The sequence below is a fragment of the Micromonospora sp. URMC 106 genome (genome assembly GCF_051386395.1).
In the GTDB taxonomy this organism is placed as follows: domain Bacteria; phylum Actinomycetota; class Actinomycetes; order Mycobacteriales; family Micromonosporaceae; genus Micromonospora.
In genome coordinates this window covers 1-55,138 of sequence record NZ_JBPQTP010000013.1, presented here as the reverse complement: position 1 = coordinate 55,138, position 55,138 = coordinate 1, and the positions used below count along the sequence as shown (strand labels likewise).

The 55,138-nt window shown below is 73.2% G+C and carries 56 protein-coding genes and 1 pseudogene (1 of these 57 cut by a window edge); 27 read left to right on the top strand and 30 right to left on the bottom strand.

From position 1 onward, the window contains the following. The 3 genes from trxA to ACSNOB_RS06825 all read left to right on the top strand — a co-directional run. Positions 1-243: the 3' portion of a thioredoxin gene (trxA, locus tag ACSNOB_RS06835; RefSeq protein ID WP_436685764.1), read on the top strand. 120 nt of this gene lie to the left of the window's left edge; 243 of the gene's 363 nt are visible here — the last part of the coding sequence; the start codon falls outside the window, past its left edge; it ends in the stop codon at positions 241-243. A 136-nt stretch (positions 244-379) separates the two neighbouring features. Continuing rightward, a complete protein-coding gene (locus ACSNOB_RS06830; RefSeq protein ID WP_436685763.1) occupies positions 380-820 on the top strand; it encodes a hypothetical protein in 441 nt (146 codons plus the stop codon). Beyond that, on the top strand, positions 817-1,734 hold the full coding sequence (locus tag ACSNOB_RS06825) for an HTTM domain-containing protein (RefSeq protein ID WP_436685762.1): 918 nt from the start codon (positions 817-819) through the stop codon (positions 1,732-1,734). Before ACSNOB_RS06830 ends, ACSNOB_RS06825 begins: the two co-directional genes overlap by 4 nt. Here ACSNOB_RS06825 and ACSNOB_RS06820 read toward each other — a convergent pair. Then, positions 1,698-2,117: a thiol-disulfide oxidoreductase DCC family protein gene (locus tag ACSNOB_RS06820; protein ID WP_436685761.1), complete on the bottom strand. Its 420-nt coding sequence runs from the start codon at positions 2,115-2,117 to the stop codon at positions 1,698-1,700. The genes ACSNOB_RS06825 and ACSNOB_RS06820 overlap by 37 nt on opposite strands. A gap of 102 nt (positions 2,118-2,219) precedes the next feature. Between ACSNOB_RS06820 and ACSNOB_RS06815 the strand changes: the two genes are divergently transcribed. From ACSNOB_RS06815 to ACSNOB_RS06805, 3 genes are all read left to right on the top strand, one after another. Then, positions 2,220-3,269, top strand: a complete 1,050-nt coding sequence (locus tag ACSNOB_RS06815) for an Rv2578c family radical SAM protein (RefSeq protein WP_436685795.1) — start codon at positions 2,220-2,222, stop codon at positions 3,267-3,269. A 24-nt stretch (positions 3,270-3,293) separates the two neighbouring features. Then, on the top strand, positions 3,294-4,019 hold the full coding sequence (locus ACSNOB_RS06810) for a hypothetical protein (RefSeq protein ID WP_436685760.1): 726 nt from the start codon (positions 3,294-3,296) through the stop codon (positions 4,017-4,019). A 74-nt stretch (positions 4,020-4,093) separates the two neighbouring features. Next, complete coding sequence (locus tag ACSNOB_RS06805) at positions 4,094-4,501, top strand: CoA-binding protein (RefSeq protein ID WP_436685759.1); 408 nt, start codon at positions 4,094-4,096, stop codon at positions 4,499-4,501. A gap of 443 nt (positions 4,502-4,944) precedes the next feature. Here the strand turns inward: ACSNOB_RS06805 and ACSNOB_RS06800 are convergent, their stop codons facing one another. Beyond that, positions 4,945-6,141 carry an acyl-CoA dehydrogenase family protein gene (locus tag ACSNOB_RS06800; RefSeq protein WP_436685758.1) on the bottom strand — a complete coding sequence of 399 codons (1,197 nt, stop codon included), beginning with the start codon at positions 6,139-6,141 and terminating at the stop codon, positions 4,945-4,947. Between the two features lie 173 nt (positions 6,142-6,314). Here ACSNOB_RS06800 and ACSNOB_RS06795 point away from each other — a divergent pair, with 173 nt between their 5' ends. Continuing rightward, positions 6,315-6,860 (top strand): DUF4190 domain-containing protein, encoded by a 546-nt coding sequence (locus tag ACSNOB_RS06795; RefSeq protein WP_436685757.1) that lies wholly within the window; start codon positions 6,315-6,317, stop codon positions 6,858-6,860. A 19-nt stretch (positions 6,861-6,879) separates the two neighbouring features. Here the strand turns inward: ACSNOB_RS06795 and ACSNOB_RS06790 are convergent, their stop codons facing one another. Then, positions 6,880-7,785 carry an SDR family NAD(P)-dependent oxidoreductase gene (locus ACSNOB_RS06790; RefSeq protein ID WP_436685756.1) on the bottom strand — a complete coding sequence of 302 codons (906 nt, stop codon included), beginning with the start codon at positions 7,783-7,785 and terminating at the stop codon, positions 6,880-6,882. A gap of 120 nt (positions 7,786-7,905) precedes the next feature. On the opposite strand from ACSNOB_RS06790, the gene ACSNOB_RS06785 reads away from it, so the two are divergent. Beyond that, positions 7,906-8,412: a DUF4190 domain-containing protein gene (locus ACSNOB_RS06785; RefSeq protein ID WP_436685755.1), complete on the top strand. Its 507-nt coding sequence runs from the start codon at positions 7,906-7,908 to the stop codon at positions 8,410-8,412. Positions 8,413-8,464: 52 nt separating this feature from the next. On the opposite strand, the gene ACSNOB_RS06780 is transcribed toward ACSNOB_RS06785, so the two are convergent. Continuing rightward, the gene (locus tag ACSNOB_RS06780) at positions 8,465-9,421 is read right to left on the bottom strand and encodes an HpcH/HpaI aldolase/citrate lyase family protein (RefSeq protein ID WP_436685754.1); all 957 of its coding nucleotides are present in this window, start codon (positions 9,419-9,421) and stop codon (positions 8,465-8,467) included. Between the two features lie 126 nt (positions 9,422-9,547). On the opposite strand from ACSNOB_RS06780, the gene ACSNOB_RS06775 reads away from it, so the two are divergent. Together ACSNOB_RS06775 and ACSNOB_RS06770 are read left to right on the top strand one after the other, a co-directional pair. After that, positions 9,548-10,372 (top strand): SDR family NAD(P)-dependent oxidoreductase, encoded by an 825-nt coding sequence (locus ACSNOB_RS06775; RefSeq protein WP_436685753.1) that lies wholly within the window; start codon positions 9,548-9,550, stop codon positions 10,370-10,372. Between the two features lie 40 nt (positions 10,373-10,412). Next, positions 10,413-11,201 (top strand): GNAT family N-acetyltransferase, encoded by a 789-nt coding sequence (locus tag ACSNOB_RS06770; RefSeq protein ID WP_436685752.1) that lies wholly within the window; start codon positions 10,413-10,415, stop codon positions 11,199-11,201. 101 nt (positions 11,202-11,302) lie between these two features. Here ACSNOB_RS06770 and ACSNOB_RS06765 read toward each other — a convergent pair whose 3' ends face one another. From ACSNOB_RS06765 to ACSNOB_RS06750, 4 genes are all read right to left on the bottom strand, one after another. Then, positions 11,303-12,685, bottom strand: coding sequence for a WD40 repeat domain-containing protein (locus tag ACSNOB_RS06765; RefSeq protein ID WP_436685751.1), 1,383 nt, complete (start codon positions 12,683-12,685; stop codon positions 11,303-11,305). Further along, the gene (locus ACSNOB_RS06760; RefSeq protein WP_436685750.1) at positions 12,682-13,206 is read right to left on the bottom strand and encodes a SigE family RNA polymerase sigma factor; all 525 of its coding nucleotides are present in this window, start codon (positions 13,204-13,206) and stop codon (positions 12,682-12,684) included. The genes ACSNOB_RS06765 and ACSNOB_RS06760 overlap by 4 nt, the downstream gene beginning before the upstream one ends. A 54-nt stretch (positions 13,207-13,260) precedes the next feature. Beyond that, entirely contained in the window at positions 13,261-15,462 is a 2,202-nt protein-coding gene (locus ACSNOB_RS06755; RefSeq protein WP_436685749.1) for an APC family permease, read from the bottom strand. Positions 15,463-15,561: 99 nt separating this feature from the next. Then, entirely contained in the window at positions 15,562-16,524 is a 963-nt protein-coding gene (locus tag ACSNOB_RS06750; RefSeq protein WP_436685748.1) for a DMT family transporter, read from the bottom strand. A 106-nt stretch (positions 16,525-16,630) separates the two neighbouring features. Between ACSNOB_RS06750 and ACSNOB_RS06745 the strand changes: the two genes are divergently transcribed. Beyond that, the gene (locus ACSNOB_RS06745) at positions 16,631-17,371 is read left to right on the top strand and encodes an HAD family hydrolase (protein WP_436685747.1); all 741 of its coding nucleotides are present in this window, start codon (positions 16,631-16,633) and stop codon (positions 17,369-17,371) included. A 269-nt stretch (positions 17,372-17,640) separates the two neighbouring features. Here the strand turns inward: ACSNOB_RS06745 and ACSNOB_RS06740 are convergent, their stop codons facing one another. Then, positions 17,641-18,150, bottom strand: a complete 510-nt coding sequence (locus ACSNOB_RS06740; RefSeq protein WP_436685746.1) for a hypothetical protein — start codon at positions 18,148-18,150, stop codon at positions 17,641-17,643. A 93-nt stretch (positions 18,151-18,243) separates the two neighbouring features. Beyond that, the gene (locus ACSNOB_RS06735) at positions 18,244-19,113 is read right to left on the bottom strand and encodes a PhzF family phenazine biosynthesis protein (protein WP_436685745.1); all 870 of its coding nucleotides are present in this window, start codon (positions 19,111-19,113) and stop codon (positions 18,244-18,246) included. 33 nt (positions 19,114-19,146) lie between these two features. Here ACSNOB_RS06735 and ACSNOB_RS06730 point away from each other — a divergent pair, with 33 nt between their 5' ends. From ACSNOB_RS06730 to ACSNOB_RS06720, 3 genes are all read left to right on the top strand, one after another. Then, the gene (locus tag ACSNOB_RS06730) at positions 19,147-20,430 is read left to right on the top strand and encodes a magnesium transporter MgtE N-terminal domain-containing protein (RefSeq protein ID WP_436685744.1); all 1,284 of its coding nucleotides are present in this window, start codon (positions 19,147-19,149) and stop codon (positions 20,428-20,430) included. Then, entirely contained in the window at positions 20,423-21,040 is a 618-nt protein-coding gene (locus tag ACSNOB_RS06725) for a DUF1003 domain-containing protein (RefSeq protein ID WP_393102319.1), read from the top strand. The genes ACSNOB_RS06730 and ACSNOB_RS06725 overlap by 8 nt, the downstream gene beginning before the upstream one ends. A gap of 156 nt (positions 21,041-21,196) precedes the next feature. After that, the gene (locus ACSNOB_RS06720) at positions 21,197-22,345 is read left to right on the top strand and encodes an Mrp/NBP35 family ATP-binding protein (RefSeq protein WP_436685743.1); all 1,149 of its coding nucleotides are present in this window, start codon (positions 21,197-21,199) and stop codon (positions 22,343-22,345) included. A 167-nt stretch (positions 22,346-22,512) separates the two neighbouring features. On the opposite strand, the gene ACSNOB_RS06715 is transcribed toward ACSNOB_RS06720, so the two are convergent. Both ACSNOB_RS06715 and ACSNOB_RS06710 read right to left on the bottom strand, forming a co-directional pair. Continuing rightward, positions 22,513-22,935 carry a preprotein translocase subunit TatB gene (locus ACSNOB_RS06715; RefSeq protein WP_393102317.1) on the bottom strand — a complete coding sequence of 141 codons (423 nt, stop codon included), beginning with the start codon at positions 22,933-22,935 and terminating at the stop codon, positions 22,513-22,515. Positions 22,936-23,010: 75 nt separating this feature from the next. Continuing rightward, the gene (locus ACSNOB_RS06710) at positions 23,011-24,333 is read right to left on the bottom strand and encodes a S1C family serine protease (protein ID WP_436685742.1); all 1,323 of its coding nucleotides are present in this window, start codon (positions 24,331-24,333) and stop codon (positions 23,011-23,013) included. Between the two features lie 299 nt (positions 24,334-24,632). Between ACSNOB_RS06710 and ACSNOB_RS06705 the strand changes: the two genes are divergently transcribed. Then, positions 24,633-25,220 (top strand): O-methyltransferase, encoded by a 588-nt coding sequence (locus ACSNOB_RS06705; protein ID WP_393102911.1) that lies wholly within the window; start codon positions 24,633-24,635, stop codon positions 25,218-25,220. Between the two features lie 39 nt (positions 25,221-25,259). Here the strand turns inward: ACSNOB_RS06705 and ACSNOB_RS06700 are convergent, their stop codons facing one another. Next, a complete protein-coding gene (locus ACSNOB_RS06700) occupies positions 25,260-26,732 on the bottom strand; it encodes a leucyl aminopeptidase family protein (RefSeq protein WP_436685741.1) in 1,473 nt (490 codons plus the stop codon). 127 nt (positions 26,733-26,859) lie between these two features. Then, the gene (locus ACSNOB_RS06695) at positions 26,860-27,027 is read right to left on the bottom strand and encodes a DUF3117 domain-containing protein (protein ID WP_007455245.1); all 168 of its coding nucleotides are present in this window, start codon (positions 27,025-27,027) and stop codon (positions 26,860-26,862) included. A gap of 190 nt (positions 27,028-27,217) precedes the next feature. Here ACSNOB_RS06695 and ACSNOB_RS06690 point away from each other — a divergent pair, with 190 nt between their 5' ends. Further along, complete coding sequence (locus ACSNOB_RS06690; RefSeq protein ID WP_436685740.1) at positions 27,218-28,036, top strand: PaaX family transcriptional regulator; 819 nt, start codon at positions 27,218-27,220, stop codon at positions 28,034-28,036. A 3-nt stretch (positions 28,037-28,039) separates the two neighbouring features. After that, positions 28,040-28,831 (top strand): enoyl-CoA hydratase/isomerase family protein, encoded by a 792-nt coding sequence (locus tag ACSNOB_RS06685; RefSeq protein WP_436685739.1) that lies wholly within the window; start codon positions 28,040-28,042, stop codon positions 28,829-28,831. A gap of 270 nt (positions 28,832-29,101) precedes the next feature. On the opposite strand, the gene ACSNOB_RS06680 is transcribed toward ACSNOB_RS06685, so the two are convergent. The 4 genes and pseudogenes from ACSNOB_RS06680 to ACSNOB_RS06665 all read right to left on the bottom strand — a co-directional run. After that, complete coding sequence (locus ACSNOB_RS06680) at positions 29,102-29,728, bottom strand: hypothetical protein (protein ID WP_436685738.1); 627 nt, start codon at positions 29,726-29,728, stop codon at positions 29,102-29,104. 13 nt (positions 29,729-29,741) lie between these two features. Beyond that, entirely contained in the window at positions 29,742-30,323 is a 582-nt protein-coding gene (locus ACSNOB_RS06675; RefSeq protein WP_436685737.1) for a DNA-3-methyladenine glycosylase I, read from the bottom strand. 167 nt (positions 30,324-30,490) lie between these two features. After that, on the bottom strand, positions 30,491-30,988 hold the full coding sequence (locus ACSNOB_RS06670; protein ID WP_436685736.1) for an SRPBCC family protein: 498 nt from the start codon (positions 30,986-30,988) through the stop codon (positions 30,491-30,493). A 182-nt stretch (positions 30,989-31,170) separates the two neighbouring features. Then, positions 31,171-31,821, bottom strand: a pseudogene (locus tag ACSNOB_RS06665) (DivIVA domain-containing protein); the annotation flags it as partial. Positions 31,822-31,994: 173 nt separating this feature from the next. Between ACSNOB_RS06665 and folP the strand changes: the two are divergent. Continuing rightward, a complete protein-coding gene (gene folP, locus ACSNOB_RS06660) occupies positions 31,995-32,864 on the top strand; it encodes a dihydropteroate synthase (RefSeq protein WP_436685735.1) in 870 nt (289 codons plus the stop codon). Between the two features lie 37 nt (positions 32,865-32,901). Here the strand turns inward: folP and ndhC are convergent, their stop codons facing one another. Continuing rightward, positions 32,902-33,279 carry an NADH-quinone oxidoreductase subunit A gene (gene ndhC, locus ACSNOB_RS06655; protein WP_393102307.1) on the bottom strand — a complete coding sequence of 126 codons (378 nt, stop codon included), beginning with the start codon at positions 33,277-33,279 and terminating at the stop codon, positions 32,902-32,904. 124 nt (positions 33,280-33,403) lie between these two features. Between ndhC and ACSNOB_RS06650 the strand changes: the two genes are divergently transcribed. From ACSNOB_RS06650 to ACSNOB_RS06640, 3 genes are all read left to right on the top strand, one after another. Continuing rightward, positions 33,404-34,816: a hypothetical protein gene (locus ACSNOB_RS06650; protein WP_436685734.1), complete on the top strand. Its 1,413-nt coding sequence runs from the start codon at positions 33,404-33,406 to the stop codon at positions 34,814-34,816. A gap of 303 nt (positions 34,817-35,119) precedes the next feature. After that, the gene (locus ACSNOB_RS06645) at positions 35,120-36,967 is read left to right on the top strand and encodes a 2-oxoacid:acceptor oxidoreductase subunit alpha (protein ID WP_436685733.1); all 1,848 of its coding nucleotides are present in this window, start codon (positions 35,120-35,122) and stop codon (positions 36,965-36,967) included. Then, positions 36,960-37,994, top strand: a complete 1,035-nt coding sequence (locus ACSNOB_RS06640) for a 2-oxoacid:ferredoxin oxidoreductase subunit beta (RefSeq protein ID WP_436685732.1) — start codon at positions 36,960-36,962, stop codon at positions 37,992-37,994. Before ACSNOB_RS06645 ends, ACSNOB_RS06640 begins: the two co-directional genes overlap by 8 nt. Positions 37,995-38,114: 120 nt before the next feature. Here the strand turns inward: ACSNOB_RS06640 and ACSNOB_RS06635 are convergent, their stop codons facing one another. Together ACSNOB_RS06635 and ACSNOB_RS06630 are read right to left on the bottom strand one after the other, a co-directional pair. Then, entirely contained in the window at positions 38,115-39,857 is a 1,743-nt protein-coding gene (locus ACSNOB_RS06635) for a trypsin-like serine protease (RefSeq protein ID WP_436685731.1), read from the bottom strand. A gap of 358 nt (positions 39,858-40,215) precedes the next feature. After that, positions 40,216-41,229 carry a potassium channel family protein gene (locus tag ACSNOB_RS06630; RefSeq protein WP_436685730.1) on the bottom strand — a complete coding sequence of 338 codons (1,014 nt, stop codon included), beginning with the start codon at positions 41,227-41,229 and terminating at the stop codon, positions 40,216-40,218. A gap of 273 nt (positions 41,230-41,502) precedes the next feature. On the opposite strand from ACSNOB_RS06630, the gene ACSNOB_RS06625 reads away from it, so the two are divergent. Further along, complete coding sequence (locus tag ACSNOB_RS06625; protein WP_436685729.1) at positions 41,503-42,027, top strand: helix-turn-helix domain-containing protein; 525 nt, start codon at positions 41,503-41,505, stop codon at positions 42,025-42,027. Positions 42,028-42,164: 137 nt separating this feature from the next. After that, positions 42,165-42,764 carry an ATP-dependent Clp protease proteolytic subunit gene (locus ACSNOB_RS06620; RefSeq protein WP_436685728.1) on the top strand — a complete coding sequence of 200 codons (600 nt, stop codon included), beginning with the start codon at positions 42,165-42,167 and terminating at the stop codon, positions 42,762-42,764. Positions 42,765-42,938: 174 nt separating this feature from the next. On the opposite strand, the gene ACSNOB_RS06615 is transcribed toward ACSNOB_RS06620, so the two are convergent. Both ACSNOB_RS06615 and ACSNOB_RS06610 read right to left on the bottom strand, forming a co-directional pair. Beyond that, a complete protein-coding gene (locus tag ACSNOB_RS06615; protein ID WP_436685727.1) occupies positions 42,939-43,820 on the bottom strand; it encodes a trypsin-like serine protease in 882 nt (293 codons plus the stop codon). Positions 43,821-44,023: 203 nt separating this feature from the next. After that, positions 44,024-44,410 carry a winged helix-turn-helix transcriptional regulator gene (locus ACSNOB_RS06610; RefSeq protein WP_436685726.1) on the bottom strand — a complete coding sequence of 129 codons (387 nt, stop codon included), beginning with the start codon at positions 44,408-44,410 and terminating at the stop codon, positions 44,024-44,026. 94 nt (positions 44,411-44,504) lie between these two features. Between ACSNOB_RS06610 and ACSNOB_RS06605 the strand changes: the two genes are divergently transcribed. Further along, the gene (locus ACSNOB_RS06605; RefSeq protein ID WP_436685725.1) at positions 44,505-45,353 is read left to right on the top strand and encodes an SDR family oxidoreductase; all 849 of its coding nucleotides are present in this window, start codon (positions 44,505-44,507) and stop codon (positions 45,351-45,353) included. A gap of 86 nt (positions 45,354-45,439) precedes the next feature. Here the strand turns inward: ACSNOB_RS06605 and ACSNOB_RS06600 are convergent, their stop codons facing one another. Beyond that, on the bottom strand, positions 45,440-46,417 hold the full coding sequence (locus ACSNOB_RS06600) for a zinc-binding dehydrogenase (protein ID WP_436685724.1): 978 nt from the start codon (positions 46,415-46,417) through the stop codon (positions 45,440-45,442). Positions 46,418-46,951: 534 nt separating this feature from the next. Here ACSNOB_RS06600 and ACSNOB_RS06595 point away from each other — a divergent pair. Beyond that, positions 46,952-50,089 (top strand): BTAD domain-containing putative transcriptional regulator, encoded by a 3,138-nt coding sequence (locus tag ACSNOB_RS06595; RefSeq protein WP_436685794.1) that lies wholly within the window; start codon positions 46,952-46,954, stop codon positions 50,087-50,089. Here the strand turns inward: ACSNOB_RS06595 and ACSNOB_RS06590 are convergent. Together ACSNOB_RS06590 and ACSNOB_RS06585 are read right to left on the bottom strand one after the other, a co-directional pair. Then, the gene (locus ACSNOB_RS06590) at positions 50,073-50,822 is read right to left on the bottom strand and encodes an ABC transporter permease (RefSeq protein WP_436685723.1); all 750 of its coding nucleotides are present in this window, start codon (positions 50,820-50,822) and stop codon (positions 50,073-50,075) included. The two genes, ACSNOB_RS06595 and ACSNOB_RS06590, sit on opposite strands and share 17 nt — an antisense overlap. Continuing rightward, positions 50,819-51,757 (bottom strand): ATP-binding cassette domain-containing protein, encoded by a 939-nt coding sequence (locus ACSNOB_RS06585; protein ID WP_436685722.1) that lies wholly within the window; start codon positions 51,755-51,757, stop codon positions 50,819-50,821. The genes ACSNOB_RS06590 and ACSNOB_RS06585 overlap by 4 nt, the downstream gene beginning before the upstream one ends. A gap of 951 nt (positions 51,758-52,708) precedes the next feature. On the opposite strand from ACSNOB_RS06585, the gene ACSNOB_RS06580 reads away from it, so the two are divergent. Then, positions 52,709-53,038 (top strand): replication initiator, encoded by a 330-nt coding sequence (locus tag ACSNOB_RS06580; protein ID WP_436685721.1) that lies wholly within the window; start codon positions 52,709-52,711, stop codon positions 53,036-53,038. Positions 53,039-53,078: 40 nt separating this feature from the next. After that, positions 53,079-53,405, top strand: coding sequence for a hypothetical protein (locus ACSNOB_RS06575; RefSeq protein ID WP_436685720.1), 327 nt, complete (start codon positions 53,079-53,081; stop codon positions 53,403-53,405). A gap of 330 nt (positions 53,406-53,735) precedes the next feature. On the opposite strand, the gene ACSNOB_RS06570 is transcribed toward ACSNOB_RS06575, so the two are convergent. The 4 genes from ACSNOB_RS06570 to ACSNOB_RS06555 all read right to left on the bottom strand — a co-directional run bounded on the left by ACSNOB_RS06570 (position 53,736) and on the right by ACSNOB_RS06555 (position 54,979). After that, on the bottom strand, positions 53,736-53,996 hold the full coding sequence (locus ACSNOB_RS06570; RefSeq protein ID WP_436685719.1) for a hypothetical protein: 261 nt from the start codon (positions 53,994-53,996) through the stop codon (positions 53,736-53,738). 331 nt (positions 53,997-54,327) lie between these two features. Continuing rightward, positions 54,328-54,465, bottom strand: a complete 138-nt coding sequence (locus ACSNOB_RS06565; RefSeq protein ID WP_436685718.1) for a hypothetical protein — start codon at positions 54,463-54,465, stop codon at positions 54,328-54,330. Between the two features lie 18 nt (positions 54,466-54,483). Beyond that, the gene (locus ACSNOB_RS06560) at positions 54,484-54,651 is read right to left on the bottom strand and encodes a hypothetical protein (RefSeq protein ID WP_436685717.1); all 168 of its coding nucleotides are present in this window, start codon (positions 54,649-54,651) and stop codon (positions 54,484-54,486) included. Between the two features lie 31 nt (positions 54,652-54,682). Further along, the gene (locus ACSNOB_RS06555) at positions 54,683-54,979 is read right to left on the bottom strand and encodes a hypothetical protein (protein ID WP_436685716.1); all 297 of its coding nucleotides are present in this window, start codon (positions 54,977-54,979) and stop codon (positions 54,683-54,685) included. Positions 54,980-55,138 lie beyond the last annotated feature (159 nt).

Genomic DNA, 55,138 nt, shown 5'->3' with positions numbered 1-55,138 from the left:
GAGCGCTCCTCGGAGAAGCACCCCGACATCCTCTTCGGCAAGGTCGACACCGAGGCGCAGCAGGAGCTGGGTGCCAAGTTCGACATCCGCTCCATCCCGACCATCATGGCGATCCGCGACGGCGTCATCGTCTTCGCCCAGCCCGGCGCCCTCCCCGAGTCCGCCCTGGAGAACCTGATCGAGCAGGTCCAGGCCCTCGACATGGACGACGTGCGCCAGAAGCTGGCCGGGCACAAGCACTGACCGACCCGTTCCACGACGGCCGGGCCCTCGATGGGCCCGGCCGTCGTCGCGTCCGCGTCCCGGCCCACTCGGCAGCGAGAAGTGGCCGTCGGACGGACCCCGCGGCGGGCGGTACATCCCGTATCGTCACGACCCGATGGAGACCTTGACCAGCCGCGGTCGCACTGTCCGGCTCGCCGCCACGGCCCTCGGCCTGGCCGTCCTGCTCGCCGGCACCGTCTGGGGCACCGACGACCACTTCCCGTTCGGCCCGTTCCGGATGTACTCGACCTCCAACCCGCCGAGTTCCCCCGCACCGGACACCCGCGTCGAGGGCGTCGACAGCACCGGCGCGGTCGTCGAGCTGGGCGAGAGCGCGACGGGCATCCGTCGGGCCGAGATCGAGGGCCAGCAGGACCGCTACGCCGCCGACCCCGAGCTGCTCACCGAGGTCGCCGACGCGTACGCCGAACGCCACCCCGGCGCGGCGAAGCTGGTCGAGGTCCGCATCGTGGTCCGCTGGCACGGCATCCGGGACGGCCGGCCCACCGGCCGGTGGACCGACGAGACCGTGGTCTCCTGGCAGGCGGGCAAATGAGCCGCTGGCTGACCGAGCCGGTGCCCCGCGGCCGGGTGGCCGCCTTCCGGACGCTGATCTATCTCTTCGTCGCCGCCGACCTGGTCGTCTTCACCCCGTGGGTACGCACCCGGGTATCCGTGCCCGGGGAGCTCTACCAGCCGCTGCTCGTCGGACGGGTGCTGCCGCTGCCCACGCCCACCCCGGCACTGGTCGCCGTGCTCTTCTGGGCCCTGCTGCTGCTTGCCCTGCTCGCCGCGACCGGCCGGGCGCCCCGACTGCTCGGCTGGGCGGTCTTCGCGCTCTACTTCGAGTGGATGATCGTCGCGATGAGCTACGGCAAGGTCGACCACGACCGGTTCGGCCTGCTCGTCGCGCTGGCCGTGCTGCCCACCGCCGGCCGGGCCCGGCACGGCGACACCACCCGCACCGAGGCGGGCGGCTGGGCCCTGCGGGTCACCCAGATCGCCGTCATCTGCACGTACTTCCTGGCCGCCTGGGCCAAGCTGCGCTTCGGCGGGCTGGACTGGCTGACCGGCTCGGTGCTGGCCCGGGCGATCATCCGGCGCGGCACCGAGCTGGCCGACCTGATCGCCTCGGTGCCGTACCTGCTGATCGTCGCCCAGTTCGGCATCGTCGCGTTCGAGCTGCTCAGCCCGGTGGTCTTCCTGCTGCGCGAGCGCTGGCGGCTGGCGACCGTGGGCTTCTTCTACTCGTTCCACCTGGTCACCATCGCGACCATCACCATCTCGTTCGCGCCGCACCTCGCCGCGATGACCAGCTTCCTGCCGCTGGAGAGGGTCCGGCCCGTCGTCTGGGCGCGCCGGCTGCTCACCCGCGGCGGGCGGGGCACCGGGCGGCCCGCCGACGCCGACGACCCCGCGCCGTCACTCGCCGGTCAGGCGTCCGCGGCCGGGCGACCGGACGGGCCGTAGAGGCGCTCCCGCGCCTCCTGGGGCAGCGCGCAGGCGGCCGTCCCGCCCGGGAGCCGGTGCCGGTTGCGGGCGACCCAGCGGTACGCGGGCCAGGCGGCGGCGCGTACCGGCGGGAACCGGAGGCCGGCGCCGGCCACCCGCCACAGCGGACCGCTGTCGCCGAGCAGTTTCGCGATCGCGTCGGGACCGGCCGCCCGGGAGCCGTCCGCGCCGACCCACTGCACCGCCTCCTCGCACTCGGCCTCGGTCAGGCCGAGCGCGTCGAGATCGGCGAACTGCCACGGCACCACCCGGACGCCCGTGGGGATCCGCCGGTCGATGAACTCGGCGCAGCGGGTGCAGAACGCGCAGTCCCCGTCGTAGACGAACGTCGACGTCTCCATGACTCCCATCCTCCACCCGCCGTCCGCCGGCCCGACGGCGAGGTGGGCGGGAACACGGCGGGTCACTTGCGCTCCGCTCGTACGCGTGTTCGAATGAGGGTCATGCGCTGGGACAACCTCTCCGCTCCCCCGGACGAGGGGGTTCCCGATCGGGCAGCGCCAGCGACGCCACCCCTGCCGCTGGCGCTGCCCGGCGCGATCGCCCGCACGTTCGACACCCCGGGCTTCGCCGGCATGACCTTCTACGAGATCCGGGCCAAGTCGATCATCAACAGGGTGCCCGGCGCGTCCCGCGTCCCCTTCGAGTGGACGATCAACCCGTACCGGGGCTGCTCCCATGCATGCCGCTACTGCTTCGCGAGGAACACCCACACATATCTCGACCTCGACGCTGGCGCGGACTTCGACCGCAAGGTGATCGTCAAGGTCAACGCGGGTGAGCTGGTCCGGCGGGAGCTGGCCGCGCCGCGCTGGCGGGGCGCGCACGTCGCGATGGGCACCAACGTCGACTGCTACCAGCGGGCCGAGGGGCGTTACCAGCTCATGCCGCAGATCATCGCGGCGCTGCGCGACTTCGCCAACCCGTTCTCGATCCTCACCAAGGGCACGCTGATCCTGCGGGACCTGCCGCTGCTGCGCCAGGCCGCCGAGGTGACGCGGGTCGGGGTCTCCTTCTCGGTGGGTTTCGTCGACGAGCGGCTCTGGCGCTCGGTCGAGCCGGGCACGCCCAGCCCGCGGCGGCGGCTGGACGCCGTGCGGGCGCTGACTGACGCGGGCTTCGACGTCGGGGTGCTGATGGCGCCGATCCTGCCCGGGCTCAGCGACGACGACGCCTCGATCGACGCCACGGTGGCCGCGATCGCCGCCGCCGGGGCGACCAGCGTGACGCCGTTGGCGCTGCACCTGCGGCCCGGGGCCCGGGAGTGGTACGCGCGCTGGCTCGGCCGCGAGTTTCCCCACCTGGTCCCCCGCTACCGCGAGCTCTACCGCTCCGGCGCGTACGCCCCGCAGCCCTACCAGCGGGAGCTGACGGCGCGGGTGCGGATCGCGGCTCGCCGGCACGGGCTGCACCGGGGCGAGCGCGGCGACAACCGCAGCCTGCCCGACCCGACGCCCGCGCCGCCGGCCGCCGAGCAGCTCAGTCTGTTGTAGACGGGGACCGATACGCTGCCCGCCATGCGGGAGACCATCACCCGGGCACTGCGCCGGCAGCGCGTCGCGGCGGCGGTCGCGGTGGCCCTCGGGCTGCTCTGGGGCGTGGTGGCTGGGTGGACGGCGCGGATCGGCGGCCCCGCCGCCCTGCTCATGTTGCTGCCGCTGCTCGCGCTCGGCTGGAGCCTGCTGCCGATCTTCGGGCGGCCCAGCACCACCGAGCCGCGGGTGGACGAGCGGGAACGGGCCTTCTTCGTGCCGCCCCGGCGCCGGCCGAGCTTCCGCTGCGTCATCCTCGGCTTCCTCGCGTACCAGATCGTCTACCACCCCGTCGCGAGCCGCGACGAGCTCTGGTGGGTCTATCCGAGCATCGCCGGCCCGCTGGCCGTGCTGCTGGCGGCGGCGCTCTGGCGGCGGGTGCCCGAGGTGGCACTGACCCCGACGGGGATCACCGCCGGCGACCCGCTGCGGCACGTCCACGTGCCGTGGGAGGCGCTGGACCCGGCGGCCATGGCGCGTCCGCCGCGGGCCGGCGCACTCCAACTGCCGGTGCTGCGTCCGGAACTGGTCCGGCGCGGCGGCATCGTCCGGCGTCCGCAGGTGGCCGTGGAGAACTGGGATCTGGATGTCGCGCCGGATTTGCTGGCCGGCGCAATCGCGCACTACGCCGCCCACCCGGAGCACCGCGCGGCGATCGGCACCCCGGAGGAGTACGCCCGGCTGCGCCGCGCGCTCGCTGACGGCGGTTGAGCGATGACGGCGGCTGAACGGCGGCGGCGGTTGAGCGGCGGGGCCAGCTTCGGCGGCGGGGTTAGAGTCGGCGGATGCGCTCCGCTCAGCAGATCCTCGCCGACTCCGCCGTGATCGCCGTCGTGGGCGCGTCCCGCGACCCGCGCAAGGCCGCGCACAGCGTGCCGTTGCAGATGCAGCGGTACGGCTGGCGGATCATCCCGGTCAACCCGACGGCGGACGAACTCTTCGGCGAGCGCGTCTACCGGTCGCTGGCCGACATCCCGCACCCCGTCGATCTGGTGGACGTGTTCCGGCCGGCGCAGGACGCGGTCGAGGTGGTCCGCGAGGCGGTCGCCATCGGCGCCCCGGCGGTCTGGTTGCAGCTCGGCATCGTCTCGCCGGAGGCGCGGCGGATCGCCTCGGAGGCGGGCATCGACTACGTCGAGGACCGCTGCCTGATCGTGGAGCGGGCCGCCGGCGGCCTGACCCGACTGGGCTGAGCGGGCGTCCGGCGGGCGGCGTCGGTGCCACCCGATCGGCCCTGTCGAGCTGATGTCGTAGACGACTCACGCCCGGGCGCCCGGACGATGCCGTAGACATCCGACCGACGCCCGGTCCCCCAAGGCCGGGGCGTGGTCCGGCACCACCGAGGACTGGTCAGGCACCGCCGCCGTCCCGCTCGCGGCCGGCTGCAATCCCACGCCCGGACGATGTCGCAGACATCCCACGCCCGGACGATGTCGCAGACATCCCACGGCCGGACGGTCCGCGACGACCTGCGCCGCGCCGAAACCCTGACGGCCGACCAGCCATGTCGTGGACGACGACCCGCGCCAGGACGCCCGGATGATGTCGTAAACGACTCAGCTCGACAGGGGCCGACCGGTGGCACCGGCGGTGGGCCGGTGCCACCGGTGCCGGCGACGCGATCGAGCCCTCAGCCTCAGAGTTTGTACTCCTTGAGCAGGCCCCGGGAGATGATGGTCTTCTGGATCTCCGAGGTGCCCTCGCCGATGAGCAGGAACGGGGCCTCCCGCATCAGCCGCTCGATCTCGTACTCCTTGGAGTAGCCGTAGCCGCCGTGGATGCGGAACGCCTCCTGGACGACCTCGGCGCAGTATTCGGAGGCGAGCAGCTTCGCCATGCCGGCCTCGACGTCGTTGCGCTGGCCGGCGTCCTTGAGCCGGGCGGCGTTGACCATGAGGGCGTGCGCGGCCTCGATCTTGGTGCCCATCTCGGCGAGCTTGAAGGCGACGGCCTGGTGCTTGGCGAGCGGCTGACCGAAGGTGCGGCGCTGCTGGGCGTACGCGACGGCGAGCTCGAAGGCGCGGATGGAGATGCCGCAGGCGCGGGCGGCCACGTTGACCCGGCCGACCTCGATGCCGTCCATCATCTGGTAGAAGCCGCGGCCGACCTTCTCCGCGCCACCGAGGACGGCGGACTCGGGAACGGTCACCCCGTCGAGGACCATCTCGGTGGTCTCGACGCCCTTGTAGCCCATCTTGTCGATCTTGCCGGGGATGGTGAGGCCGGGCGCGGTCTCGCCGAAGCCGGGCTCCTTCTCCAGCAGGAAGGTGCTCATGTTGCCGTAGACCGAGTCGGCGCCGGTGTCGGTCTTGACCAGGGTCGCCACCACGGAGGAGTACGCGCCGTTGGTCAGCCACATCTTCTGGCCGTTGATGACGAACCGGTCGCCGTCGCGGACGGCCTTCGACTTGATCGCGGAGACGTCGGAGCCGCACTCCGGCTCGGACATCGAGAAGGCGCCGCGCACCTCGCCGGTGGCCATCTTCGGCAGCAGCCGGGCCTTCTGCTCGGCGGAGCCGTGCTGGGAGATCAGGTACGCCACGATGAAGTGGGTGTTGACGATGCCGGAGATCGACATCCAGCCCCGCGACAGTTCCTCGACCACCAGGGCGTAGGTCAGCAGGGACTCGCCGAGCCCGCCGTACTCCTCGTCGATGGTGAGGCCGAAGAGGCCCATCTCGCGCATCCCGTCGAGGATGTCGGTCGGGTACTCGTCGGCGTGCTCCAGCCGCTGCGCGTGCGGGATGATCTCCTTGTCGGCGAACTCCCGGACGGTTTCCAGGATCGACCGCTGCACATCGGTCAGGCCGGGCGTCTGGGCGAGTCGGGCCATCTCAGCCTCCGGGGGTCGGCGCCTTACTCATGGGTAACTGAACGCTCGGTCAGTATCAGCCGCCCGGCGGGCGAGGCCAAGGTGACCAGTCCACACAACCGCTGTGAAAAGGTTCACCGCTGCGGGTAGCGTCCGGCAAGAGGGACGCGATCCGCCACCGGCAGGAGGAGACCGTGAGCCAGCCACCATCGCCGGGCCCGCCCGATCCAGACCGGCCGCCGTCGCCCTGGGAGCCCCCGCCGGGCCACGACCCGTCGCGGTCCGAGCCGCCCCCGTCGTGGTCCGAGCCGCCGTCGTACCACCCGCCCTCCCACGAGCAGCCGGCGTACGGGCAGCCCGCCCACGAGCAGCCCGCCTACGGGCAGCCGTCCTACGAGCAGCCCGGCGAGGCGCCGCACGGCCAGCAGTGGGGGCACCAGCCCCCGTACACCCCGCAGGTGCCCTACGGGCAGTACGGCCCGCCGTCCGGTCCCCGCCCCGGCGGGGGCACGAACGTGCTGGCCATCCTCTCGCTGGTGCTCGCGTTCGTCTTCGCCCCGGCCGGCATCGTGCTCGGGCACCTGGCCAAGCGGCAGATCCGCACCACGGGCGAGGAGGGCGACCAGCTCGCCACCTGGGGCCTCGTCCTCGGCTACGTCTTCACCGGGCTGGGCCTGCTCGCCTGCTGCGGATGGATCGCCCTGATCGTCGTCGCCGGCGACGGCGGCACCACCTACTGACGGCCGCCGCCGGCACGGCTCACCGGAACTGCGCCTCGCGGACGCTGTTGCCGCCGTCCACCACCAGCATCTGCCCGGTGATGTACGACGCGGCCGGCGAGCAGAGGAAGGCGATCGCGGCGGCCACCTCGTCCGGCGTGCCGGGGCGACCGACCGGGGTGCCGAGGCCCTGCCTGATCTCCGCGACCGTGGAGGCCGCGGTGTGGATGGTGCCCGGCGCGACCGCGTTGACGGTCACCCCGTCGGCGATCATCTCCATCGCCAGCGCCCGGGTCAGCCCGACCACGCCCGCCTTGGCCGCCGCGTACGCCGCCTCCGTCGGCAGCGCGTTGACCGGCCCGGCGGTGGCCGCGAGGTTGACGATCCGGCCCCAGCCCCGCTCGGCCATCCCGCCGATGAAGGCGCGGCTGCACAGGAACGCGGTGGTCAGGTTCCGGTCGATCTCGCCGCGCCACTCGTCGTAGCTGAGCTGCGCGACCGGGCGCAGCACCTCGGGGCTCGCCCGGCTGGCCAGCCCGGCGTTGTTGACCAGCACCTCCACGTCGCCGAGCTGCTCGGTGACCGCGTCGGCGAGCGCCCCGACCTCCGACTCGTCGGTGAGGTCCGCGACGAAGCCGGTCACGCCCAGCTCGCTGGCCCGCTCGTGGATGCGCCGGGTGGTGGAGACGATGGCCACCCGGGCACCGAGGTCGGTCAGCCGGCGGGCCGTCGCGTACCCGATGCCGTCCGCGCTGCCCGCCCCCGTGACCAGGGCGACCTTCCCGTCGAGCCGCATGGTCACCGGGTCGGGCACCGGCGCCGGCTCGTCGATGCCGGCGGGGCCCGCCGGTGCGGCGGCGCGGGTACGCCGGGCCAGGCCGGGGCGGCTCGCGTCCCGTCTCGGTCGGCTTCCGGAACGGTCCGCGGCTCGCGCGTCAATCACCATGCCAGGATCCTGCCCGCTTCCCCAGGCTCGGGCAACGCGGCACACCCGGTGGTGACCCCCCAGCGTGTGGGTCGACCTGACTACCCTGACGGGCGCACCCGCACCCAACGGAGTAGACGAATGACATATCCCCCGCCGTCCGGCGGCTGGAACGACCCGGCGTGGTCGGGCCAGCAGTCGAGCCCGCCCGCCGACCCGGTGAGCGGTCAGCCCATCCCCGTCCAGCCCACCGCCGCCGATCCGTACGCCCCGGCCGACCCGTACGCGGGCGGTGACCCGTACGCCGGCATGAAGCAGACCTCGGGCCAGCCCGCCGCCGGATACCCGGCCCCGGCCTACCCGGCGTACGGCTACGCCGCACCGCAGAAGACCAACGGCCTGGCGATCGCCGCCCTGGTGCTCTCCCTGGTCGGCTTCACGTCCTGCATCACCGCGCCGGTCGGCGCGATCCTCGGTCACGTCGCCCAGAAGCAGATCCGGCAGACGGGCGAGGGCGGCGAGGGCATGGCGAAGGCCGCCATCATCGTCGGCTGGATCCTCACCGGCCTGCTCGTCCTGCTGATCCTGTTCTACGTGGCAGCCATCGTCTTCGCCATCACGCAGTCCGACTCCAGCAGCAGCTACTGAACGCACCGTGCCGCCCCGGTGTGGCCGGGGCGGCACGGAAGGACCCGGCCGTCTACTCCGCCGGCGGGGTGAAGCTGGACGTCCGCGTCATCCCGGCCGCCCGGCCCTTCGCCGCGACGACCAGCGCCATCTTGCGGGACGCCTCGTCGATCATCTCGTCGCCGAGCATCACGGCGCCGAGCTTGCCGCCCGCCTCCGACGTGTAGTGCTCGTACGCGTCGAGGATCAGCTCCGCGTGGTCGTAGTCGGCCTGGGCCGGCGAGTAGACCTCGTTCGCGGCGTCGATCTGGCCCGGGTGCAGCACCCACTTGCCGTCGAAGCCGAGCGCCGCCGAACGCTTGGCCACCTCGCGGAACGCGTCCACGTCGCGGATCTGCAGGAACGGGCCGTCGATGGCCTGCTTGTCGTGCATCCGGGCCGCCATCAGGATGCGCATGAGGATGTAGTGGTAGGGGTCGCCCGGATAGTCCGGGATGAGGGCGCCGACCACCAGGGACTTCATGTTGATCGAGGCCATGAAGTCGGCCGGGCCGAAGATGATCGTCTCGACCCGGGGCGAGGCGGCGGCGATGGCGTCCACGTTGACCAGGCCGGCGGCGTTCTCGATCTGCGCCTCGATGCCGATCCGGCCGACCTCGAGGCCGAGCGTCTTCTCCAGCTGGGTCAGCGTCATGTCGAGCCACTGCACCTGGGCCGCGTTCTGCACCTTCGGCAGCATGATGCAGTCCAGGTTCGCGGCCGCCCCCTCGACCACGTCGATGACGTCCCGGTAGGTCCACGGGGTCGTCAGGTCGTTGACGCGCACGACGCGGGTCTTGCCCGACCAGTCGCCCTCGTTGAGCGCCGCGACGATGTTCTTCCGGGCGTCGGGCTTGGCCAGCGGGGCGACCGCGTCCTCCAGGTCGAGGAAGACCTGGTCGGCGGGGAGGCCCTGGGCCTTGCCGAGCATCTTGACGCTGGAGCCGGGTACCGCGAGGCAGGACCGGCGGGGGCGACCGACTGCGGCCATGGATGCGCTCCTTCCAGCGTGCGGCGGGCACGCCGACGCCACCTGACGAAATGCGAGGACTTAACGATCCCAAAGGGCTTTGTGACGCCACGGTAACCTCGTGCCGTGACCGGGGTGAATGGACCTGTGGAAGATCTCACTGGACGTCGGCTGGTGGTGGTGACCGGGGCCAGTTCGGGCATCGGGCTGGCGGCCGCCGTCGACCTGGCGCGCCGCAACGACCAGGTGGTACTGGTCGGCCGGGACCCGGCCCGGCTCCAGGCCGCGGCGGAGCAGGTCCGGGAGGCGTCCGGCGAGCGGCCCGAACTGTTCCGGGCCGACTTCGCCGTGCTGGACGACGTCCGTCGGCTGGCCGAGAAGCTGCGGGCCGCGTACGACCGGATCGACGTGCTGGCCAACAACGCCGGCGCGATCGTCCTCCAGCCGCTCACCACGGTCGACGGCTTCGAGCTGTCGATCCAGGCCAACCACCTGGCCCCGTTCCTGCTCAGCAACCTGCTGCGGGACCGGATCGGCCGGATGGTGGTGACCGCCTCCGGCGCGCACCGCAGCGGCGCGCTCGACCCCGACGACCTGAACGCCCCGCTGCGCCGCTACCGCCCGATGCAGGCGTACGGCACCAGCAAGCAGGCGAACATCCTGTTCACCGCCGAGGCGGCCCGGCGCTGGCCGGACGTTCCGGCGTACAGCTTCCACCCCGGCGTGGTGCGCACCCGGTTCGGCAACGACAGCCGGCTGGTCGCCCTGGGCATGCGGCTGCTGCCGTTCCGCAGCCCCGAGAAGGGGGCGGAGACGTTGGTCTGGCTCGCCAACCAGGACCCGTCGCGCCTGCGCACCGGCGGCTACTACGCCGACCGGCGGCCCCGCCGGCCGCTGCGCAAGGCGGCCGACCCGCAGCTCGCCGCCCGGCTCTGGGCGGCCAGCGCCGAGGCGGTCGGCGTCCCGGGATAGCGCTGTCGCCCGCGATCGCCCCGCTGCCATACTCCGCCGCATGACGACGGGGAACGACACCACCGCGCACGACCGGCGGGACGCGACCGGTCGGCCGACGGCCGCAACGGATGCGGCCCTCGGCCCGGCCGGCGACACGCTGAGCGTGCTCGGCGCGGACCAGGAGTTGGCGGCCCGGCTCGACGCCGAGCTGACCGCCTTCAACAACTCAGCTACCGGCGCGGACGACGAGGCCGACCTCTCCGTCCGCGTCACCGACGCCGACGGCGAGCTCGTCGCCGGGCTGACCGGCTGGACGTGGGGAGACTGCGCCGGGATCAACACGGTGTGGGTCCGCGAGGACCGCCGGTCCGAGGGCTGGGGCGGCCGGCTGCTGCGCGCCGCCGAGGAGGAGGCCCGCCGACGCGGCTGCACCCAGATCTCGGTCGCCTCGTTCTCGTTCCAGGCGCCGGACTTCTACCGCCGCAACGGCTACCTGGACACCGGGCGGCGGGAGGGCATCCCCGGCGGCCACGTCGACCACCACTTCTGGAAGTCGCTGGTCACCGACCCGGCCGACGCGGTGCGCGTGGTCGCCCTCGTGGAGCTGCCCGAGGTCGAGGCCGGCCGGCGGTACGAGGACACGGTGCTGGGCCTGCTCGGGCGGCACGGCGGGCGGCTGGAGCGCCGGCTGCGCACCGGCGACGGGCACACCGAGGTGCACCTGATCCGCTTCGACACCCGCGACGGCTACGACGCCTTCCTGGCCGACCCGGAACGGGTGGCGCTGCGGGCCGCGCTGGGCGACGCCGCGCCGACCGCCCGGGTGCTGGAGGTCCACGAGGCCTGACGGCGCGGTGGTCGTCCGAGCCGCAGGCGGCGCGCGGGGCCGGACGCGCCTCATCGACCGGCCGCGCACGCCGCCTCACCCCGCCCGAGGCGGACGCCGCCTCACCCGCCCGGCGCGGACGCCACCTCACCCGCCGGCCGCGCACGCCGCCTCCTCCGTCGGGAGCGCACCAGCCCGATCCCGGCCCCGACCAGCAGGGTCACGCCGGCCAGCCCGAGGGCGACCAGCCAGGACGGCGGGGGGCCGAAGTCGGGCTCGCCGGCCTTCCGGACCGCGCCGTCGACCGCGAGGTCGGCGGCGACCGAGAGCTCGGTGACGCCGTCCGGGGTGCGCCACAGCACCTCGGGTGCGGCGGCGCCCCGACGCAGCAGCACCACCTGGACGGCCGCCGTGCCCGGCTCGTGGTAGGGGCTGCTCGCGATGTCGTGCTCGTCCGGCCGGTTGACCGCGTCCGGCCCGGGCACGCCCACCAGCGCGACCGCCTCGTCCGCCGACCGCCAGCCGAGCACCTGCACGAAGGTGGCGGAATTCACCGCCGGGAAGGAGGCGGCGGTGAGCCGGGTCGGGACGACCAGCTGCCAGCTACGCCGGTAGGTCGGCACCGGGCCCGGACAGCGCCCGCAGGTCTTCCGCGAGACCACGGCCACCGACTGTCCGTCGGGCAGCCACGCACCCGGCCCGGCCAGCCGCCCGGGCAGCTTCAGGTAGGGCGTGGCGGTGCCGTCGGCGCCCGCGTCGGCGACCCGGGTCAGCCACACCTCGTTGCGGACCTGAATGGCGAGGGTGCCCCCGTCCGGGGTGACGGCGGCCCGCCCCGGCGGCACCCAGGCCGTCCCGACCGGGACCCGCAGCACGTCGGCCCGGCGTTCCCGGTCGTACAGACCGACGTACGGGGTGGCGTAGGTGTTCGGCGCGGTGAAGGTGTCCTCCGCCGCGTAGGCGAGCCGCCTGCCGTCGGGCGCGAAGGCCAGCGGGTGCCCGTGCACGCCGGCGCCGGTGTGCTCACCGGTGGTCAGGTCGAACAGCCGCCCACCGGCCCAGACGTGCCGGCCGTCCGGGGAGAGCAGCGCGTCGAACCCGGGCGAGGCCGGGCCGGCGTCCAAGCGACGGTAGCGGTCGGCCCCGGCGGCCACCACGGCCATCCGATCCTCGTGCCAGTCGCTGCGCACCGCCGGGCCGCCGAACAGCGCCGCCGCCGGGCCGGGTGGCGACCCGTCGACGGATGCGGTGAGCAGTCGCGGCGCGACCAGGCGGGACGGCAGGCCGGGCGCGTCGACGCGGGAAGCCGAGGGAGCCGGCAGGGCGACCGGGCGCAGCGCGTACCCGACGCTGAGGACCAGCACCAGGACGGCGAGCGCGCCGGCCGCGGCGGCCCGCCGCCCCCGGTGCCGGCGTCGGGCGGCGTCGAAGAGATCCTCCGGCACGGCGGCGGCCGGCACGCCGTCGGCCAGGCCGCGCAACGCCGTGGTGAGTCGATCGGTCATCGGTGCGTCTCCTGCGGTTTCCGGCCGACCAGATCGGCCAACTCGGGGGCGAGGGCGCGCAGCCTGCCGAGGGCGTGCCGCGTCTGGCTCTTGACCGTGCCGATCCGGCAGCCGAGCAGTTCCGCGGTCTCGGCCTCGCTGCGGTCCTCGTAGTAGCGCAGCACCAGCACGGCCCGCTGCCGGACCGTCAGCCGGTCCAGCGCCGTCCGCAGCGCCAGTCGCAGGTCGACGTCGTCGGGTGCGGCGGCCCGCTCGGGCAGCACCGCGCCCAGTCGCTCGGGCGGGCGGGCCCGCCGCCATCGCCACCAGCTCGCCGCCTGCGTGTAGAGCACCCGGCGCAGGTACGCCCCGGGATCGTCGAGCCGCTCCCAGCGCACGGCCACCCGGGCAAACGCGACCTGCACCAGATCCTCGGCGTGGTGCCGATCGCCGGTCAGCAGGTACGCGAACCGGGTCAGCCCGGCCGTCTCGGCGCGGACGAGTTCGGCGAAGCCGGCTCGGGCGCGGTCCTCAGAAGTCAACGAACAGCCCTCCTCACCCGAGCAGACGCCGGCAGGGGTCGTCGCGGAGGGAACCTACTCGTCCAGGTGCACCGGGAGGCTGGTGACCACCACCCCGGGCAGCCGGCGCAACGCCGCGCGCAGCCGCTGCTCCGTGCGGCTGTGCAGCGGCCGGTGCCAGCGGCTGCGCACCACCACCTCCGGCACGATGACGGTCAGCACCAGATCGGTCCGGGAGGCGTGCAGCGCCTCCAGGTAGTGCGCGAGCGGCCCGATCACCGCCCGGTACGGGGAGACGATCGTCTCCAGCCGCAGGTGGTCGCCCCACGCCCGCCACTGCTCCCGGAACCGGTCCGCCTCCGGCTCCTCGGGGGCGATGTGCACGGCCAGCGTCGGCTGCCCGAGCGAGGCCGCGTACGCCAGCGCGCGCAGCGAGGCCCGGTTCAGCCGGGCGACCGGCACCACCACCAGGTGGCGTACCTGCTCGGGCAGTTCCTCGTCCTCGGGCGCCGCGGCCCCGGCGGCGGGCGGTCGCGCCGGCACCACCGGCGGCCCGGGGCCTGGCCCGGGCGGCGGCGGGTGCAGTGCCAGCGAGCGGTGCAGCACCCGGTAGTGCCGGTGGATCGCGCCCCCGAGCAGAACCAGCAGCGGCACGGCGACCACCACCACCCAGGCGCCCGCGGTGAACTTGGTGACCCCGGCGGTGAGCAGCACCAGCCCGGACAACGCCGCGCCGACGGCGTTGACGGCCGCCTTCCGCCCCCAGCCGGGGCCGTGCCGGCGACGCCAGTGCACCACCATCCCGGCCTGGGACAGGGTGAAGGCCAGGAACACCCCGACCGCGTAGAGCGGGATCAACGATTCCGTGTGGCCACGGAACGCCACCAGCACCGCCGCCGCGGCCACGGCCAGCGCGAACAGGCCGTCGCTGAAGGCCAGCCGGTCCCCCATGTGCAGGAAGCGGCGCGGCGCGTGACCGGCCCGGGCCATGAAGAACAGCAGCCGGGGGAAGCCGTTGAAGGCGGTGTTCGCGGCCAGCAGCAGGATCAGCGCGGTGGCCGCCTGGATCAGCCCGTACCAGGGGCCGGTCGGGAAGGTGACCCGGGCGAGCTGGGACAGCAGCGTCGCCTTGGGGGTGGGCACCAGGCCGGCCAGGTGGATCAGCCCGGTCAGGCCGACGAAGAGCAGCACCAGCATGCCCACCATCCACCCCAGCGTGGTGCGCGCGTTGCGCCACTCCGGCGGGCGGAACGCGGGCACCGCGTTGGAGACCGCCTCGATGCCGGTCATCGACACCGCGCCGGAGGAGAACGCCCGGAGCACGAGCAGCAGGCCCAGCCCTTCGGCGGCCGGCACCGGCGGCGGGTCGACGGGGGCGAATCCGCGGCCGGCCGCGCGGAACCAGCCCACCGCGAGCAACACCAGCAGCGCGACCAGGAAGGCGTACGTCGGCAGCACGAAGAGGTTGCCGGCGGTGCGGACGCCGCGCAGGTTGCCGGCCAGCAGCAGGGCGATGGTCAGCACGCCGAGCGGCACGGTCCACCCGGCCAGCTCGGGCAGCGCCGAGGTGACCGCGTGCACGCCGGCCGCCACCGACACCGCGACCGTGAGCACGTAGTCGACCATCAGGCCGGCCGCCGCGGCCAGTCCGGCCCGGGCGCCCAGGTTGTCCCCGGCCACCACGTACGAGCCGGCGCCGTGCGGGTAGGCGACGACGGTCTGCCGGTAGGAGACGCCGACCGCCACCATGAGCAGGGCCAGCCCGGCGGCCAGCGGCAGGGACAGCCCGAGCGCGTCGCCGCCGGCGAGCACCAGCACGGCGAGCATCGCCTCCGGCCCGTACGCCACCGAGCTGAGCAGGTCGGAGGAGAGCACCGGCAGGGCGACCAGCTTGCGCATCCGCTCGTAGAGCACGGCGGCGCTGCTGAGCGGCGGCCCGAACAGCGCCCGCCGCAGGCGGGTAACCGCCCGGCCGAGGCGGGTCCCGGGCAGGTTGGCCGGCTCGGTGGCGACCAGTTCGTCCGGCTCCCCCACGCGGAACATGGCGATCGGGGCGAGCCGGCCGAACCGGGTCGGGGTCGGCTGGTCGCCGTGGCGGCGCAGCGTGGGGTCCACCGGCAGGGTGTCCGCGCCCGGGGGGCGGTCCCGGCGGGCGACCTGCCACCGGTCGCCGATCCGGCGCAGCGCCCGCAGCTCGTCCGGGTCCAGGGGCGGGAACTCTGCCGACGGCGTGACGACGGTGGCGCGCTCGCCCTCGCCGCCGTTCCGCTCGGTCATCCGCCGTCCCGTCTCCCGCGTCTCTCTCCCGCACTCTCACCGACGCGGGCGCCCCCGGCGGGCGGAACGGCAGTTCTCGCCGGCGAAGGAGTGGACGGTTCAGTCGCGCAGCGGGCCCGCGTCGGCCGGGACGGCGGTGGCGACGGGCGGGACGCGGCGGGCGGCGCGGGCGCCGCCGAGCACCACCACCGCGACGCCGGCCAGCAGCAGCGCCAGGCCGGGCAGGGCGGTGGCCCGGGGCAGCTGGCCCAGCCAGGCCCAGCCGATCAGGGCCGCGCCCGGGGCCTCCAGCAGGATCAGCACGCTGACCGTGGTCGCCGAGACCCGGCGCAGCGCGTAGTTGAACATCGAGTGCCCGAGCAGTTGGGCGCCGGCCACCAGGGCGAGCACGGCGGCCCAGGTGCCGGTGTCGAAGCCGGTCAGCGGCACCCCGCCCACCAGGCAGACCACCAGCAGGAGCAGCGCGCAGACGCCGTAGCAGATGGTGGTGTACGTGGTGGTGCTGATCGTCGTGCGGGCCCGCTCGCCGAACGCGGTGTAGACCGCCGCGAACATGCCGCCGACCACCGCGAGCAGGTCGCCGGCGAAGGCCCGGCCCGAGCCGACGAAGTCCGCGCCGGTGGCGAGGCCCGCCCCGGCGACCGCCACCCCGATGCCGGCCCAGACGACGACCGGCAGCCGGCGACCCTGACCGCGGGCGATCAGCCCCTGCCAGACCGGCTGGGTGGCCCCCAGCGCCGTCGCCGCGGCGACCGAGGTGAGCTGGGCGCTCGGCATCCAGGTGGCGAAGTGGGCGGCGAGCGCGACCCCCGACAGGACGCAGTAGAGGCCGTCGCGCCGCCCGCCGCCGACCGTCAGTGACCGGAACTCGGCCCGCCGCCGGCCCAGCGAGTACGGGCCGAGCACGGCGACCGAGAGCGTGTTGCGCCAGAACGCGACGGCCAGGGCGGGCGCCGCCGCGAACGCCACCAGGGGGGCGGACGACGAGACGGCCACGACGGCCAGGGCGAGCGCCCCGGTGGTCACCGGGTCCAGGGGCGGGCGGTGCGGTGCGGTGGACACGGGGAGCAATCCTCACACGACGCGGGCCAGCACGGACCGTCAACGCTCGGTTACGATCATGCCTGTCCGCGCCGGCGACCCCTCAACCGCCCGGAGGCGCTCCCCCATGCCCACCTTCCAGGCGGTGCTGTTCGACTTCTTCGGCACGCTGACCCGTTCCGTCCAGCGGGGCGCGGCGCACCGGTCGACGGCCGAGCTGCTCGGTTGCTCGCCCGGCACGCTCGTCGACGTGCTCGACCGCACCTTCTACGAGCGGGCCTGCGGGCGGTTCGGCAATGCCGAGGCGACCCTGCGCTGGGTCTGCGAGCAGGCCGGCGTCCACCCCTCGGACGACGCGGTCCGGTCGGCGGTGGCCTCCCGCCACCGGGCCGTACGCGCCGACACCCGGCTGCGGGACGAGGCGGTGCCGACGCTGGCCGCCCTGCGCCGGCGCGGCCTGCGGACCGGCGTGATCAGCGACTGCACCCACGAGCTGCCGGCGTTCCTGCCCCAGCTGCCGATCGCCCCGCTGCTCGACGTCCAGGTCTTCTCGGTGCAGGTCGGGCGCTGCAAGCCGGATCCGGCGCTCTACCAGGCGGCGTGCCGGCGGCTCGGCCTGGCGGCGCCGGACTGCCTCTACGTCGGCGACGGCGGCAGCCAGGAGCTGACCGGGGCGGAGCGGGCCGGGATGACCGCGGTGCGGCTGGCCGCGCCGGACCTGGCCGAACACATGGTGTTCAACGCCGACGCGACCTGGCGCGGGCACGTGCTGCGCTCGCTCGACGAGGTGATCGACCTGGTCGAGGGGACGGTGGCGCCCGCGGCCGAGCAGGCGGGCGCGCCGGTGCCGGCCGGCTGTGGCTTCTGACCGGCGCCCCGGCCGTGGACGGCACGCCGATCCGACCGGCGACACCTCCGACCCGGCGGCGCGACCGGCGGCCGGCCGGGCTCGGCAGCGGCAGCGGGAGCGGGAGCGGCCACCAGCCTCGGCGACGTGACCGGTCGCCAGCCTCGGCGACGTGACCGGCCACCAGCCTCGGGGACGTGACCGGTCGCCGGGCTCAGCGGCGTGACCGGCCACCAGCCTCGGGGGCGTGACCGGCCACCAGCCTCGGCGGCGTGACCGGCCGGCCGGGCTCAGCGGCGGCGGACGCGGTGCAGGCGGAACGGCTTGCGGGTGGCCCGGACCGCCGGCGTCTCGCGGGGCACCTCGGCCAGCGAGCCGGCGGGCAGGTCGGCGCCGGCGAGCGGCTCCCCGACCGGGGTCAGCCGGTTCACGGCGCAGCCCTCGGCCGCCCAGCGGGCCACCAGGTCGGCGGTCGGCCCGGGCGCGTTCAGGCGCTTCGCGGCGACCAGCGGGGCGGTGGTCTCCCAGTGCTCGGTGCCGGGCGCCAGGCGGCTCACCCGGGCCGGCCACGTGACGATCCGCCCGCCGTGGTCACCGCGGAGGGTGACCTGCGCCTCGGTGGCGTCGACCAGCCCCGGCGCGGACTGCTCGCCCGGGCCGCTGACCACGAAGAGCGCCCCCTCCAGGGGCACGCACCAGAGCGCGAGCGCCGGCCCGCCGGGCACGCTCACCCAGGCCACGGCGGCCTTCTTCATCGCCTCGTCGACCAGCGGCGTGCTGGTCCGGTCCGCGTCGGTCACCCCGGCATCCTCCCGCACCCGCCCCGGTCCCGTCAGCCTCACCCGGTCCGCCGGGTCGGCGCCGGCCACGGCGCCACCGGCCGGCCACGGAGGTCAGCCGACGAAGGGGGGGACCATGATCTCGCCCCGGGCCACCGGCATCACGTGGCCCGCCACGGTGGCGCCCACCGCCTGGCCACCGGCGGCGGTCACCGTGCAGGCCAGCACGGACGGGCGGTTGATCTCGATGCCCTGGTGGACGGTGTACTCCGCGCGCCCGTCGGCGGGCAGCAGGCCGCTGGCGACCAGCCACACCCCGAGCCCCAGGGCGGCCGAGCCGGTGGCCGGGTCCTCCGGCACACCGAGGCCGGGAACGAAGACCCGGGCGTGCGCGGTTTGCGCGGCGGCGTCCCAGGAGAAGACGCTGACGTGCTCCACGCCGTACCGCTGTGCCGCCGCCGCGTTGACCCGGGCGCGGGCCACGGCGTCCGGACGGACCGGGAGGTACGGGAACTCCAGCCCGCAGCCGGCCACCCGGGGTGCCGGACCGACGTGGTCGTCCGCGTTCAGCCCGGCCATCTCCAGCAGCGGCTCCGGGTCCAGCTCGGGGCCGAGGGTGGGGACGCCGCCGGTCAGCGTCGCCCCGGTCGCGGTCACCTCGATCGGAAGCACCCCGGCGCCGCACTCCTGGGTGACCTGCCCCGCGCCGAACAGGCCCCGGCGGCTGGCGGTCACCGCCGCGCCGACGCTGGGATGCCCCGCGAAGGGCAGCTCCTCGGCGGGGGTGAAGATGCGGGCCCGGTAGGTGGCGCCGACCTGGGTGGGCGGGAGCACAAACACCGTCTCGGAGAGGTTGAACTCACACGCGAGCGCCTGCATCTGCTCGGTGGCCAGCGCTTCGGCGCCGAACACCACGGCCAGCGGGTTGCCGGCGAACGGGCGGTCGGTGAAGACGTCCACGATCTCGTAGGCCAAGGTCGACATGTTGATAAACACTAGGCGCTTAGGCTGGTGCCCGTGACCACGCCGACCCGGATCTACATCGCCCGCCTCGCCGGGGTCGCCGTCTTCGACCCCAACGGCGACCAGGTGGGCCGGATCCGCGACGCCGTGGCCCGGCTGCGACCGACGCAACGCCCACCCGAGGTGGTCGGTCTGGTCGCCGAGATGCCGATGCGGCGGCGCATCTTCCTCTCCATCAACCGGATCACCTCCATCGACTCGGACGCGGTCGTGCTCGGCACCGGCACGCTCAACCTGCGGCGCTTCGAGAAGCGACCGAACGAGCTGCTCGTGCTCCAGGAGCTGCTCGACCGGCGGGTGCAGGTCGAGCCGGGCGGGCAGCCCGGCTCGGTCGTCGACGTGGCGATGGAGTGCAGCCGGGGCGGCGAGTGGTCGCTGACCCGGGTGGCCGTACGCGAGCAGACCGGCCGGCTGACCCGCCGCGGTCACCTGCACCAGATCGAGTGGGAGCGGGTACGCGGGCTCAGCGGCATCGCCGACACCCGGGGCACCGCCAACCTCCTCGCGGTGCTGGAGGATATGCGCCCGGCCGACCTCGCCAACGCCCTCCAGGACCTCCCCGACACCCGGCGCAACGAGGTCGCCGCCGCGCTGGACGACGAGCGCCTGGCGGACGTACTGAGCGAGCTGCCGGAGCACGACCAGGTGGAGATCCTGGCCGCGCTGGACCGGGAGCGGGCCGCCGACGTGCTGGAGGAGATGGATCCGGACGACGCGGCCGACCTGCTCAGCGAGCTGCCGCCGCCGGAGCAGGACGTGCTGCTCGACCTGATGCAGCCGGACGAGGCCGACCCGGTGCGTCAGCTGCTCAAGTACACGCCCGGCACGGCGGGCAGCGTGATGACCTCCGAGCCGGTCATCCTGCCGCCGGACGCCACCGTCGCCGAGGCGCTGGCCCGGATCCGGGAACCGCAGCTCTCGCCCGCGATCGCCGCGCAGGTCTTCGTGTCGCGGGCGCCGATGACCACGCCGACGGGCCGCTACCTCGGCATGGTGCACTTCCAGCGGCTGCTCCGCGAGCCGCCGGCGGACCTGCTCGGCGGGGTGGTGGTCAACGACATCGACCCGCTGCGGGCGACCACCCCGCTGCCGGAGATCACCCGCCGGATGGCCACGTACGACCTGGTCGCCATGCCGGTGATCGACCGCAACAACCGGCTGGTCGGCGCGGTCACGGTCGACGACGTGCTGGATCACCTGCTGCCCCGCGACTGGCGGGACCGGGACGCCGGCGCGAGCCCGACCCCCTCCGAGCCGGTGGGCGGCGCGGATGGCTGACCAGCGACGGGCGCAGCGGCTCGACCAGCCGCGCGAGCCCAGGGGCGTCAAGCTGCCCCGGTTCGACCCGGAGGCCTTCGGCCGGTGGTCCGAGGGCATCGCCCGGGGGATGGGGACCGCGAACTTCATCGTCTACATGACGATCGTGATCGCGCTGTGGTTCGGCTGGAACACCCTGGCCCCGGCGCACCTGCGCTTCGACCCGTACACCTTCACGTTCCTGACCCTGATGCTGTCCCTGCAGGCCAGCTACGCGGCCCCGTTGATCCTGCTGGCGCAGAACCGCCAGGCCGACCGGGACCGGGTGTCGCTGGAGGAGGACCGCCGGCGGGCGACCATGCAGAAGGCCGACACGGAGTACCTGGCCCGCGAGATCGCCGCGCTGCGCAACGCGATGGGTGAGGTGGCGACCCGGGACTTCCTCCGCTCCGAGCTGGCCCGGCTGGCCGAGGAGCTGGACGAGGCGAGCCACCGCCGGCAGCGGCTGGAGCGCCGCCAACAGGAGCGGGCCGCACAGCGCGAGTTCGGCGGGGAGGGGCTGGACGAACCCCGCGACGACCTGGACGGCGACTGGGCCCGGGACGGCCGGCCGGAGGGCCGGGACGCGTGAAACGCCGCTTGCCCCAAGGGGCCGGGCGAGCGGCGTTCGCCTCGATCGTCCCACTTCGCGCCGTACGCCGTCCACCCCCAACCGCGGTCATCGATTCGCTCACACCGGGCCGCGCTGGCGGCGGTGCGGGGTCGCCGCCGACGTAGCATTGCGGGCATGTCAGCACCCGTCAGCACCGTCTCCGACGCGATCCAGGCCGCGCTGGCCACCGTCAACGACCCGGAGATCCGCCGGCCCATCACCGAACTCGGCATGGTCCGCTCCGCCGAGGTCGGCGACGACGGCGTCGTACGGGTCGAGCTGCTGCTCACCGTCGCCGGCTGCCCGCTGAAGGACAAGCTGCGCTCGGACATCACCGCGGCGGTCGGCGCGGTGCCCGGGGTGACCGGCGTGGAGATCGAGTTCGGCGTGATGAGCCCCGAGCAGCGCCAGGAGCTCCAGGCGAAGCTGCGGGGCGGCGGCGCCTCCCAGGAGCCGGTCATCCCGTTCGCCCAGCCGGGCTCCCGCACCCGCGTGTACGCGGTCGCCAGCGGCAAGGGCGGCGTCGGCAAGTCCAGCGTGACGGTGAACCTGGCCGCGGCGCTGGCCGCCCGTGGGCTCTCCGTCGGGGTGGTCGACGCGGACATCTACGGCCACTCGGTGCCCCGGATGCTCGGCGCGGACGGCCGCCCGACCCGCGTCGAGGACATGATCATGCCGCCGCAGTCGCACGGCGTGAAGGTCATCTCGATCGGCATGTTCACCGCCGGCAACGCCGCCGTGGTGTGGCGCGGCCCCATGCTGCACCGTGCGTTGCAGCAGTTCCTCGCCGACGTCTACTGGGGCGACCTCGACGTGCTCCTGCTCGACCTGCCCCCGGGCACCGGCGACGTGGCCATCTCGCTGGCCCAGCTGCTGCCCAACTCCGAGATCCTGGTCGTCACGACGCCGCAGGCCGCCGCCGCCGAGGTGGCGGAGCGGGCCGGCGCGATCGCCCTGCAGACCCACCAGCGCGTCGTCGGCGTCATCGAGAACATGTCCTGGCTGGAGCTGCCGGACGGCTCGCGCATGGAGGTCTTCGGCTCCGGTGGCGGCCAGACGGTCGCCGAGTCGCTGACCAAGACCATCGGCGCCCAGGTGCCGCTGCTCGGGCAGATTCCGCTCGACACCCGGGTCCGCGAGGCCGGCGACGAGGGCACCCCGATCGTGCTGGCCGAGCCGGAGTCGCCGGCCGCGAAGGCGCTGGGCCGGGTCGCCGACCGGCTCGCCCTGCGGCGCGAGTCGCTGCTGGGCAAGCCGCTGGGCCTCAAGCCCGCCGGCCGCTGACCGCCTGCCGGCCGCAGCCGGCGCTGTCGCCACCCGCACGGGGGCGGCGTTCCCCCGGGAGCGCCGCCCCGTCGCCGTTTGCTGGCGGGCGGACGCCGGGCGCCGTCGTCGTGGCTGACGCGGCGGCGGGATCAGGTGGCGTCGTCGTGGCTGACGCGGCGGCGGGATCAGGTGGCGTCGTCGTAGCTGACGCGCGGGGCGGGGGCCGGGGCGCCGCCGGTGGCGGTGCCGGGCCGGGCGCCGTTCGACCGCAGGTCCGCGGCGGAGGCGACGTCCTTCAGCTCGTTGTGCACGCCGGTGACGTCCGCGCGGAGGTTGTCGTAGACGCCCTGCAGCGGCTTCCGGATCGCCTGCTCGTCCTCCTCGCTGAGCAGGTGCTTGCGGATGAACGCCTTCGGGTGCAGATCCTCCAGCTGGATGTCGGTGCCCAGCTCCCGGCTGAGGTCGGTGGTGGCGTTGCGGGCCATGTTGCGCAGGTTGCGCACCATCCGCAGGCCATCGCTGATCACCGCGGGCAACCGGTCACCGAAGATCAGCAGCGCCAGGAGCAGCAGCCCACCGATCTCCCACCAGTTCAGGTTGTCGAACACTGCGCGGGCCTCCTCTCGGCGTCAGCAGCAAGACTACGCACGTCGGACGCCGCGCGGGGAGGGGGTGACCGGCCGTTACTTCGCGTCTGCGGCCAGCGTCACGGAGGCGTTCTGCCGGCTGGAGCCCCGACGGTACTCGACGGTCACCACCGAACCGGGCGCGTACTTGCGCACCAGGGCGATCAGGTCGGTCGGCTCGGTCATCGGCCGCCCGTTGAGCTTCAGGATCACGTCGCCGGCCTTCAGCCCCGCGCCGGCCGCCGGCCCGGACGGCTCGACGGCCGCCAGGCGTACGCCGGCCCCGCCGGTGCCCGCGCCCGGCCCGCCGACCTGGGCGCCGATGACGGTGCGCCGGGCCTTGCCGGTGCCGATGATGTCCTGGGTGACCCGCTTGGCCTGGTTGATCGGGATCGCGAAGGCCAGGCCGATGTTGCCCGCCTCCTGCCCGTCCGAGACCAGCGACTTGATCGTCGAGTTGACGCCGATCACCCGGCCCGCGCCGTCGACCAGCGGGCCGCCGGAGTTGCCGTGGTTGACCGCCGCGTCGGTCTGGATCGCCGCGTAGTAGCGCGTGGGGCCGCCCGGCTCGCCGGCCTGCATCGTCCGGTCCAGCGCGCTGACGATGCCGGCGGTGACCGTGTTGGCCAGCGAGAGCGGCGAACCGATGGCCAGCACGGGGTCGCCCACGGCCAGGGCGTCGGAGTCGCCGAACTCGACCGGGCGCAGGCCGGTGCGGGAGACCTTGATCACCGCGATGTCGGACTCCGGGTCCTGCCCGACCACGGTGGCCGGGGCCGAGCTGCCGTCGTTGAAGACCACCGACGCCTTGCCGGTCGCCCCCGCCACCACGTGGTCGTTGGTGATCACGTGCCCGTCGGCGCTGGCGATGAAGCCGGACCCCTCGCTCGTGCCGCCGAGGCTGGTCACCCGGACGGTCACCACGCTGGGCAGCACCCGTTCGGCCACCCCGGCGAGCGACTCGGGCCGGCGCTGGGCCAGGCCGGGGGCCTGGGGGTCGGCGCCGAGCACTGTCCCGCCCCCGGCGCCGCCGCGGACCGCGAAGGCGTACCCGAGCGCGCCGCCGAGGCTGCCCGCGAGCAGCGCGGTGATCAGCGGGATGAGCAGCAACTGCCGCAACGTCGGCCGGCGCGGGGCGTCGGGGTCGCTGACCGGCTCCGGCTCCGTGCCGGGAACCGGCGCGGCCGGCACCACCACGGCGGCCGGCGCGGCCGGATCGCGCCACGGGTCGGCGAGCGCGTCGGACCACCAGGGCGAAGTCGGGCCGCCCGTGGCGCCCTGCGGCGCAGTCGGCGGCCCCACCGGCGGGTATCCGGGCCCCGGCGGTCGCGCCGGTGCCGGAGTTCCCCCCGGCTGGCGCCAGTCCCAGCCGTCGGTCACGTCGGTGCCTCCCAGTCCTTCCCCGGATCCCGCGCTCCACCGACCCGGCGAGGGGGTCGCCCGGTCGCGATCGACGGAATGCCGCTTCCAGGATTACACGGATGCCACGGACTCAGTCACCGGTTGCCGGCCGTGATCGTCAGGTGGCGGACGCGCGGCTGCGCCCGTTCGGCGTCGCCTCTAGGCTCACAGTGCCCACCCGCCCCCGCACCACTCGCGCCGCCCGGAGGTGTGTCATCGCCACGGTCGCCGGTTCCGGCACCTCGACGGCCCAGACCCTGCAGTTCGCCGAGTCGTACGTGACCGAGGATCTCGTGCTGCGCACCGCCCGCAGCCTGGCCCGCGAGGTCGGCCTCGACGCGGTGACGCCCGGCGCCGGCGCGGCGCTGCGGCTGCTCGCCGCCGCCGGCAGCGCCCGCGCGGTGGTGGAGATCGGCACCGGCACCGGGGTCAGCGGGGTCTGGCTGCTGCGCGGCATGCGCGCCGACGGCGTGCTCACCACCATCGACGTGGAGGTGGAGCACCAGCGGATCGCCCGCCGCATCTTCGCCGAGGCGGGCTTCGCCGCCGGGCGCACCCGGATCATCACCGGCCGGGCGTTGGACGTGCTCCCCCGGCTCGCCGACGGCGCGTACGACCTGGTCTTCGTCGACGCCGAGTCGACCGGGTTCGCCGCCTGCGTCGACGCGGCGCTGCGGCTGCTGCGCCCGGGTGGCGTGCTGGCGCTCAACGGCATGCTGGCCGACGGCCGGATCGGCGATCCCGCCGCCCGGGACGTCGAGACGGTCACCATCCGGGAGACCGTCAAGGCGATCCGGGAGTCGGAACACTGGATCCCGGCGCTGCTGCCGGTCGGCCACGGGCTGCTCGCCGCCGTCAAGTGCTGACCCGCCGCCGGCCCGCCGGGGGCCGGCGGCGTCCGCCGGTCAGGCCAGCGTGCCCAGCCAGCGCAGCAGCGAGCGTACGCCCCAGCCGGTCGCGCCCTTGGTCAGCTCGGCGTCGTCGCCCTCGGCCCACGACGGCGCGGACATGTCCACGTGCAGCCACCGGTCGCGCAGCTCGCCGGTGAACTCGCGCAGGAACAGGGCGGCCATCACCGAGCCCGCGCCCCGGTCCGGGGAGCTGTGCAGGTCGGCCAGTTCGCTGCCGAGGTGCTCGGTGTAGTCGGCGGGCAGCGGCATCCGCCAGGCGGCCTCGCCGGCGGCGCCGATCGCGGCCAGCACGTCGGCGGCGAGCCCGTCGTTCTCGCTGTAGAGCGCGCCCGTCCGCTTGCCCAGCGCGACCGCGTTCGCGCCGGTCAGCGTGGCGAGGTCGATCAGCAGGTCGGGCTTGAGCTCGGCGACGGCGTAGGCGAGCGCGTCGGCGAGGACCAGCCGCCCCTCGGCGTCGGAGTTGGTGGTCTCGCTGGTCGTACCGCCGTAGTGGCGGATGACGTCGCCGGGGCGGAACGCCGAGCCGCTGAGCATGTTCTCCGCCAGCGGCGCCAGCGTCGTGACCCGGACGGGCAGCCGCAGCGCCGCCGCGCCGAGGGTGGCCGCGACCACCGCCGCCGCGCCGGCCATGTCCTTGCGCATCAGCTTCATCGCCGGCACCGGCTTGATCGAGATGCCGCCGGTGTCGAAGGTGATCCCCTTGCCGACCAGCACCACGTGGGTACGCGCGCCGGCCGGCCGCCAGTCCAGCTCGACCAGACGCGGGCCGCTGGCCGAGCCGGCGCCGACCGCGAGAATCCCGCCGAAGCCCTCCGCCGCCAACTCCTCCGGGCCGCGTACCCGCAGGTGCAGGTCCGGCACGTCGACGTCGGCCGCCGCGACGGCCACCTGGCCGGCGAACCACTCGGGGTTCTTGATCGAGGAAGGGGTGTTGGTGAGGTCACGGGCGAGCCGGGTCATCCGGGCGGTCGTGCGGGCGGCCTCGACGGCCGTCGCGTACGCGTCGGGGTCGGCCACCACGACGTCGACCCCGGCCAGCGCGGGAGCACTGCCGGAGTCGGTCAGCCGGAACCGGTACGACGCCAGCAGCAGCCCCTCGACCAGTCCGCGTACCGCCGCCGGGGTGGCCCCGGCCGGCATGGCCAGGGTGACGCGCGTCTCATCGCGGGCGGCCCGGGCCAGCGCCGCGCCCGCCGTCCGCCAGCCCGCCTCGTCGCCCGCACCGATCCCGAGCAGCAACAGCCGGCCGGGGTCACGCCCGGGCCGGAGCTGCGCGTGGAGCTCGCCCGACCGGCCGGTCGAGCGCGCGGCCGGGACCAGGGCGGCGGCCTCCTCGGCCACGCCGTCGGGCAACGCGACGTCGGTCGTGGCCGGCCGGGCCGGGGCGTCGTCGGTCGGACCCGGCCGGACGGGCAGCACGAGGGTGTCGGGCCGTTCCGGCTCGACGAGCAGACGGATGGCGAGCACGCGGAGCCGTACCTCCAGAAAGCTCGCGGAGCGCGCTCCGCGGGAAATGAAGACCCTGAGCCACCGGCGGGGCCGGTGGCTCAGGGGTTGACGAAACGTCCGCGCGGGCGCGCGGACCGCTCCTCGGTCAGCCGGCGGCCGCCTTGAGCGCGTCACCGAGCGCGTTGGCCTCGTCGGGAGTCATCTCGACGACGAGCCGGCCACCGCCCTCCAGCGGGACCCGCATGACGATGCCCCGGCCCTCCTTGGTGACTTCCAGCGGACCGTCGCCCGTCCGCGGCTTCATCGCCGCCATGTTGTCTCCCCTCAGACCTACACCAGGGTCGGTGGGTTGCCCCACAGCCACTTCGTCTTGACCACCCGCAACCTACGCGGGGGTGTCGACCAACGATTTTCCCTGATGAACACCGCCGGACCCAAACCGAAGCAGCATTGATGTAACAGCATCTAGCTTATCCTGAGAAGGCCTGTCACAATGTGCGGTCATGCAGGCACGGTCGGCACTCTTCGACCTGTACGGCGACCACCTCCGGGCGCGAGGCGGCCGGGCACCCGTCGCCGCCCTGGTCAGGCTGCTGGCGCCGCTCGGGATCGCCCCGCCCGCCGTGCGTACGGCGGTTTCCCGGATGGTCCGCCAGGGGTGGCTGGACCCCTGCCGGCTCACCTCCGGCCCGGGATATTCGATCACACCGAAAGCCGCCCGCCGGCTCGACGAGGCGGCGGCCCGGATCTACCGGACCGGCCGGATCACCTGGGACGGCCGGTTCGACCTGCTGGTACTGGAGGCGCCCACCTCGCGGCGGGAACGTCAGCGTCTGGCCGCCAACCTGACCTTCCTCGGCTACGGCGCCCTGGACGAGTGCACCTGGGTGGCCACCCGCCCCGGCGAGGACGTGGACGTGCTGCTCGACGAGGCGGGCGTGCGCTACGAGCGGTTCACCGCCGCGCACACCTCCGGCACCCCCGGCGCGATGGGCGTCGTCCGCCGCGCCTGGGACCTGACCGAGATCGGCCGGGCGTACGAGCAGTTCGTCGCCGAGCAACGGCCGCTGCTGGCCGGCGTCACCGTACGCAGCCCGGACGAGGAGGCGTACGCGGCCCGGTTCCGGCTCGTGCACGCGTGGCGTACCTTCCTGTTCCGGGACCCGCAGTTGCCACCGGCGCTGCTCCCCGAGCGCTGGCCCGGCACGGCCGCGGCCAGTTTCTTCGACCGGCACGCGGCCCGACTGCGTCCGGCCGCCGACCGGTACGTCGAGCAGTGCCTCGACGCCGGCAACCGCATCGCGCGACAGAAGGGTCGTTAGAACGTGACCGAGCCGCTGCTCGTCGACCGCACCGACGCCGTCGTCACCCTGACGCTGAACCGCCCGACGGCGATGAACGCGCTCGACGTGGCGCTCAAGGAGGCGCTGCGGGACACCCTGGCCGAGCTGGAGACGGACCGCTCCTGCCGCGCGGTGGTGCTCGCCGGCGCGGGCGGGTCGTTCAGCGCCGGCCAGGACCTGCGCGAGCACGTGCGGACGCTGGAGTCCAGCGACGGCAACCCGCTGGACACCGTCCGGGCGCACTACAACCCGATCGCCGCCCGGCTGGCCAACCTGCCCAAGCCGGTGGTCGCGGCGGTGCGGGGAATGGCCGCCGGGGCGGGCGCCTCGCTGGCCTTCCTCGCCGACATCCGCATCGGCGGGCCGTCGACGAGCTTCCTGATGGCGTTCGCCAAGGTCGGGCTCGCCGCCGACACCGGCGCCTCCTGGACGCTGCCCCGGCTGGTCGGCCACGCCAAGGCGGTCGAGCTGCTGATGCTGGCCGAGCCGGTGCGCGCGGAGGAGGCCTGCCAGCTCGGGCTGCTCAACCGCGTGGTCGAGGACGACGAGCAGGTGCTGCCGACGGCGCAGGAACTGGCCGCCCGGCTGGCCGCGGGCCCGACCGTCGCGTACGGGGCGATCAAGCGGCAGCTCTCCATCGCCGACGCGGGCACCCTGGCCGACGCCCTGGCGGCCGAGGCGCAGGCACAGTCGATCTGCGGGGGCACCACCGACCACCGCGCCGCCACCATCGCCTTCGTCAACAAGCAGAAGCCGGTCTTCGAGGGCCACTGAGGGAGCCGCGTCGCCGGCCTGCCGCTGCCTGCGGCGCCCCCCGGGCGTCGCAGGCGCCTCGGCCGGCCCCGGGCGACGTCGACGCCTTCGTGCGGACCCGGCGGCGTCACCGCCTTCGTGCAGACCACGGCGGCGTCACCGCCTTCGTGCGGACCCCGGGCGTCGTCGACGCCTCACGGTCCGCCTGAACACACCGCCGACGCCGCACGGGCCGGGCGTCGCACCCTCGGGCCCGGTGGGCGTCGTCGCGGCGACGTCACCCGCGTCGGGTCAGTCGTCCTCCTCCGGATCCTGGTTGGCCTCCGCGCCGAGCACGAACGCCTGCATGGCCAACTCGTCGCCGGAGGGCGAGACGAAGGCGGGCAGCTCACGCGGCCCCAGCTCCTGCACGTACGCCCAGAACAGCCGGACCGCCTCGGCGGGTGACGCGGCCTCGATCGGCAGGTCGAGGCTGACCAGCCAGGACCGCCGCCGCGGTGGTGGACCGAGCCGGTCGGCCAACTCCCGGAACACGGTCGGGTCGAGCGCGGTCACCGGCCCGTCGAGCGCCACCGCCTCGGCCGGCACCGGCTCGTCGAAGGCCCGCCGGGTGTACGCCACCACGAGCGGCGCCTCGACCCGCTCGGACAGCGGATCGTCCGGGTCCTCCCGGTCCTGGCCGCTGGCCGCGGTGATCCGCCCCAGCGCCACCAGCCGGGGCGGCTCGTCGACCAGCACCGCCACCCGGTCGCCGGGGCGGGGCCGGTCGGCGTCGGCCAGGCCGCTCAGTTCGAGCGTGTCGTGGTGGACGAGCCGCTCTGCCTCGTAACGTGCGCTGGTCAGCAGCACGGCCCAGGCGGCGCCCGTGCCGTCGGCGGGGGCCGCCCCGTCCACCCGGTGCGCGGTGTCGGTCGTCATGGTCTCCATCCCATCACGCCGCCTCGGCCGCCACGACGTGGCAGCCCGCAAGGTGGTCGTCGACCATCCCGGTGGCCTGCATCAGCGCGTAGGCCGTGGTCGGGCCGACGAAGCGGAAGCCCCGCTTCTTGAGCGCCTTGGCCATCGCGGTCGACTCGGCGGTCAGCGCGGGCACCTGCGCGAACGACGTGGGCCGGGCGGGCCGGGGCGGCGGGGCGAAGGACCAGAGCAGCGCGGAGAGCCCTTCGGGCAGTTCCAGCGCCGCCCGGGCGTTGGCGATCGCCGCCTCGATCTTGGCCCGGTTGCGGACGATGCCGGCGTCGGCGAGCAGGCGGGTCACGTCGGCCTCGCCGTAGCCGGCCACGGCCTCGATCCGGAAGTCGTCGAAAGCCAGCCGGAACGCCGGGCGTTTGCGGAGGATGGTCAGCCAGGACAGGCCCGACTGGAACGCCTCCAGCGTGATCCGTTCGTAGAGCGCGTCGTCACCGTGCAGGGGCCGGCCCCACTCGGTGTCGTGGTAGGCGGCGTAGTCCGGAGTGCTGGTCCCCCAGCCGCAGCGCGGCAGCCCGTCGGCGCCGATCACCAGGTCAGTCACGCGTACACGCTAGGACACGGGCCCGACGGGTCCGTCGCCCCCGGGCGTCGTACGCGCCCCGGAGACAGGACCTTTGTCAGGCCGAGGTCAATGGCATCGGGGCGTCCCGGTCGAACCGACACCCCGACTGTCGGGGATGTCGAGTCGATCACGCAAATCGTCCGCGATCACGGCAGCCGCCCCTGCTCGACCAGCCGGCCGAACTTCCGCAACGCCTGGGTCAGGCTGAACTTGGACCCCGGCCAGAGCACCGGCCAGGCCACCCGGCCGGCCGGGCCGCCGGGCACGTGGAACCACTCGTGCCAGACCACCTGGGTGCGGTCCCGCGCCAGCGGCGTGCAGCGCAGCACGCCGGGGCCGCGCAGCAGCTTCCCGCAGTGCACGACGCGGACCTCGTAGGGCGCGTCCACCTGGACCACCCGCATCTCGTCGCGCAACACGGCGGGACCGAGCGCGGTGACCGCCTCGACGAGGCTGCCCTCGCCGCCGTCCCCCTCGACCACCCGGACGGTGGTGAACGGAATCCAGTCCGACTGCCGCTCCCACGCGGTCAGCGCCGCGAAGACCCGCTCCGCCGGCGCGTCGACGATCACCGTGGCGGTGACCTCGCCGGCGCCGGGCTGGGCCGCCTCGCGCAGGTTGTCGCCGCCCTCGCATCCGGTCACGCCGACTCCGACCGGAGCACAGGCCCCTGCCGCCCCGCACCGCCCGCCGGTGCCGTCTCGCCGCCGTCGCCCGCCGGTGCCGTCACGCCGCCGTCGCCCGCCGGTGCCGCCGCGCCGCCGTCGCCCGCCGGTGCCGCCGCGCCGCCGTCGCCCGCGCCGGTCAGGTCCTCGCGCCGGGGCTCGCGTGGCTCTTCCTGGGTGGACCGCTCGGCACCCGCCCGGCCGACGCGGTCCGCGGCGCCGTCGCCGCCCGCGCGGTCGGCTGGCGCGTCGCCCGCCCGGTCGGCTGGCGCGTCGCCGGGACGGGCGGCGGCGCCCGTCGGCGTCGCGTCACCCGCCGCCGACCCGGCGCCCGGGGCGGCGAACGCGGGGACCGGCTCGACGACCACGTCCCTGTCTGCGGCCGCGTCCGGCCGGTCGGCCCCGACCGGCACCGTCCCCCGGGCCTCCGACGGCGGCTCGGTGGCGGTCGCCCCGGCCGCCTGCTCCCGGGCGCGGCGCAGGGCGTCCGCGTCCGCCGTCCGCCCCTCGCGCAACGCGGCGACCTCGGCCTCCAGCACGCCGATGAGCTCGGACTTGTAGCCGATGTCGTAGGCCGCCCGGCGCATCGCCTGGTCGACCTGGTCCATCCGGTAGCCCCGCAGCGCGGTGTCGAACCGGACCTCGCCCACGTCGGCCTCGCGCAGCGGACGGGCACCCGGCAGCGGCACGGCGCGCCCGTCCGGCTCGGCCGGCACCAGGCCGGGATCCCGGCCGGTGACCAGCACCGTCACGCCGAACACCACGGCCGCGACGGTCAGCGCCACGACGAGCAGGAGCAGAACCCGATCCATGCACAGATCGTGGCATGTCGAACGGATCGGAGCGAGCCCACCACTCCACCGACCTGTCCGACGGCCACACCCCGACCTTGGCACCGGACGGGCCGGCGCGACGGCGGACCGGTTAGCGTCATGATCGGCCCGCGGCGGGGACGGGTCGACGGCGCGGACCTTCAGGAGGCGATATGGCCGGGACGCTTCGGCTCGGTGGGCGCACGTTCGGGCCGGGCGAGTTGGTGGTGATGGCGATCGTCAACCGGACGCCGGACTCGTTCTTCGACCAGGGCGCGACGTTCGCCCAGGACAGCGCGCTGCGCGCGGTGGAGCGGGCGGTCGCGGAGGGCGCCGAGATCATCGACATCGGCGGGGTCAAGGCCGGCCCGGGCGCGGAGGTCGACGTGGCCGAGGAGATCCGGCGCACGGTGGCGACCATCGCCGCCGTCCGGGCCGCCTTCCCCGACGTGGTGATCTCGATCGACACCTGGCGGGCCGAGGTCGCGACGGAGGCGGTGGCCGCCGGCGCCGACCTGCTCAACGACACCTGGTCCGGTGCCGACCCGGCCCTGGCCCGGGTGGCGGCGGAGACCGGCGCCGGGCTGGTCTGCTCGCACGCCGGGGGCCTGGCGCCACGGACCCGGCCGCACCGGGCCGCCTTCCCGGACGTGGTCGCCGACGTGGTCGCGACGGTGACCGGGCTCGCCGAGCGCGCGGTCGGCCTGGGCGTACGAACCGACGGGATCCTGATCGACCCGGCGCACGACTTCGGCAAGAACACCCGCCACTCCCTGGAGATCACCCGCCGGCTCGACGAACTCACCGACACCGGCTGGCCACTGCTGGTCGCCCTGTCGAACAAGGACTTCATCGGCGAGACGCTGGACCTGCCGGTGGCCGAGCGGCTGGAGGGGACGCTGGCGGCCACGGCCGTCTCCGCCTGGCTGGGCGCCCGGGTGTTCCGGGCGCACCAGGTCCGTCCCACCCGCCGGGTGCTCGACATGGTCGCCTCGATCCGCGGCGACCGTCCGCCCACGGCGACGCGGCGCGGCCTCGCCTGACGGGCGAGTCAGGCCGGCGAGGTCAGATCAGGTCAGGTCAGGTCCAGCGCAGGATGTTCTTGCGCCACGCGTAGAGGATGCCCAGCGCCAGCACCGCGACGAAGACCGCCATCTCCACGACCGTGACCAACCCGAACCCCGGCCGGTCGAAGACCACGGCCCACGGGAAGAGGAAGACCGACTCCACGGCGAACAGTACGTAGAGATACGCGTACACGTAGTAACGGATCTGCATCTGCGCCCAGTCCGCGCCGACGGGGTCGAGGCCGCACTCGTAGCTGGTGCGCTTGCCGAAGGGATCCGCCGGACGGGCAGGACGTAACACCCGGTTGGCCGAGAACGCAGTAACAAAAAAGAGGACGCTGGCGAGCAGCAGCAGCCCGAGCGTCGCGTACGAGCCCAGGTAACCGGTCACGGTCGCTCAGCCTACCGCCCCGCGCGGCCGGCCGAGCGTTACGGATTTGTTTCCGGGCGGGACTAGTGCCACTGAACAACAGTTGTCGAATATTGAACCCTCACTCATCGTCACCGGAGGACAGATGGCCCGCGTGGACGTACGGCCCGGCCGACGGGTGCGTGACCGGCGCACGGTGCCCCTGCTGGCGATCTCGCTCGCGGTCGGACTCACGGTCGCGGCGGTACCGGGCTGGGCGACCGCGGCCACCACCCCCGCCCGGCTCGCCACCGCCGCGACGGAGCCGGCCGGCGAGCCCGGCGAGGAGCCGCCGACGGCGGACCCGACCGACACCGTCGTCCCCACCGAGGCCCCGTCGACCGCGTCGCCGCCGCCGGAGACGACGCCGCCGGTCGCGACGACCGAACCGGCCCCGACGACCACGGCCCCGCAGGAGCCGGCGCCGACCACCACGTCCCCGACCGCCAGCACGCCGCCCCCGCCGCCGTCGGCGCCGCCGGTCCGACCGTCCGTGCCCGCTCCGGGCAGCCCGTCGCCGCCCCCGGCCGGGGTCCGCGTCACCACCGGGGACGTCACCCTGACCTCCGCGTACTGGAACGCGCCGAGCACGGTGACCACGCTGCGGGTGACCGTCACCAACACCGGGGCCGCCCGCGCCCGGATCCGGCTCGCCTACACGCTCCCGGCCGGGCTGACCGACGCCGGCACGAAGGGCTGCGCGGACGCCGGCGGCGGGGAACACCGCTGCGGGGAGTGGACGAGCGCGCCGGGCGCCCGGTTCAGCACCCTGCTCCGGGTACGCGTCAGCGGCGACGCCTGGCGGCAGATGCCGCTCAGCGGCTCCGTCCGGGTCACCGCGACCGTCCCCGGGGCGGCCCCGGCGAGCGACAACGAGGGCTTCGCCGTGCTCTTCCCGCCCGGCCCGCCGGTGCCCGGGATCAAACTGGAGGCCGGCGAGGTCGCCTTCGACATCAGCGGCGGGGCGAGCGCGCTGGACGTACGCCTGGGCAACACCGGCCGGGTCGACGCCGCCGGGCGAATCGAGGTGGTCCTGCCGGCCGGGGTGACCGTGCCCGCGCCCCCGGCTGGCTGCACCGCCGTCAGCCCGGCGCGCACCCGGTGCGACCTGGGCACCGTTCCCGCCGGCCGCACGGCCCACCTGCGGCTGCCGGTCTCCGCGACGCCCGAGGCCCAGCGGCAGGCCCCGCTGTCCGGCGCGGCGCTCGGGCAGCTCGACCCGCGCACCGGCCGGGCCCGGCAGGTGCAGATGAGCTTCCGGATCACCGCGGCCGCCGCCCTGGCCACCCCGGTGGCGTCGCCGCCCGCGCCGACCGGGTCGCAGGGCGTGCTGGCCGCCAACGTCCCGGCCCTCCGCGACGGCGGCCAGACCAGCTCGGTGCGGCGGACCGCGATCATCCTGATCACGGTCTCCGCGCTGCTGGTGGTGCTGGCCCTCGCGCTGGCGACCACCTCCCTGCGGCGGCGGATGGGCGCGCCGGTGGTCGAGCGGGCGCCGGCACCCGCGCCGACGGACTGACCCCCGGGAGGCGTCGGTCGGCCCGGTCCGGCCGGCCCCCGGTGATCTGGATTACGGCGCGCGGGTGGAAACGCCGCAAACCGGTGTGGAACCCCGCGCGATCTGATCCCACAGGGCGGCCTACGAGAAAGTTGGGACGACGATCCGACGTAGGCTCTCAGGTGAGGAACTACAGCGGACCGGGCCTGCCCCGCGCAGGTCTGGTACAGCGGTGCGTCAAGGAGGTCACGTGGCCGGGCTAGGCGAGGTCACCATCATGTTCAGCCGCCCGCGCGACCGCGCACAGCGAAGCGAGGTGCAGGCGTGACCAAGCAGATCCGTCAACTGGACCGGGTGGTGATCCGGTTCGCCGGTGACTCCGGCGACGGCATGCAGCTCACCGGCGACCGGTTCACCTCGGAGACCGCGCAGCTGGGCAACGACATCTCCACCCTGCCGAACTTCCCGGCGGAGATCCGGGCCCCCGCCGGCACCCTGCCGGGCGTGTCGAGCTTCCAGGTGCACTTCGCCGACTACGACATCCTGACCCCCGGCGACTCGCCGAACGTACTGGTCGCGATGAACCCGGCGGCGCTCAAGGCCAACCTGGCCGACCTGCCGCGCGGGGCGGACATCATCGTCAACACCGACGAGTTCACCAAGCGCAACCTGGCCAAGGTCGGCTACCAGGCGAACCCGCTCGAGGACGACACGCTCGCCGGCTACGTGGTGCACCCGGTGGCGCTGACGTCGATGACGGTCGGCGCCCTCGCCGAGCACGACGTGTCCAAGAAGGACGCGGAGCGGGCCAAGAACATGTTCGCCCTCGGCCTGCTCTCCTGGATGTACAACCGGCCCTACGAGTCGACGCTGCGCTTCCTGGAGCGCAAGTTCGCCGCTCGCCCGGAGCTGGTCGCGGCGAACGTCGCGGCGTTCCGCGCCGGCTGGAACTTCGGCGAGACCACCGAGGACTTCGCCGTCCGCTACGAGGTCAAACCGGCGAAGATGCCGCCGGGCACCTACCGCAACATCACCGGCAACGCGGCCCTCTCGCTCGGCCTGGTGGCCGCCGGAGTGCGCTCCGGGCTGCCGGTCTTCCTGGGCGCCTACCCGATCACCCCGGCGTCGGACATCCTGCACGAGCTGAGCAAGCACAAGCGCTTCGGCGTGCTCACCATGCAGGCCGAGGACGAGATCGCCGCGGTCGGCGCGGCGCTGGGCGCGTCGTACGGCGGCTCGCTCGGCGTCACCACCACCAGCGGCCCGGGCGTGGCGCTCAAGAGCGAGACCATCTCCCTCGCCGTGGCGCTGGAGCTGCCGCTGGTCATCGTCGACGTGCAGCGGGCCGGCCCCTCCACGGGCATGCCCACCAAGACCGAGCAGGCCGACCTCAACATGGCGCTCTACGGCCGCCACGGCGAGGCCCCGGTCGCGGTGATCGCGCCGAAGTCGCCGGCGGACTGCTTCCACGCGGCCATCGAGGCGGCCCGAATCGCGCTGACCTACCGCACCCCGGTCATCCTGCTCTCCGACAACTACGTCGCCAACGGCTCCGAGCCGTGGCTGCTGCCCGACGTCGAGTCGCTGCCGGACCTGCGGGTCGAGTTCGCCAGCAGGCCCAACGGCGAGGACGGCACGACGTTCCTGCCCTACCTACGCGACCCGGAGACCCTGGCCCGGCCGTGGGCCATCCCGGGCACCCCCGGGCTGGAGCACCGCATCGGCGGTCTGGAGAAGGCCGACAAGACCGGCGACATCTCGTACGACCCGGCGAACCACGACTTCATGGTGCGCACCCGGGCGGCCCGGATCGAGACGATTCCGGTGCCGGACGTCGAGGTGGAGGACCCGGACGGCGACGCCCGGGTGCTGGTGCTCGGCTGGGGCTCGACGTACGGGCCGATCGGCGCGGCGTGCCGGGGCCTGCGCCAGCGCGGCCACGCCATCGCCCAGGCGCACCTGCGGCACCTCGCCCCGATGCCGGCCAACCTCGGTGAGGTGCTGCGCTCCTACGAGCGGGTGGTCATCCCCGAGATGAACCTCGGCCAGCTCGCCCACGTGATCCGGGCCAAGTACCTGGTCGACGCGATCGGCTACAACCAGGTCCGCGGCCTGCCGTTCACCGCCGCCGAGCTGGAGACGATGCTGGAAGAGGTCCTGAAGAATGTCTGAGCCCGTCGCCCTCAAGCTCACCGCCAAGGACTTCAAGTCCGACCAGGAGGTGCGCTGGTGCCCCGGCTGCGGCGACTACGCGATCCTCGCCGCGATCCAGCAGTTCATGCCGGAGCTGAACATCCCGCGTGAGCGGATCGTCTTCGTCTCCGGCATCGGCTGCTCGTCCCGCTTCCCGTACTACATGAACACCTACGGGATGCACTCCATCCACGGCCGCGCCCCGGCGATCGCCACCGGCCTGTCGGCCTCCCGTCCCGACCTGTCGGTCTGGGTGGTGACCGGCGACGGTGACGCCCTCTCCATCGGCGGCAACCACCTGATCCACGCGCTGCGCCGCAACGTCAACCTGAAGATCCTGCTGTTCAACAACCGGATCTACGGCCTGACCAAGGGGCAGTACTCGCCGACCTCCGAGGTCGGCAAGATCACGAAGTCGACCCCGGCCGGCTCGGCCGACGCCCCGTTCAACCCGCTCTCGCTCGCCCTCGGCGCCGAGGCCACCTTCGTGGGCCGCACCATCGACTCCGACCGCAAGCACCTCCAGTCGGTGCTGCGGGCCGCGGCGGAGCACCAGGGCTCGGCGTTCGTGGAGATCTACCAGAACTGCAACATCTTCAACGACGGCGCGTTCGACCAGCTCAAGGAGCCGGCCACCCGGGACGACTACCTGATCGGGCTGGAGCACGGGCAGCCCATCACGTTCGGCAAGGACGGGCAGTTCTGCGTCGTGCACCCGCCCGGCGGGTTCGGCCTGGAGGTCCGGGAGACCGCCTCGGTCAGCCCCGGGGAGATCGTCGTGCACGACGCGACGGTCGCCGACCCGGCGTACGCCTTCGCGCTGTCCCGGCTGCCCGGCCTCGACCTGCGGAACACCCCGATCGGCGTGTTCCGCTCGGTGGACCGGCCGTCCTACGACAGCGTGGTGCAGGGGCAGCTCGACGCGGCGAAGGCGACGGTGACCGAGACCCCGGAGCAGCAGCTCGCCGGCCTCCTGGCCAGTGGGGACACCTGGACGATCCTCTGACCGGCGCGGCCGGTCGCCGCCCACTCGGGAAGGCCGGCCCGCCACCGCTCGGTACGACGAAGAAGGGCCCGCAACCGTTCGGTTGGGGGCCCTTCCCGTGCGCAGGTGGTGCGGACCTGATCAGAAGATCGGGTTGAACCCACCCCAGCCGCTGGAGATCACCTTGCCGCTCGCGTCGATCCACTGGCCCTTGCCGTTGGTCGTGTAGAGCCGCATCTGGTTGCTGCTGTTGACGCCCAGCATGTCCATCATGTTGTCGCCGCTCCAGTCGCCCAGCGTCAGGATGCTCTTGAAGCCACCCCAGCCGCTGCCGATCTGGGTGCCGGCCGGGTTGGTCCAGCCGCCCTTGCCGTCGGACTGGTACATCTTGAGGTAACCGGTCGAGGTGCGACCGATGATGACCTCCAGGCCGTCGCCCTTCCAGGCGCCCGGCGTCAGGAACAGGTTGAACCCGTTCCAGCCGGTGCCGATCCGGGTGCCCGCCGGGTTCTCCCAGCCGCCCGCACCGTTGCTGGTGTAGCGGATGAGGTCACCGTTGGACTTGCGGACCAGCAGGCTCGGGCGGTTGTTGCCCATCCAGTTGTTCGTCACCATGAGCGCGGTGAAGCCCGCCCAGCCGGTGCCGATCAGCTTGGCGCCGCCGACCAGGTTGCCCCGACCGTCGGTGTTGTAGAGGTACAGCTCACCGGTGGTCTTCATCGCCATGATGGACGGCCGCTTGTCGCCGTTCCAGTTGTAGACGCGGAAGACCCGCTTGAAGCTGCCCCAGCCCGAGTTCAGCTTGCGCTTGTAGTAGAAGCCGCCGAACCCGTCGTTGGAGAAGCCGCTGCCGCCGAAGAGCTGCAGGTTGCCGGAGCTGTCCCGGGCGACGATGTCGGTACGACCGTCGCCGGTCCAGTCGGCGTTCACCACCGGCGGTCGGGTCAGGTCGGCCTTGACCGTGTTGACGTAGTTGTTCAGCCGCACGTAGAAGCCGGGGGCCTCGCCGCACCTGTAGCCCCAGCTGGTGATGCCCACCTGCTTGCCGGCGACCAGGACCGGTCCGCCCGAGTCGCCGTCGCAGGTGTCGCTCTCCGGCGCTCCGGGCAGGCCCGCCCCGGCGCAGAACATCTCGCTGCTGTAGTACTGCCCCGGAACGTTGCAGTACGAGTCGGACTGCATCGGCACCGTCGCCTTGCGCAGCCGGCTGTCCGGGTTCTCCTCGTCGGGGGCCGCAATGCCGTAGCCGGCGATCACCGCGGAGGTGCCCGCCGCGTAGGGCACCTGGTTCCCCTGGGTGTCCAGGGTGACCGGGGTGTACTCGACCGGCAGGTTCTGCTTGAGGGTGAGCACCGAGACATCGTTGCGGATCGGCGCGTCCTCGACGGTGTTCAGCTGGGCGAGGTTCCAACCCGGATGGGTCCAGGTGGAAGCGACCTCGGCCACGTACCCACTGGTGTTGACGATTCTGCCGTAGGAGTCCACGAGCTGGTCGTTGCCGGCGATCACCCGGGTGGTGTTCGGTTCGCCGGTGACGCAGTGCGCGGCAGTCAGCACCTTGTTGGGGGCGATGATCGTGCCCGTGCACCAGCCCCAGGCGTTGTCGGGGAACGTCATGACGATCCCGACGATGTAGGGGAACTCCGACGCGCTGGCGAACTCTCCCTTGACGATGCGCGGCGACGCCCCGGTGCCGGACTGGAACCGAGGTCCCATGGCTCCCGGCGGGGGCAGCGCGATCGTGCCCTTGTGCAGGTTCGGCAGCTTCCTCGGGCTGTCGACCCGAGGACCGCTCGCCGCGTCGTACACGCCGTCCCCGGCCGGGGCGGCCTGAGCGACGGTAGCGGGCGCGACGAACGCCGCACCGGCGAGGGCGAGGCCCACGATGCCGGCCGACCAACGCCGTCTGGCTCCTGCGGATGTTGCCACTTCAGCCACTGATTGGTTTCCCGTCGTTCGATTAACGAGGCGCTCGGAACGGCTCAGCGGAATGCGCCCGACCGGACGGGGTGACGACGTTCGACGCCAGGGCATCAGCCCATGTGCGAAAGATGCAGCCCCCGTCGTGCCTGAGCCAATGACGGCGCGTCGACTGTGGTCGATGACGCCCACCGGCAATTCCAAGCCGCCAAACGGTAGCAGGCGGCCCACCGCGGAAAAAGATCCGCAAAGACGATTCTTCGTCAGCTTAAGAGCCCGAACCCGGGGGCCGTCACGTCGGCGTCGGCCCCGCCCGGGAGCTTCAGGAGGCGGTGGTCGCCTGGGGACGGTCGTCGCGGACGTGCACCAGCATGTCGCCGGTCTCGATGACGGCGCCCGCCTTGTCGGCCAGGGTGACCACCTTGCCGCGGCGGACCAGGGCGATGACCAGCGAGTCCAGCTCGCGGGGAGAGCGGCCCACCTCGGTCCGCTCGGCGGAGCGCATCGCCAGCGCCATGCCCTGGCCCGGGGTGAGCAGGTCCTCCACCACGTCGATCAGCGGCGGGGCCGAGGTGGACAGGCCCAGCAGGCGGCCGGCGGTGGCCGAGGAGACGATGACGTGGTGGGCGCCGCTCTGCTTGAGCAGCGGGGCGTTCTCCGCCTCCCGCGCGGCGGCGATGATCCGCACCTGTCCGGCGGTGAGCTGCCGTACGGTCAGCGCCACCAGCACCGAGGCGTCGTCGCTGTCGGTCGCGATGATGACCGCCTTGGCGTTGCGGACGTGCGCCTCGTTGAGCACGGACGACCGGGTCGCCGACCCCTCGATCGCCACCAGGCCGGCCGAGGTGGCCTGCCGCAGCGCCGGGCCGCTGCGCTCCACCACCACGATCCGGGACTTGTCGAGCCCGTTCTCCAGCAGTGCGGAGACCGCGCTGCGGCCCTTCGTGCCGTAGCCGCAGATGATGACGTGGTCCTTCACGGCTCTCCTCCACCGCGACAGGCGGCGCCCGGTGCGGTACTGCTCGGTCAGCACTTCCAGGGTGGTGCCGACCAGGATGATCAGGAAAAGCACCCGGGCCGGCGTGATGTAGACGACGTTGATCAGCCGGGCGGTCTGGCTGACCGGGGTGACGTCGCCGTAGCCGGTGGTCGACAGGGTGACCACCGCGTAGTAGAAGCAGTCGAGGAGGGTCAGCCCGTCCTCGTTGACGTCGCGGTAGCCGTCCCGGTCGAGATAGACCACGGCGACGGTCGCGAAGACCAGGCCGACGGCGGCGGCAAGCCGGAGGCTCAGCGCGCTCAGCGGCCCCCGTCGCTGCGCGGGAAAATGGATCACCTGAGGACCTGCCCCGACTCCGTCGTCGCCTGCACGACCACAACATAGCGGCCCGGGCGGATTCCGCACGGCGGGGTCGCCGACGAGGGCAACCGGTCGGGTCTCGGAATCCGGCAACCGGCGGACGGCACGGACCCTCCCCCGGCCGGGGCGGCCGGAGGAGCCATCCGTCGGGACCGCACCCGGCGGGCGACCCGCCGAGGCGGTCCGCAGCGCCGCAACAGGGCATGATGAGGGGTGTCCCCCGACGGCGACCACGAGAGTGAGGCCCGCATGTCGTTGCTGCGACGAGTGATCGGCGGAGTGCTGCGCCGGCTCCGGCTGCGGCAGGGCCGCACGCTGCGCGAGGTGGCCGAGGCCGCCGGGGTGTCCGTGCCCTACCTGTCCGAGGTCGAACGCGGTCGCAAGGAGGCATCCTCGGAGGTGCTCGCGGCGATCTGCCGGGCGCTCGGCATCCACCTCTCCGACCTGCTCGAGGAGGCGCGCGACGACCTGCGCCGGGTCGAGCCGCGCATCCCGGCCGCGCCCCGGGCGGACCTGGCCCTCGCCGGGGCGGGCCCGGCCGGCGCCGACCCGGCCGGGTTGGAGCTGGCGGACGCCACCGGCGCCGCGCCGGTCGTCCGGGTCGGTCTCCGGACCGGTGGCCCGCTGCTCCACCTGGCTCCGCCGGCCGGCGGGCCGACCGTCCGGGTGGGGCGCTCCGCCTCCGCCCGGAGCGGTCACCCCGGCCCGCGTACCCGTGCCGTGCTCGGCTGCGGACGGTGCCGGTCGGGCCGACGGCGGCTGGCGGCCGTCTAGGCTCGGCCGCTTTCCGCCCTGGGCGGATCTGCCGCGGGCAGAATCGCTACGGCGACGCGCGGTTCACCGGGCAGTCTGGAGAGGCCGGTCCCCCGGGCGTCTCCGGTCGCCCGCCGGCGCTGTGGGAGGGCGCACAAATGATCGCTACGGGCGTACGCATGTTGGACGGTGGGCATCCGTCCTTCGGCGACCAGGTGTTCAACCGGCTGCTGAAGGAGCGGATCATCTTCCTCGGCACCGAGGTGACCGACGAATCGGCGAACCAGATCTGCGCCCAGATCCTGCTGCTCGCCGCCGAGGACGCGGATCGGGACATCTTCCTCTACATCAACTCGCCGGGCGGCTCGGTGAGCGCGGGGATGGCCGTCTACGACACGATGCGCTACGTCAAGAACGACGTGGCCACCCTGGCGCTCGGCCTGGCCGGCTCGATGGGCCAGTTCCTGCTCTGCGCCGGGGCGGCCGGAAAGCGTTACGCGCTGCCCCACTCGCGGATCATGATGCACCAGCCGTCCGGCGGGATGGGCGGCACGGCCGCGGACATCACCATCCAGGCCGAGAACATGCTGCACGTGAAGCGCACCATGCAGGAGCTGATCGCCCAGCACAGTGGGCGCACCCTGGACGAGATCCAGCGGGACTGGGACCGGGACCGGTGGTTCACCGCCGAGCAGGCCCGCGAGTACGGCCTGATCGACAAGGTGCTCACGAAGGTCGCCCAGCTCCCCCCGGGTTGACCGACCCCGCCGGGTCGGGCCGCCACGGCGGCCGGGTCGAGCCGATCGCGACGGCACGGCGGCCGGAGCAGGCCGCCGCGCTCGCGGCGGGCGGCAAGGCGACGGGGGCGGCCGGGCGGTGACGCGCGACGGCGGCCGGCGATGGTCCCGCCGGCCGCCGTCGCGTCCCGTCGTTCAGGGCAGGTCGACGAAGTCGTCCAGGAAGTCCCGGGCGCTGTCGCTGTCCAGCCGGTAGGTGACGTTGGTGGCGTAGCAGGGGGCGTCGCCGGTGATCGTCGTCGAGGCGAGGAGCCGCTGTCCGCCGACGGTGACGAAGTTCGGGCCGCCGGAGTCGCCGTAGCAGGCCCCTCCGTAGTCGCGGGACTCGTTCATGGCGAGCCGCACCCAGGTGTCGTTGAGCGCGTTGAAGCCGACCTCGGCCTTCATCCGCACGCCGCCGCCCGGGTGGACGTGCCCGCCCGGCTCGCGCTGGGCCTCGGCGGTGCCGTACCCCATGACCTCCCACCGGGCCGCGTCGAGCGCCCGCGAGCCGAGCGCGTCGAGCTGGCCGGCGGTCGGCAGGGTGGCCGGGGTGAAGTCCCAGCGCCGGTCCAGTTCGCCGGCCTGCGCGGCGTCGAGGGTGACCACCGAGATGTCGTGCGAGTCGGCCGAGTTTCCCGGGTAGTCGGGGTGGACGTGCGGCGTGCCCTCGACGCCCACGGAGGCGGCCACCTGGGCCGGGCCGAGCCCGGCGGCCTTGGCGGCGGCCAGCGCGCCCTCGACGTCCTGCGCCAGCGAGACGTAGAACCGGGCGCCCGGGGCCCAGTCGGTGGTGCAGTGCGAAGCGGTCAGGAAGACGTCCCGGTCGATCATCGTGCCGGAGCAGTACCAGTCCACCACGTCCGGCGTGCCGGGATCGCCGTCGCGGTCCCACTGCACGATCAGGGCGCCGACCTCGGTGCGCTCCGGGGCGGGCAGCGCGTTGTAGGTGTTGATGGCGGATGCCGGTGTGGCGGCGACGACGGCCGCGGCGAGCGCCGCGGTGGTCAGTGTGGCGAAGAGTGCGGTACGGCGCACGGGTCCTCCGGTGTGGGATTCAGAAGCGGCACCGGCACCGGACGCGCCCCCTCGATCCGCGTCCGATCCCCGGTACGCATGGCCGCGCTGGCGGCCGCCGATACGCGGAGCCTATTCCCGGCGATGGGAATCCGCGCGGGCTGCGCACGCAGCGTCTTGCCGGCGAATCTCGTTACATCCGGCGGGCGATTGCCCGTTCCCGCCTAACGGGTCTCGGCGTCGTAGCGGGCGCGGGCGGCCTCCACCTCGTCGAGGTGGGTGGTCGCCCAGGACTCCAGGCCGGCGAGCAGGTCGAGCAGGCTACGGCCGAGGTCGGTCAGCGCGTAGTCGACCCGCGGCGGCACGCTCGCGTGCACCGTCCGGGTCAGCAGGCCGTCGCGTTCCAGGGCGCGCAGGTTCTGGGTGAGCATCTTCTGGCTCACCCCCTCGATCCGCTGGGCCAGCTCGCCGTAGCGCTTCGTGCCGTCGGCGAGGGCGAGCATCACCAGGACGCTCCACCGGTCGCCGATCCGGTCCAGGACCTGCCGGCTGCCGCAGGCGCGGGCGAAGACGTTCGGATGCACTTCACTCTCCAACGGTAAGTCACGCACTTCAAGGTGCCTACTCTCCAACGGGAAGTATGAGGGAGGCATTCCCGTTGCCGTTGACGTCCGACACCTTCCCGCACCTTCGCAAGGAGTACCCATGACCATCGTCGTCACCGGCGCCACCGGCCACCTCGGTCGCCTGATCGTCGAATCGCTGCTGCGCCGCGGCGTACCGGCCGGGCAGGTCGTGGCGCTCGGCCGGGACACCGACCGGCTGGCCGACCTCGCCGGGCGCGGCGTGACGGTGCGGCGGGCCGACTACACCGACCCGGACTCGCTGCGTGCCGCCTTCGCCGGGGCGGAGAGGCTGATGTTCGTCTCCGGCAGCGAGGTCGGGCAGCGGGTGCGGCAGCACCGCAACGTCGTCGCCGCCGCCAGGGAGGCCGGCGTCGGGCTGGTCGTCTACACCAGCATCACCAGGGCCGACACGTCCAGCCTCATCCTGGCCGCCGAGCACCGCGCCACCGAGCAGGAGCTCCGCTCCTCCGGCCTGCCGTACGTGTTCCTGCGCAACAACTGGTACTTCGAGAACTACCTCCCCCAGCTCCCGGCGTACCTGGAGCACGGCGTCGTCGGCGCCGCCGGCGACGGCCGGATCGGGGCGGCCGCCCGCGCCGACTACGCCGAGGCCGCCGCGGCGGTGCTCACCACCGAGGGCCACACCAACCAGGTGTACGAACTGGCTGGTGCGCCGTTCACGATGACCGGACTGGCCGAGGAGCTGTCCCGGCAGGCCGGCCGCCGGGTCGGCTACACCGATCTGCCGGTGGAGAGGTACGTCGAGGTGCTCGCCGGCGCCGGCGTGCCGCGGTCGTACGCGGAGGTGCTCGCCGACGGCGACCGGGGCGTCGCCGAGGGCGCGCTGGACGTCGACAGCGACGACCTCGGGAAGCTGATCGGCCGGCAGCCGACCACGCTGGCCGAGGCGATCCGCGCCGCGCTCTGACGACCGCCCGACCCGGCCGCCCCGCCGCCGACGATGGGCGGGGCGGCCGGGGTGCGGCAGCGGGGCGCGCCGCCGGGGCGCCGGTGTCACCGCGGCACGGTCAGCACCACCTTGCCCAGCGCCCGGCGCCCCTCCAGATCGGCGTGCGCGGTGGCGGCGTCGGCCAGCGGATAGGTCGTGACCAACGGCCGCCACCAGCCCTTGCCCGCCAGCTCCAACGACCGGGCGGCCAGCGCCGGGATGCCGCCCGGCAGGGCGCGCATCCGCTGCATCAGCCAGCCGACGGTCACGCCGCGCCCGACGATGTCGCCGGTCTCGATCCGGGTCGCCTCGCCGGCCGACCAGCCGAACATCATGAACCGGCCGCCCGGCTTCATCAGCTCCAGGGCCGACCGGCCCACCGCGCCGCCCACCCCGTCGTACACGAGGCTCAGGTTGCCGACCCGCTCCCGCACCCGGTCGGTCCAGTCCGGGAGCCCGTAGTCCACCACCACGTCCGCCCCGAGGTCGCGCAGCTTCGCCGTCCGCTCGGCGCCCCGCGCCGCCGCCACCACGGTGGCGCCGGTCGTCCGCGCGGCCTGGACCAGCAGCCAGCCCACCCCGCCGGCCGCCGACGGCACGAAGACGACATCGTCCGCCGTCGGCGGTTCCAGGTCGAAGATCCCGAGCGCGGTCCGGCCCGTGCCGACCGCCGCCACCGCCTCGGCGAAGCTCAGACTCTGCGGTACGGCGAAGAGCGACCCGACCGCCGTGACCGCCTGTTCGGCGTACCCGCCCGGCACCATGCCCAGGTGCGCGACGACCCGCCTGCCGCGCCACGACTCGTCGACGCCGTCGCCCAGGTCGTCCACGACGCCGGCGACCTCCCGGCCGGGGATGGTGGGCAGCTCGGGCGGCGGCATCGGGCCGCCGGCCTCGCCCCGGCGCAGGCTCGTGTCGAGCAGGTGTACGCCGCTGGCGGACACCGCGATCCTGACCTGGCCGGGGCCGGGCGACAGGTCGGGCACCTCGCCGAGGACGAGCTTCTCGGGCGGACCGAACTCGTGAAGCTGAATCGCACGCATGCCCCCATCCGACTACCTCAACCTCGCTTGAGGTCAAGCCCGCAGCGGGTGGCTCAGGTCGCCGCGAGAGCGACGGGTCCACCGAGGCCAGGGGCGTACGGGGCGGTGCACCGCGGGGGTCACCAGTTGAGCGGCGACGTCGGCGCAGATCGCCGCACCGTATTCGAGGCCCCGCTCGTCGGGATAGCGCGTGACCACCGCCTGGCGACCGCCGAGATCGTAGAGAGCTTCGGCCGAGTCGTCGGAGCTGTACCGGATCGCGTGGCTGGCCTGTCTGAGACGTACGTCCTAGGGCTTGCGGCCTGCCTCTGTGCTCCGGCGCAGGAAGTCGGAGACGATCCAGACCTTGATCCTCGATTCGGTGGATGCCATCCCGCCGGCCTGCAACACCGCTTGCGACGAGTGACGCCGCGCTGGTCGCCGTGTCAGTCCCAGCCAGAGAAAGGCTCCCCGCACCTCGTGGCCCGCTCGGCAAGCTGCGGTGCGAGCGTCGGCAGTTCGATGCCCGCTCATCGCCGTGGCAAAATCCGGCGGATGCAGATCGGGATGCTCGGATCGTTCGAGGTCCGCACGGACGACGGCGCCTTCGCCGACGTGCCGGGCGCGCGGCTGCGCGGGCTGTTGATCGCCCTCGCACTCGAACCAGGTCGCGTGGTCCCAAAGGCGACGCTCATCGACTGGATCTGGGGTGAACGCCCGCCCACGGACGCGGCGAACGCCCTGCACCGCCTGGTTTCCCGGCTGCGGAAGGCGCTGCCGGAGGGGGTCGTCGAGGGGCAGGCGGACGGCTACCGCTTGACGGTGGAACCCGACGCCGTCGACGCCGTGCGGTTCGAACGCCTCGTCGGCGAGGCCCGCGACGACGAGGACCCACGGCGGCTACGGCGGCTGCGCGAGGCCCTCGCGCTGTGGCGCGGTGCCGCCATGCAGGACGTCGGCCTGCCGGACAGCGCGGCGTTCGGCGCGGCGGTCACCCGGCTCGAAGGGCTACGCCTGACAGCCATGGAGGATCGGTTCGATGCGGAGATCAGCCTCGGCCACGGTGCGGAGGTGGTCACCGAACTGACCAGTCTGGTGGCCGCGCACCCGGTGCGAGAACGGCTCGTCGCCGCGCTGATGCGTGCCCTCGCCGCGACCGGTCGCGACACCGAGGCGCTGCTCGTGTACCAGCGCACAAGAGAAGCGCTCGCCGACACGCTGGGCGTCGATCCCTCACCGGAGCTGTCCGCACTGCACGTCGCGCTGCTGCGAGGCGAGTCGGGACGGCGGGGGGAGAACCGGAAAACCAACCTGCGTGCCGAGCTGACCAGCTTCATCGGCAAGGACGCTGATGTCGCCGCGGTCGGCGAACTCATCGCCGATCATCGGCTCACCACCCTGATCGGGCCGGGCGGCTCGGGGAAGACCCGACTGGCCACGGAAACCGCCCGCACGCTGCTCGACGACCTGCCGGACGGGGCCTGGCTGGTGGAGCTCGCCGCCATCGGCGCCGACGGTGACGTGGCGCACTCGACGCTCGCCGCGCTCGGCCTCCGGGACGCGCTGCTCGGCGAGGCACCGGACGCGGAGCCGACGGACCGCCTCATCGCCGCGATCCGCGAGCGGGCCATGTTGCTGATCCTGGACAACTGCGAGCACGTCGTCGAGTCGGCGGCGGCGTTCGCCCATCGCATGCTCGGGGAGTGCCGACGGCTGCGGATCCTGGCGACGAGCAGAGAACCGCTCGGCATCACCGGTGAGACGCTGTGGCCGGTCAAGCCCCTGGCCTTGCCGGAGGGGGACGCCGGCCCCGGCGAGATCGCGTCCGCGCCGGCCGTCCGGTTGCTGTGGGACCGGGCGAGCGCGGTGCGCAGGGATCTCCCGGTCGACGCCCACACCTTGTCGACGATGGTGCGCGTCTGCCGGGCGCTGGACGGGATGCCGCTGGCGATCGAACTGGCCGCGGCCAGGTTGCGCACCATGTCCATCGAACAGCTCGCCAACCGGCTCGACGACCGGTTCCGCCTGCTGACCAGCGGTAGCCGTACCGCGTTGCCGCGGCACAGGACGCTGCGCGCCATGGTCGACTGGAGCTGGGAGTTGCTGACCGACGCCGAACGGGTGGTCCTGCGCAGGCTCTCGGTGTTCCTGGGCGGGGCGAGCCTGGAAGCGGCCGAGCGGGTCTGCGTCGGCGACGCGGTCGAGCAGGAACAGGTGCTCGAGTTGCTCACCGCGCTGACCGAGAAGTCGCTGCTGGTCGCCGAGGGCGACAGTGCGCCCCGCTACCGGATGCTCGGCACGATCAAGGAGTACGCCGGGCACCGGCTCGCGGAGGCGGGGGAATCGGACCTGGCGCGCCACGCGCATCTCGCCTACTTCACCGAACTGACCGAGACCGCGGAGCCGCACCTTCGCCGCGCCGAGCAGCTGGAGTGGCTCGCCACGCTCAGGGTCGAGCACGACAACATCGGTTCCGCGATGCGTAGTGCGCTCGCGGCCGGCGAGGCGCAGGCGGCGATGCGGCTCGCGGCAGCCGCTGGCTGGTACTGGTGGCTCGGTGGGCACAAGGCTGAAGGCATCGAGCTGATCATCGCCGCCACGAAGATTCCCGGCGAGGTGACCGACGAGATCCGGGCCATGGTGTACGCGCTTGTCGTGCTGATCGCGGGCTCCGGGCGGGGCGACGAACACCTGGTGGAGGAGTGGATCCACAAGGCCTACCGGTTCGGCGAGCGCAGCGGGTTCCGCAATCCGCTGCTGGAGTTGGCCGTCCCGCTGGAACGGATGTTGCAGGCGCCGGGCGCGTTCCTGCCCACGTGGGAACCATTGCTGGACAACAGGGACCCCTGGGTACGCGCACTGGCCCGGCTGCATCTCGGCAAGATGCGGATCATGCTCGGCCACGGCGGGCGGGACGCGGACGCATACCTTGAGACGGCGCTCGCGGAGTTTCGGGTACTGGGCGAGAGGTATGGGATCTCCTTCGCCCTGAGCGAGCTGGCCGAACGCATCGCCACGCGCGGCGAGTTCGCCGGTGCCTGCGAGTACTACGAACAGGCGATCGTGGTCGTGACCGAGGTCGGTGCCATCGAGGACGTCATCCGGATGCGGTCGCGACAGGCGCAGCTGTACTGGCTGCTGGGTGACGAGGACGCCAGCGCTACTGCCATCGGCGAGGCGCAGAGATGCGCCGAGAGGGTCACCTGGCCGGACGCGCTGGCGGAGCTGGCCCTCTCGAAGGCGGAACTCGCTCGCTGGGGCGGCAACGCCGAGGAGGCTCACCGCCAGCTCGATGTCGCGACGGCCATGCTGGGCGACAGGGCGGAGCGGTCGTACCTCCGCGCGGTGACGCACGACCTGCTGGGCTACCTCGCCGACGATCTCGGCGAGGCCCTCAGGTACCACGCCTCGGCCTGCCGGGCGGCGGCCGAGGCGGGGCACGCGCCCCTGATCGCGCAGACACTCGTCGGGATCGCGGACCTGGCACTGCGCCGCGGCCAGTACGAGCAGGCCGCACGGCTGCTGGCGGCGAGCAACGGCGTGCGCGGACTACCGGATCGTTCCCACCCGGATGTGGCGCGGATCGAGCGGACAGCGCGGAGCCGCCTCGGCGACGTGGAATTCGCCGAGGCGGCTCGGGAGGGCGCGGAGACGGACTGGAGTCGACTGGTCGCGGTCACGCTCGCTTGTTGAACGTGGCGGACGCCCACAGGTATCCGACGAGGGCGATGCCGGCGCACCAGGCGATGGCGGCGGCCGCGTCGCCGGTGTCCGGGGTGCCGTTGAGAAGTCCGCGTAGGGTTTCGATGATCGGTGTGAAGGGCTGGTATTCCGCGAACTGCCGCACGCCCGGGCCCATCTTCTCCGCCGGGACGATCGCGCTGCTGAAGAACGGCAGCATGATCAGAGGTACGGCGGCCAGGCCGGCGGTTTCCACGGATTTCGCCGCCAGTCCCAGGGCGACGGTGAGCCAGCTGGTCGCGAAGCCGAGCAGCACGACGATGCCGAGCACGCCGAGCCAGTGCAGGGCACTCGCCGAGGGGTCGAATCCCAGCAGGAACGCCACCGCGATGAGGGCGGCGATGGCGACCAGGTTGGTCAGCACGCTGGCCACGACGTGACCGGTCAACACCGCGCCGCGGGAGACGTGCATGACTTTGAACCGGTTGATGATGCCCTTGGTCATGTCGGAGTTGACCGCTGTCGCGGTGGCTCCGAGCCCGTAGCAGACGGCCAACAACATCAGTCCCGGGGTGGCGTAGTCGATGTAGTCGACACCGACGCTGAAGGCGTCTCCGAACACGTACACGAACATCAGCATCATCACGATCGGCATCAGGACCGCGTTGAACACCGAGGTCGGGTTCCGGGCGATGTGGGTGAAGTTGCGACGCAGCATCACCATCGCGTGGGACTTGGTGCTCATTTCGCGGTCACCTCCGTGCTGCGGCCCGTCAGGGCGAGGAAAACGTCGTCGAGGTCGGGTGTGTGCACCGAGAACTCCTCGGCGTCGAGTGAGTACTCGTCGAGGCGGTCCAGCAGAGCCCGCAGCGAAGCCGTCGCGCCGTCGCTGGGAACCCGCAGGGTCATCGCCTCGGTGTCGCGGGTGGCGTCGGTGAAGAGCCGCGCGGCCGCGTCGAGGTGAGCCACGGTGGCGAACCGCAGCCGGACGTGGGTGCCGGGGATCTGGCGTTTGAGTTCACCGGCGGTGCCCTGGGCGACCAGGCGACCCTGGTCGAGCACCGCGATACGGTCGGCTAGCTGATCGGCTTCCTCGAGGTACTGGGTGGTGAGGAAGATGGTCACACCGTCGGCCACCAGGTCACGGATGATCGACCACATCGTGCGGCGGCTACGCGGGTCCAGGCCCGTCGTCGGCTCGTCCAGGAAAATGATCCGCGGGTTACCGACCAGCGTCATCGCCAGGTCGAGCTTGCGACGCATACCCCCGGAATAGCTCGACGCGAGCTTGCCCGCCGACTCGCTCAACTCGAAGCGATCCAGCAGATCAGCGACGACCCTCCTGCCCTCGACGGCCGGCACCCGCGCCAGATCCACCATCAACTGCAGGTTCTCCCGCCCCGAGAGCAACTCGTCCACCGCCGCGAACTGACCGGTGACCCCGATCGCCGAACGCACCGCCCTGGCCTCGGTCGCCACATCGTGCCCGGCCACGCGCACCGTCCCGCCGTCGGCCCGCATCAACGTGGTCAACACGTTCACCGTCGTCGTCTTACCCGCCCCGTTCGGACCGAGCAGCGAGAATATCGTGCCCGCCTCGACATCCAGATCAATGCCATCCAGCACCACCTTGTCGCCAAAGACCTTTCGCAGCCCCGAAACCTCAATCGCTGTTCTCATGCAACCCACGATCGGCGCCCGGCCTGACACGCCCCTGACACGCCCCTGACACGACCGCTGACACGGTGTCCGCCCTCGTCGCGCCGGGCCAGGATGCCGGCGCCCGAGGTCGCGCAGCGGGCGGGACACTCGGTCGACGTGCTGCTGAAGGTGTACGCGAGGTGCATCGACGGCGACCGCCTGCGGATGAACGAGCGCATCCACGGGATCCGACACGCGCGCACCATAGCAGCGCTACACCGTCAGTTTGGTAGACCGTTTCCGGCTGACCCGATCTGTCCGAAGCGCCTGGTCAGCGGCGGTGCCGTGATGCCCAATCATGACCGCTGCTGGCCGCCCGGGACACCGGCTACTGGCACGTGGCTGGCACGGCTGCGCGGTGGGCGCGTGGCTGTCCGGCGACGTACGGTTACCGCCCTGCCCTTCGGCTCGGGGCGGCTTCCCGTGCGGGCGGCGTTCCGCGCGCCTGGACCCCGGTCTCCGGTGGCAAGCCGCGGAGCGGCGCGGCAGCGAGCGCCCGAACCTCGTCGGAGATTGAGCACCCTCGCGCTCGTCGCGGCATGGGGGCACCACAAGAACGGGGGCCGCGTTCACGCGCGTTGGCTACCCTCGGATTGGTCTGGAGAGAGGAGCGACGGTGGCGATTCCGAAGAAGAGCGTACCCAGGAGCCGGGGTCCGTTCTGGTCGTGCAGATGCCATCAGCACGGCTGGACAACTGGATGGCACTACCGGGGAAGCCTGTGCTTCCGGCGCTGGTCGAGCAGGTCATCCGTACAGCGCTGACCAACGGTTGGCGTCCCGACCGTCCTGGACACCCGTTCACCCTCAACGCCTCCTGAGCAGTGCTCTCGTCACCCTGACCCTCGGCTCACACGGCCCGGTCCACTCCCACCTACGGCGCGGCGCCTACGTCGCACCGTGCGAACCACCGCCACGGCCCCAACGATGACGTGCTCGGCGCCCCGGTCGACCCCGCCAGCTACGACTACCGGCGGTCCGCCCTGGACGCGATCCACTTCGCCCGGGTCCTCGACCGGTGGTGGCAGAACGTCCGCCGCGCTCCGGTGCAGGTGGCGTCCCCGCGGGCCGGGCGGCCGTACGACCTGCGGCACGCAGCGGTGTCGTTGTGGCTGAACTCCGGTGTTCCGGCAACCGACGTCGCCGCCCGTGCTGGGCACTACGTGGACGTGCTGCTGAAGGTGTACGCCAAGTGCATCGACGGCCAAGAGGCGACGGTGAACCAGCGGATTCAGGCGGCGTTGGGCGGTCTGGGTGAGTAGCGCCTGCACTCCGGCATTGTTCTCTGGCTACTCTCGCTCGGTGGCCGAGGACTTCACGATCAAGCTGACCCACGACCAGGCCCTGGTGCTCTCCGATTGGCTTGACAAGGTGATCGGTACTGAGAGGTTCGATGTCATCGTTGACGAGGACATCGCCGTCTGGTCGGCGTTGCACCGCATCAGCGGCGCTCTGGATAAGTCGCTCGTGGAGATCTTCATGCCGGACTACACGACACGCCTGGACGCCGCCCGTACGCGTCTCCTCGCGGACCTCGGGGACTATTTCGTGCAGGAACGGCAGGTCCAACAGGACGCGGGGCACCACGACAGCGGCTACGAGGATCACCGTGACGGATCCGGATCTTGACCGGAACAACGGGCGCGACCTGGGAAAACCCTCCCAAGATCATTCCGTGAATAGTCCGTGGACAGCGACAAACGGCGGCGCCACGCGGCACACCACTGCATAGGGCGACCCACCGACGCGGAAGCGTATCCGCAGTTCAGACGGCGTTTTGGCTGATCTTCGAGGTGCCCCCGGCAGGATTCGAACCTGCGACACACGGTTTAGGAAGGCGACTGAGGCAGGCTTGCCATTGGTGCCGTGACCTGCGCGGGCCGGCTACACCTCGACACCGCAAGGCAAGATCATTGCACGCACTCTGCACGAGGTGCTGCGGACGCCCGACGACGGCCATCAGCCCTTACGGTCGGTCTTGGCGTGCCTGTCTCGCTCCCGAAGCCGCCGCACTCTGCGGAGGTACTGCCCGGCATAGGAGCGCTGCGCGTCGTCGAGCGCCTGCGCGTCTGGGTCCGCAAACACTTCGTAGTAGGAAACCTCGGCCGGGTCGTGGTCGTGCTCAATCAGCCGGCCCAGCACCTGGGCGTCTTGTGCAAGAGGCGGCTGCCTCGCCGCCTCTTCGCGCCATAAGTGCCCGCTGATGTCGTCGTCTGACACGCCGCGATAGTAGACCCCACTCAGCCTCCGGCACCCGCAGTTTGGAAGATCGTTCTCCGCTGACCTGATCTGTCCGGAACGCCTGCCCAGCGGCAGTGCCCGTGGTGCCCGATCATGACCGCTGCTGACCGCCTGGGACACCGGCTACTGGCACGCGGCTGGCACGGCGCCGATGGGTGCGCGGTTGTCCGGCGGCGTACGGCTTACCGCCTCCGGCCTTCGGGCCGGGGGCGGCTTGCCGTGTCGCTGGCTCTCCGCGGGCTTGGACCGCGGTGCTCGGTGGCAAGCCGCGAAGCGGCGCGGCAGCCGATCGCCCCAAGTTGGCCGTCGCTCAGCCGATCCCGCGATCGTCTCGGCCGCTGGTGTGCGGCTCGTCCTTGTCGGCTTCAACGAGGTCACCGGACGACTCGATCAGATCGATGAGACGTCGAAAGATCGGCCAGGGAATCTGCCTGTCACCGATCTGCACCAGGACGCGATGTGCTGGCTATGGCGTGAACGGGCCGTCCTCCGGGGTTGCGTCAGGGATGACGACAGAGAGATGTCCGCCCGCCTCCGACATGCCGGTCAGCTCGTACTGCCAGGCGTCGTCGGGCAGGCTGTAGTACGAGTTCACCTCGTACAGCTCGGTGCCGTGGGACCAGATCTCCACCATCGGATGATGGCAGAAGCCGCGGTCGAGTCACCTAGTGCGGTGACCACGATCGTTCACCGGGTCGGGTCTCCAGCTCCTGAGAGTCGGTCTCCACCCATCGGCTTAGGTGCTGACCGACGACCTCTCGTACTTGGCGGCGGAGGTCCGTGTAGCTCATGTCGCCCATCCCCTCGGCCTTGAAGACCGCATCGGTGAAGCTGTCTACCTCGCCCGGAGGGGACTCGCGGAGCCGACGGTTCTCCTCGGGTGGCAGGCAGAAGCCCAGCTTGATGCAGAGTTCGTCGAGGAGTCGTTGGACATCAGACTTTCGGTCGTCACGTTGGCTCATGAGAGACAGCGTGGCGACTTCCGCCCCGAGCTGCCAACCCGGTCAACGTTTGTGGTCACCGCGCTAGACGGATCGAAGCCGGCCCGACCGGCCGATGCCGGCCGGAGGCCGCCAGCAGGCCGGGTCGGGCCGGCGGGGGGGGGGGGGGGGGGGGGGGGG

Coding starts and splice junctions, on each gene's coding strand:
- ACSNOB_RS06830 (WP_436685763.1), top strand. CDS start 380: ATGGAGACCTTGACCAGCCGCGGTCGCACTGTCCGGCTCGCCGCCACG.
- ACSNOB_RS06825 (WP_436685762.1), top strand. CDS start 817: ATGAGCCGCTGGCTGACCGAGCCGGTGCCCCGCGGCCGGGTGGCCGCC.
- ACSNOB_RS06820 (WP_436685761.1), bottom strand. CDS start 2,117: ATGGAGACGTCGACGTTCGTCTACGACGGGGACTGCGCGTTCTGCACC.
- ACSNOB_RS06815 (WP_436685795.1), top strand. CDS start 2,220: ATGCGCTGGGACAACCTCTCCGCTCCCCCGGACGAGGGGGTTCCCGAT.
- ACSNOB_RS06810 (WP_436685760.1), top strand. CDS start 3,294: ATGCGGGAGACCATCACCCGGGCACTGCGCCGGCAGCGCGTCGCGGCG.
- ACSNOB_RS06805 (WP_436685759.1), top strand. CDS start 4,094: ATGCGCTCCGCTCAGCAGATCCTCGCCGACTCCGCCGTGATCGCCGTC.
- ACSNOB_RS06800 (WP_436685758.1), bottom strand. CDS start 6,141: ATGGCCCGACTCGCCCAGACGCCCGGCCTGACCGATGTGCAGCGGTCG.
- ACSNOB_RS06790 (WP_436685756.1), bottom strand. CDS start 7,785: ATGGTGATTGACGCGCGAGCCGCGGACCGTTCCGGAAGCCGACCGAGA.
- ACSNOB_RS06785 (WP_436685755.1), top strand. CDS start 7,906: ATGACATATCCCCCGCCGTCCGGCGGCTGGAACGACCCGGCGTGGTCG.
- ACSNOB_RS06780 (WP_436685754.1), bottom strand. CDS start 9,421: ATGGCCGCAGTCGGTCGCCCCCGCCGGTCCTGCCTCGCGGTACCCGGC.
- ACSNOB_RS06770 (WP_436685752.1), top strand. CDS start 10,413: ATGACGACGGGGAACGACACCACCGCGCACGACCGGCGGGACGCGACC.
- ACSNOB_RS06765 (WP_436685751.1), bottom strand. CDS start 12,685: ATGACCGATCGACTCACCACGGCGTTGCGCGGCCTGGCCGACGGCGTG.
- ACSNOB_RS06755 (WP_436685749.1), bottom strand. CDS start 15,462: ATGACCGAGCGGAACGGCGGCGAGGGCGAGCGCGCCACCGTCGTCACG.
- ACSNOB_RS06745 (WP_436685747.1), top strand. CDS start 16,631: ATGCCCACCTTCCAGGCGGTGCTGTTCGACTTCTTCGGCACGCTGACC.
- ACSNOB_RS06735 (WP_436685745.1), bottom strand. CDS start 19,113: ATGTCGACCTTGGCCTACGAGATCGTGGACGTCTTCACCGACCGCCCG.
- ACSNOB_RS06725 (WP_393102319.1), top strand. CDS start 20,423: ATGGCTGACCAGCGACGGGCGCAGCGGCTCGACCAGCCGCGCGAGCCC.
- ACSNOB_RS06720 (WP_436685743.1), top strand. CDS start 21,197: ATGTCAGCACCCGTCAGCACCGTCTCCGACGCGATCCAGGCCGCGCTG.
- ACSNOB_RS06695 (WP_007455245.1), bottom strand. CDS start 27,027: ATGGCGGCGATGAAGCCGCGGACGGGCGACGGTCCGCTGGAAGTCACC.
- ACSNOB_RS06690 (WP_436685740.1), top strand. CDS start 27,218: ATGCAGGCACGGTCGGCACTCTTCGACCTGTACGGCGACCACCTCCGG.
- ACSNOB_RS06680 (WP_436685738.1), bottom strand. CDS start 29,728: ATGACGACCGACACCGCGCACCGGGTGGACGGGGCGGCCCCCGCCGAC.
- folP (WP_436685735.1), top strand. CDS start 31,995: ATGGCCGGGACGCTTCGGCTCGGTGGGCGCACGTTCGGGCCGGGCGAG.
- ACSNOB_RS06650 (WP_436685734.1), top strand. CDS start 33,404: ATGGCCCGCGTGGACGTACGGCCCGGCCGACGGGTGCGTGACCGGCGC.
- ACSNOB_RS06640 (WP_436685732.1), top strand. CDS start 36,960: ATGTCTGAGCCCGTCGCCCTCAAGCTCACCGCCAAGGACTTCAAGTCC.
- ACSNOB_RS06625 (WP_436685729.1), top strand. CDS start 41,503: ATGTCGTTGCTGCGACGAGTGATCGGCGGAGTGCTGCGCCGGCTCCGG.
- ACSNOB_RS06620 (WP_436685728.1), top strand. CDS start 42,165: ATGATCGCTACGGGCGTACGCATGTTGGACGGTGGGCATCCGTCCTTC.
- ACSNOB_RS06605 (WP_436685725.1), top strand. CDS start 44,505: ATGACCATCGTCGTCACCGGCGCCACCGGCCACCTCGGTCGCCTGATC.
- ACSNOB_RS06600 (WP_436685724.1), bottom strand. CDS start 46,417: ATGCGTGCGATTCAGCTTCACGAGTTCGGTCCGCCCGAGAAGCTCGTC.
- ACSNOB_RS06595 (WP_436685794.1), top strand. CDS start 46,952: ATGCAGATCGGGATGCTCGGATCGTTCGAGGTCCGCACGGACGACGGC.
- ACSNOB_RS06590 (WP_436685723.1), bottom strand. CDS start 50,822: ATGAGCACCAAGTCCCACGCGATGGTGATGCTGCGTCGCAACTTCACC.
- ACSNOB_RS06585 (WP_436685722.1), bottom strand. CDS start 51,757: ATGAGAACAGCGATTGAGGTTTCGGGGCTGCGAAAGGTCTTTGGCGAC.
- ACSNOB_RS06560 (WP_436685717.1), bottom strand. CDS start 54,651: ATGGTGGAGATCTGGTCCCACGGCACCGAGCTGTACGAGGTGAACTCG.
- ACSNOB_RS06555 (WP_436685716.1), bottom strand. CDS start 54,979: ATGAGCCAACGTGACGACCGAAAGTCTGATGTCCAACGACTCCTCGAC.